This is a genomic window from Saccharopolyspora sp. 6M (assembly GCF_020176775.1).
Taxonomy (GTDB): Bacteria; Actinomycetota; Actinomycetes; order Mycobacteriales; family Pseudonocardiaceae; genus Saccharopolyspora_C; species Saccharopolyspora_C gregorii.
Genome location: NZ_JAIUJZ010000029.1, coordinates 1 through 57671, shown reverse-complemented (window position 1 = coordinate 57671; position 57671 = coordinate 1). Strand labels below are relative to the sequence as shown.

At 74.3% G+C, this 57671-nt stretch carries 41 protein-coding genes (1 of these 41 running past the window's edge); 13 read left to right on the top strand and 28 right to left on the bottom strand.

Annotated features, from left to right (window positions below; genetic code table 11):
- From LCD31_RS05285 to LCD31_RS05210, 16 genes are all read right to left on the bottom strand, one after another.
- On the bottom strand, positions 1-834 hold the 5' portion of the coding sequence (locus LCD31_RS05285) for a cytochrome P450 (RefSeq protein WP_224956324.1). 339 nt of this gene lie to the left of the window's left edge; only the first 834 of its 1173 coding nucleotides appear in the window; its start codon is at positions 832-834; its stop codon lies beyond the left edge, outside the window.
- A complete protein-coding gene (locus tag LCD31_RS05280) occupies positions 831-2444 on the bottom strand; it encodes a (2,3-dihydroxybenzoyl)adenylate synthase (RefSeq protein WP_224956323.1) in 1614 nt (537 codons plus the stop codon). Before LCD31_RS05280 ends, LCD31_RS05285 begins: the two co-directional genes overlap by 4 nt.
- 23 nt (positions 2445-2467) lie before the next feature.
- Positions 2468-3685: a cytochrome P450 gene (locus LCD31_RS05275; protein WP_224956322.1), complete on the bottom strand. Its 1218-nt coding sequence runs from the start codon at positions 3683-3685 to the stop codon at positions 2468-2470.
- Positions 3686-3711: 26 nt separating this feature from the next.
- A complete protein-coding gene (asnB, locus tag LCD31_RS05270) occupies positions 3712-5553 on the bottom strand; it encodes an asparagine synthase (glutamine-hydrolyzing) (RefSeq protein WP_224956321.1) in 1842 nt (613 codons plus the stop codon).
- A gap of 27 nt (positions 5554-5580) precedes the next feature.
- Positions 5581-8235 (bottom strand): methyltransferase, encoded by a 2655-nt coding sequence (locus tag LCD31_RS05265; protein ID WP_224956320.1) that lies wholly within the window; start codon positions 8233-8235, stop codon positions 5581-5583.
- On the bottom strand, positions 8232-9263 hold the full coding sequence (locus LCD31_RS05260) for an NAD-dependent epimerase/dehydratase family protein (RefSeq protein ID WP_224956319.1): 1032 nt from the start codon (positions 9261-9263) through the stop codon (positions 8232-8234). The genes LCD31_RS05265 and LCD31_RS05260 overlap by 4 nt, the downstream gene beginning before the upstream one ends.
- Positions 9260-11005: an ABC transporter ATP-binding protein gene (locus LCD31_RS05255; RefSeq protein ID WP_224956318.1), complete on the bottom strand. Its 1746-nt coding sequence runs from the start codon at positions 11003-11005 to the stop codon at positions 9260-9262. Before LCD31_RS05255 ends, LCD31_RS05260 begins: the two co-directional genes overlap by 4 nt.
- Complete coding sequence (locus LCD31_RS05250) at positions 11002-12792, bottom strand: ABC transporter ATP-binding protein (protein ID WP_224956317.1); 1791 nt, start codon at positions 12790-12792, stop codon at positions 11002-11004. The genes LCD31_RS05255 and LCD31_RS05250 overlap by 4 nt, the downstream gene beginning before the upstream one ends.
- The gene (locus tag LCD31_RS05245; RefSeq protein ID WP_224956315.1) at positions 12789-18260 is read right to left on the bottom strand and encodes a non-ribosomal peptide synthetase; all 5472 of its coding nucleotides are present in this window, start codon (positions 18258-18260) and stop codon (positions 12789-12791) included. The genes LCD31_RS05250 and LCD31_RS05245 overlap by 4 nt, the downstream gene beginning before the upstream one ends.
- Positions 18250-20100: an ABC transporter ATP-binding protein gene (locus LCD31_RS05240; protein ID WP_224956314.1), complete on the bottom strand. Its 1851-nt coding sequence runs from the start codon at positions 20098-20100 to the stop codon at positions 18250-18252. Before LCD31_RS05240 ends, LCD31_RS05245 begins: the two co-directional genes overlap by 11 nt.
- Positions 20097-20897, bottom strand: a complete 801-nt coding sequence (locus tag LCD31_RS05235) for an ABC transporter permease (protein ID WP_224956313.1) — start codon at positions 20895-20897, stop codon at positions 20097-20099. The genes LCD31_RS05240 and LCD31_RS05235 overlap by 4 nt, the downstream gene beginning before the upstream one ends.
- The gene (locus LCD31_RS05230; RefSeq protein WP_224956312.1) at positions 20897-21940 is read right to left on the bottom strand and encodes an ABC transporter permease; all 1044 of its coding nucleotides are present in this window, start codon (positions 21938-21940) and stop codon (positions 20897-20899) included. The genes LCD31_RS05235 and LCD31_RS05230 overlap by 1 nt, the downstream gene beginning before the upstream one ends.
- Complete coding sequence (locus LCD31_RS05225) at positions 21940-23487, bottom strand: ABC transporter substrate-binding protein (RefSeq protein ID WP_224956311.1); 1548 nt, start codon at positions 23485-23487, stop codon at positions 21940-21942. The genes LCD31_RS05230 and LCD31_RS05225 overlap by 1 nt, the downstream gene beginning before the upstream one ends.
- Before the next feature lie 118 nt (positions 23488-23605).
- Complete coding sequence (locus tag LCD31_RS05220; RefSeq protein ID WP_224956310.1) at positions 23606-24304, bottom strand: VOC family protein; 699 nt, start codon at positions 24302-24304, stop codon at positions 23606-23608.
- A complete protein-coding gene (locus LCD31_RS05215) occupies positions 24301-25398 on the bottom strand; it encodes a Gfo/Idh/MocA family oxidoreductase (protein ID WP_224956309.1) in 1098 nt (365 codons plus the stop codon). Before LCD31_RS05215 ends, LCD31_RS05220 begins: the two co-directional genes overlap by 4 nt.
- Complete coding sequence (locus LCD31_RS05210) at positions 25395-26732, bottom strand: salicylate synthase (RefSeq protein ID WP_224956307.1); 1338 nt, start codon at positions 26730-26732, stop codon at positions 25395-25397. Before LCD31_RS05210 ends, LCD31_RS05215 begins: the two co-directional genes overlap by 4 nt.
- A 608-nt stretch (positions 26733-27340) precedes the next feature.
- Here LCD31_RS05210 and LCD31_RS05205 point away from each other — a divergent pair.
- Complete coding sequence (locus LCD31_RS05205; RefSeq protein WP_224956306.1) at positions 27341-28759, top strand: L-lactate permease; 1419 nt, start codon at positions 27341-27343, stop codon at positions 28757-28759.
- A gap of 135 nt (positions 28760-28894) precedes the next feature.
- On the opposite strand, the gene LCD31_RS05200 is transcribed toward LCD31_RS05205, so the two are convergent.
- Complete coding sequence (locus tag LCD31_RS05200) at positions 28895-29701, bottom strand: cytochrome c biogenesis CcdA family protein (protein WP_224956305.1); 807 nt, start codon at positions 29699-29701, stop codon at positions 28895-28897.
- 5 nt (positions 29702-29706) lie between these two features.
- Positions 29707-30438 (bottom strand): thioredoxin domain-containing protein, encoded by a 732-nt coding sequence (locus LCD31_RS05195; protein WP_224956304.1) that lies wholly within the window; start codon positions 30436-30438, stop codon positions 29707-29709.
- Positions 30439-30525: 87 nt separating this feature from the next.
- Between LCD31_RS05195 and LCD31_RS05190 the strand changes: the two genes are divergently transcribed.
- Positions 30526-31185: a GntR family transcriptional regulator gene (locus LCD31_RS05190; RefSeq protein ID WP_224956303.1), complete on the top strand. Its 660-nt coding sequence runs from the start codon at positions 30526-30528 to the stop codon at positions 31183-31185.
- A 37-nt stretch (positions 31186-31222) separates the two neighbouring features.
- On the top strand, positions 31223-31717 hold the full coding sequence (locus tag LCD31_RS05185) for a hypothetical protein (RefSeq protein WP_224956302.1): 495 nt from the start codon (positions 31223-31225) through the stop codon (positions 31715-31717).
- Positions 31718-31800: 83 nt separating this feature from the next.
- Here the strand turns inward: LCD31_RS05185 and LCD31_RS05180 are convergent, their stop codons facing one another.
- Complete coding sequence (locus LCD31_RS05180) at positions 31801-32310, bottom strand: GNAT family N-acetyltransferase (protein ID WP_224956301.1); 510 nt, start codon at positions 32308-32310, stop codon at positions 31801-31803.
- 79 nt (positions 32311-32389) lie between these two features.
- Here LCD31_RS05180 and LCD31_RS05175 point away from each other — a divergent pair, with 79 nt between their 5' ends.
- From LCD31_RS05175 to LCD31_RS05135, 9 genes are all read left to right on the top strand, one after another.
- Positions 32390-33100: a GntR family transcriptional regulator gene (locus LCD31_RS05175; protein WP_224956380.1), complete on the top strand. Its 711-nt coding sequence runs from the start codon at positions 32390-32392 to the stop codon at positions 33098-33100.
- A 97-nt stretch (positions 33101-33197) separates the two neighbouring features.
- Positions 33198-34103, top strand: coding sequence for a dihydrodipicolinate synthase family protein (locus tag LCD31_RS05170; RefSeq protein WP_224956299.1), 906 nt, complete (start codon positions 33198-33200; stop codon positions 34101-34103).
- Positions 34100-35620, top strand: coding sequence for an aldehyde dehydrogenase family protein (locus LCD31_RS05165; protein WP_224956297.1), 1521 nt, complete (start codon positions 34100-34102; stop codon positions 35618-35620). Before LCD31_RS05170 ends, LCD31_RS05165 begins: the two co-directional genes overlap by 4 nt.
- 77 nt (positions 35621-35697) lie before the next feature.
- Complete coding sequence (locus LCD31_RS05160; protein WP_224956295.1) at positions 35698-36882, top strand: enolase C-terminal domain-like protein; 1185 nt, start codon at positions 35698-35700, stop codon at positions 36880-36882.
- Positions 36883-37017: 135 nt separating this feature from the next.
- Entirely contained in the window at positions 37018-38349 is a 1332-nt protein-coding gene (locus LCD31_RS05155; RefSeq protein ID WP_224956293.1) for an MFS transporter, read from the top strand.
- Positions 38350-38534: 185 nt separating this feature from the next.
- Positions 38535-39848 carry an Nramp family divalent metal transporter gene (locus LCD31_RS05150; RefSeq protein WP_224956291.1) on the top strand — a complete coding sequence of 438 codons (1314 nt, stop codon included), beginning with the start codon at positions 38535-38537 and terminating at the stop codon, positions 39846-39848.
- 37 nt (positions 39849-39885) lie between these two features.
- Positions 39886-40926, top strand: a complete 1041-nt coding sequence (locus tag LCD31_RS05145; protein ID WP_224956289.1) for an Ldh family oxidoreductase — start codon at positions 39886-39888, stop codon at positions 40924-40926.
- A gap of 99 nt (positions 40927-41025) precedes the next feature.
- Positions 41026-42279, top strand: a complete 1254-nt coding sequence (locus LCD31_RS05140) for an MFS transporter (protein WP_224956288.1) — start codon at positions 41026-41028, stop codon at positions 42277-42279.
- A 21-nt stretch (positions 42280-42300) separates the two neighbouring features.
- A complete protein-coding gene (locus LCD31_RS05135) occupies positions 42301-42480 on the top strand; it encodes a hypothetical protein (RefSeq protein WP_224956287.1) in 180 nt (59 codons plus the stop codon).
- 4 nt (positions 42481-42484) lie between these two features.
- On the opposite strand, the gene LCD31_RS05130 is transcribed toward LCD31_RS05135, so the two are convergent.
- The 4 genes from LCD31_RS05130 to LCD31_RS05115 all read right to left on the bottom strand — a co-directional run bounded on the left by LCD31_RS05130 (position 42485) and on the right by LCD31_RS05115 (position 47937).
- A complete protein-coding gene (locus LCD31_RS05130) occupies positions 42485-43468 on the bottom strand; it encodes a LacI family DNA-binding transcriptional regulator (RefSeq protein ID WP_224956286.1) in 984 nt (327 codons plus the stop codon).
- Between the two features lie 9 nt (positions 43469-43477).
- Positions 43478-44767: an MFS transporter gene (locus LCD31_RS05125; RefSeq protein WP_224956285.1), complete on the bottom strand. Its 1290-nt coding sequence runs from the start codon at positions 44765-44767 to the stop codon at positions 43478-43480.
- 14 nt (positions 44768-44781) lie between these two features.
- Positions 44782-46545, bottom strand: a complete 1764-nt coding sequence (locus LCD31_RS05120) for a gamma-glutamyltransferase (RefSeq protein ID WP_224956284.1) — start codon at positions 46543-46545, stop codon at positions 44782-44784.
- Positions 46546-46707: 162 nt separating this feature from the next.
- Positions 46708-47937: a sugar MFS transporter gene (locus LCD31_RS05115; protein ID WP_224956283.1), complete on the bottom strand. Its 1230-nt coding sequence runs from the start codon at positions 47935-47937 to the stop codon at positions 46708-46710.
- A gap of 108 nt (positions 47938-48045) precedes the next feature.
- Here LCD31_RS05115 and LCD31_RS05110 point away from each other — a divergent pair, with 108 nt between their 5' ends.
- Positions 48046-48717, top strand: a complete 672-nt coding sequence (locus tag LCD31_RS05110; RefSeq protein WP_224956282.1) for a FadR/GntR family transcriptional regulator — start codon at positions 48046-48048, stop codon at positions 48715-48717.
- 7 nt (positions 48718-48724) lie between these two features.
- Here the strand turns inward: LCD31_RS05110 and LCD31_RS05105 are convergent, their stop codons facing one another.
- From LCD31_RS05105 to ribA, 5 genes are all read right to left on the bottom strand, one after another.
- Entirely contained in the window at positions 48725-49906 is a 1182-nt protein-coding gene (locus tag LCD31_RS05105) for a zinc-dependent alcohol dehydrogenase (RefSeq protein ID WP_224956281.1), read from the bottom strand.
- A 193-nt stretch (positions 49907-50099) separates the two neighbouring features.
- Entirely contained in the window at positions 50100-51596 is a 1497-nt protein-coding gene (locus LCD31_RS05100; RefSeq protein WP_224956280.1) for an MFS transporter, read from the bottom strand.
- Positions 51597-52223: 627 nt separating this feature from the next.
- Positions 52224-54638, bottom strand: coding sequence for a 4-hydroxy-tetrahydrodipicolinate synthase (dapA, locus tag LCD31_RS05095; protein WP_224956279.1), 2415 nt, complete (start codon positions 54636-54638; stop codon positions 52224-52226).
- Between the two features lie 77 nt (positions 54639-54715).
- Positions 54716-55819, bottom strand: a complete 1104-nt coding sequence (locus LCD31_RS05090; RefSeq protein WP_224956278.1) for a mandelate racemase/muconate lactonizing enzyme family protein — start codon at positions 55817-55819, stop codon at positions 54716-54718.
- 122 nt (positions 55820-55941) lie between these two features.
- Positions 55942-57141, bottom strand: a complete 1200-nt coding sequence (ribA, locus tag LCD31_RS05085) for a GTP cyclohydrolase II (RefSeq protein ID WP_224956277.1) — start codon at positions 57139-57141, stop codon at positions 55942-55944.
- Between the last annotated feature and the right edge of the window lie 530 nt (positions 57142-57671).

Genomic DNA, 57671 nt, shown 5'->3' with positions numbered 1-57671 from the left:
GGCGGCCATCGGCACGTAGCGCAGCAGCTCCTCCACCCAGGCGGCGGCGCGGCGGTCCCGGTCCGGGCCGTCGGCCAGCTCGACGAGACCGCCGGGCCGCTGGAGCAGCAGGTGCGCGAAGTTGGCCAGCTGCGAGGCGGTGGTCTCGTAGCCGCCGACGAGCAGCGCGATGCACAGCTGCTCCAGCTCCAGGTCGGAGAGCCGGTCCTGCTCGTCGCGCGCTTCGACGAGCCCCGACATCAGGTCGTCGGCGGGCCGGTCGCGGCGGGCCGCGATCAGCTCGGCCACGTAGGTCCGCAGCGCCCCGGTGCGTTCGACGATCTGCTCCGGCGGCAGCCCGTTGGTGGACAGCACCGCCTCGCTCCACCCCTGGAAGCGGTCCCGGTCCCGCGCCGGGACGCCGAGCAGTTCGCAGATGACGGCGATCGGCACCGGCAGCGCCAGCTCGGCCACCAGGTCGGCGGGCGCCGCCATCGCGTCGATGCGCTCGTGCAGCAGCTTCCGGATCCACGGGCGCAGCCGTTCTGCGCGGCGCGCGGTGAACGCCTTCGCGACGAGGGTGCGCACCCGGGTGTGCTCCGGCGGATCCATCGTCACGATGCCGACCGGGTTGTGCGGGGTGGTGCGCGGCGAATCCCGCTCCTGCGCCATCGCCCGGCTGAAGCGCGGGTCGGCGAACACGAACCGGGCCTCGTCGTGGCGGGTCACCAGCCAGGCGGGTTCGCCGAACGGCAGCTGCACGCGGACCGGTCCCGGCGTGCGCTGGGCGCGCCGGTAGGCGGGGGCGAGGTCGAGCCCTTCCGCCGCGTTGAACGGGTAGGTCTCCACGGTCACGGCCGCACCAGCCCTTCCGCCAGCGCCCGCCGGTCGACCTTGCCGAGGCCGGTGCGCGGGAAGGACTCCAGCACCCGCACCCGGTCCGGCAGCTTGAACGCGGCGACGCCGAGCCGCCGCAGGTGCTCCACCAGGTCGCGCCGGTTCGGCGGTTCGCCCGCGGCGAGCACGAACGCGCAGCTGCGCTCCCCCATCGCCTCGTCGGGGAAGCCGACGAGCGCCACGTCGTGCACCGCCGGGTGGGACAGCAGGTGGTTCTCCACCTCTTCGACGGGGATCTTGTCGCCGCCGCGGTTGATCACCTCCTTGCTGCGGCCCTCCACGACGAGGTGCCCGGTAGGCAGCCGCCGCACCAGGTCGCCGGTGCGGAAGAAGCCGTCGGCGGTGAACGAGCGCTCGTTGTGCGCCTCGGCGCGGAAGTAGCCGCGCAGCGTGTACGGACCGCGGACCAGCAGCTCGCCGACCTGGCCGTCGGGGACCGGGTCGCCGTCCTGGTCGCACACCAGCACCTCGTCATCTGCGGACAGCGGCCGGCCCTGGGTGCCGATGACCAGCTCGTCCGGGTCGTCGAGGCGGGTGAAGTTGAGCAGGCCCTCGGCCATCCCGTACACCTGCTGCAGCGCGCAGCCCAGCACCGACCGCACCCGGCGGGCGGGATCGTCCTTGAGCCGCGATCCACCGGCCTGCAGCAACCGCAGGCTGGACAGGTCCGGCCGGAACAGCTCGGCGGCGTCCAGCCACACCAGCACCAGCGGCGGCACCAGCGCGACCACCGTGACCCGTTCCCGCTCGATCAACGGGAACGCGGTCTCCGGGTCACCGCCGGGGCTGAGCACGACCGTCGCACCGACCGCGAACGCGCCCAGCAGACCGGGGCAGGCGAGCGCGAAGTTGTGCGCCGCGGGCAACGCCGCCAGGTACACCGATGCCGCGTCCAGCCCGGAGACCTCGGCGCTGGCGAGGGCGTTGTAGGCGTAGTCGTCGTGGGTGCGCGGGATCAGCTTCGGCAGTCCCGTGGTGCCGCCGGACAGCAGCAGCACCGCGACGTCCTCCGGCGCGGCGTCGTCGGCGCGGTCCCCCGGTTCGGCGGCGGTGAGCGCGTCGAACGGGGTGAACCGGCCCGGATCGCCGCCGACGACGAACACGTGCCGCACCGACGGGGCGCCCGCGGTGACGGCCTCGGCGAGCGGGAGGTGGTCGAACCCGCCGTGCTCGGCGGGGATCGCGTAGGCGACGGCACCGGCGAGCTCGGCCAGGTGCACCAGTTCGGTCTCCCGGTGCGGCGGCAGCGCGAGCACCGGCACCGCACCGGCGCGGGCGCAGCCGAACAGCAGCGCGGCGAACTCGGCGACGTTCGGCAGGTGCACCAGGACGCGGTCGCCCGGCGCGATGCCGTGCGCGCGGAGCCCGGCGGCGACCCGGTCGGCGACGTCGTCGAGCTCCCGGTAGTCCCATCGGCGGTCGCCGTCCACGAGCGCGGTGCGCTCCGGTGCGCGCCGCGCCGAGTCGCGCAGCAGGCCGCCGAGCGTGCGCCCGGCCCAGTACCCGGCTTCGCGGTAGCGGGCGGCGAAGTCGGCGGGCCAGCCGGTGGTTCCTTCGAGCGGAGCCATGATGTCTCGTTCCTCCAGCGGGGTCAGCGCAGCCGCAGCGGCAGGGTTTCCAGGCCGTGCATGGCGGTGCTGAACCGCCAGCGCAGCTCCTCCTCCGGCACGGCGAGCTCGACGTCGGTGAAGCGCGCCAGCAACCGGCCGAAGGCGATCTCGCCCTCCAGCCGGGCCAGCGGCGCCCCGAGGCAGTAGTGGATGCCGTGGCCGAAGGCCAGGTGCCCGCCCGGCTTGCGGGTGATGTCGAGCCGGTCCGCGTCGGCGAAGCGGGGTTCGCGGTTCGCCGACAGCCAGGAGGCCATCACGAAGTGCCCGGCGGGGATCTCCACCCCGCCCAGCTCGACCGGTTCGGTGGCGTAGCGCGGCGAGGACAGGTTGTTCGGCGTCTCGTACCGCAGGAACTCCTCCACCGCCCCGCCGAGCAGGTCCGGCCGGGAGCGCAGCAGCGCCAGCTGGTCCGGGTGGCGCAGCAGCGCCAGCATCCCGCTGCTGATCAGGTTCACCGTGGTCTCGAAACCGCCGGTCAGCAGCACGACGGCGGTGGAGATCAGCTCGTCCCGGGACAGCCGGTCGCCGTCCTCGCTCACGTGCACCAGCCGCGACAGCAGGTCCTCGCCGGGGTCAGCCCGCTTGGCCTCCACCAGATCACCGAGGTAGCCGGCCATCAGCTTGGACGCGGCCCCGACCTCCGCCGGGGTGGTCGCGGCGACCATGGTGCGGGACCAGTCGGTGAACCGGTCCCGGTCGGCGAACGGGATGCCGAGCAGCTCGCAGATCACCCGGATCGGCAGCGGGTAGGCGTAGTCGGCGAGCAGTTCCGCCTCCCCCGCGGCGGCCATCGCGTCCAGTAGCTCGTCGGTGATCTCCTCGATGCGGGGGCGCAGCGGGGCGACCGAGCGGGTGGTGAACACCGCGGAGACGAGCTTGCGCAGCCGGGTGTGGTCCGGCGGGTCCAGGTTGAGCAGGTTCTGCGCGAGCTCCGGGGCGAACAGGCTCTCCGCGTCCTCCCCGGCACCGGCCGCGGCCAGCCGCATCCGTTCCAGCCGGTCGTAGACGTGGTGGCTGCTCAGCCGCGGATCGGTCATCGCGGCGCGGGCCTCGGCGTGGCCGGTGACCAGCCACACCGGGAAACCGCCGGGCAGCACGACGAACCGCACCGGCGTCGTCTCGCGCAGCCGCGCGGTCACCTCGTGCGAGCGCTGCACGAAGTCCTCGTCCAGCACGAGCGGTTCCAGGAGGTCGGTCATGGCGGTTCCCCCGCTTTCGGTCGTGGTCATGCGAGTTCCAGTTCGGGCCGGTACAGGTCGGCCCAGTGGTAGAAGTCGAGGGCGCGTTCGAGCCCGGTGCGGACCTCCCCGGTGACGGTGGCCGGATCGCGTTCGGCGGTGCCGCGCAGCCAGTCCCGGTCGAAGACCTCGAACACGGCGTGGTCGGGTTCGGCGAGCACGTCGCGGGTCTGGCGCTGCAACTCCTCCGCGTACCGGGTGTCCTGAGTGGACGGGTAGGGGCTCTTCACCCGCCGCACCACGGATTCCGGCAGCAGGTCGGCGACGGCGCCGCGCAGCAGGCCCTTCTCCCGGCCGTCGTGGGTCTTCAGCGCCCACGGCGCGTTGTAGACGTACTCCACGAGGCGGTGATCGGCGAACGGGACGCGGACCTCCAGGCCCACGGCCATCGACATCCGGTCCTTGCGGTCCAGCATCGCCCGCACCAGGCGGGTGATGTGCAGGTGGCTGCTGGTGCGCATGCGTCGTTCGGCGGCGTCCTCGTGGTCGAGGTGCTCGACGCGGGCGACGGCGTCCGCGTACTGGTCGGCGACGTAGCCGCCGATGTCCAGCGCCTGCCGCAGTTCCGGCCGCAGCGGCCCGGTGCGGTCGGCGGTGTAGGTGTTCTGGAACGCCAGCCACGGGAAGGTGTCGGCGTCGCGCGCGGCCGGGTGGTGGAACCAGACGTAGCCGCCGAACAGCTCGTCGGCGAACTCGCCGGAGAGCGCGACGGTCGATTCCTCGCGGATCGCCTGGAACAGCAGGTACATCGAGCTGTCGATGTCGCCGAGCCCGATCGGCATGTCCCGCGCCGCCACCACCGCCCGCCGCAGCTCGGGCGTGCCGAGCAGCTTCGAGTCCAGCACCACGTCCCGGTGCCGGGAGCCGACGTGCGCGCTGACGTCGCGGATGAACGGCGAGTCCGGGGTCTCGCGGAACTCGTCGGGCCGGAAGTTCTCCTCGTAGCCCGCGAAGTCCACCGAGTAGGAGCGCACCGCCCGCCCCTGCCCGGCCAGGTGCCGGGCGGCGAGCGCGGTGATGGCGCTGGAGTCGAGGCCGCCGGACAGCAGCACGCACTGCGGCACGTCCGACACCAGCTGGCGGGGCACCACGTCGCCGAGCAGCTCGCGGACCCGGGCGATCGTGGTCTCCGCGTCGTCGGTGTGCGGCGCGGTCTCCAGCCGCCAGTAGGTGCGTTCCCGCATCCCGTCCCGGTCGACGGTGAGCACCGTGCCCGGTTCGACCTCGTGCAGGTCCTTCCACAGCGACCAGCCGGGGGCCTTGGTGAACCCGACGAGCTCACGGAGGCAGCCGGTGTCGACGCGGCGCGGGAACGCCGGGTTCGCCAGCACCGCCTTCGGTTCGGAGCCGAACAGCACTCCGTCGCGCGTGCGGTGGTAGTACAGCGGTTTCACGCCCATCCGGTCCCGCACCAGCACCAGCCGCTCGTGCCTGCCGTCCCAGATGGCGAAGGCGTACATGCCGTTGAGCCGTTCGGCGACGGACTCGCCCCACTCCAGGTAGCCGCGCAGCACCACCTCGGTGTCGGAGGCGGTGGCGAAGCGGTGGCCGCGGCCTGCCAGCTCCTCGCGCAGCTCGGTGAAGTCGTAGGTCTCGCCGGAGTACACCAGCACCACCGGCCCGCTCGGGGTCTCCACCCGCATCGGCTGGCGGCCGCCGGGCAGGTCGATGACGGCGAGCCTGCGGTGGCCGAGGGCGACCGGGCGGTCCAGCCACACGTCGCCGTCATCGGGTCCGCGGTCGGCGAGGGTGCGGGTCATGGCCTCCACGATGTCGCGGTGGGCCCGCAGGTCGTCGTCGAACGCCACCCAACCGGTGATGCCGCACATGGGTTCTTCCTTTCGTAGCGGGGAGGTTCAGGCGCGCGCGACGAACACGCGGTGCCCCAGGGGTTCCAGCGCGTGCCCGGGCGGCGGGAGTTCCAGCTCGCGGTGCAGCCCGGCGCGGTCGAGCACCGCGCGCCACTGCGGCAGCGACAGGAACGTGGCTCCGGACCCGGCGCGGTCGTCGTGCGCGTCGGCCATGAGCAGGCCCTGCGAGGCCATCACCCAGTGCTCCTCGGTGGTCGGTTCGGTGAGCACCAGCAGCCCGCCGGGGGCGAGCAGCCCGCGAAGCCGACGCACGGAGGCGTCGGTGTCGGTGGCCGCGTTCAACGCCCCCGCGCCGAGGACGAGGTCGAAGGGGCCTCCGTCGAAGTCCTGCGCGTCCGGCTCGGCGTCGAGGTCGAACAGCCCGTAGCGCACCGCGGCGCCGAAGCGCTGCCGCGCCTGGTCGAGGAAGAACCGGGACACGTCGGTGAACAGGTAGTCCACCCGGGCGCCGCCGAGCGCGTCGAGCACGACCTCGGTGGTGGCGCCGGTGCCCGCGCCGACCTCCAGCACCCGCAGCGGTCGGGCCGCGCGCCGGACGGACTCGGCGACGAGAGCGGCCACGGCGCGCTGCTGGTAGCGGGCGGTGATGCTCTCCCGGTACAGCGCGCGGGCCAGGTCGGTGCGGCCTTCGGGGAACAGCAGCAGCACCGCCTGCGCCCGGCCGGTGATCAGCTCGGGCAGCGCTTCGGCGCTGCCGCGCGCGTAGTCCACGGTCTCGGCGGCGCCGAACGCGGCCAGCCAGCGCTCCCGCGCTTCCCGCCACGGATCGTCGATCCGCAGGAGTTCCGCGTGCTCCGGCACGGGCGCGTAGCCGCCGTCGCGGTGCACCAGCAGCCCTTCCCGCGCCAGTTCGACCAGCCAGCGACGCACCAGCGCCCGGTGCTCCGGGGCGACCGCGGCGGCGTCGAGGATCCGCTCCGCCGAGTCGGTTCCACCTGCCGCGGCGGACCATCCGGCGCGCACCAGGGCGGCGAGCATGGAGCGCAGCGCCGCCGCGTCCACCAGCCGCAGCGCGTCGAGGGCGGCGTCCTGGTCGAGCCCGGCGATCTCGGCGTCGGCGGCGGCCGCCACGTCCGCGGCGAGATCTCCGGCCGGTCGGGGCGCGACGGCACCGCGCGGTTCCACGTCCAGCTCCGCCCACGCGGCCGCCTCCGCCGCGGTGAGCTCGGCGCCGGTGAGCACCACCCGGCGCAGCGCGGACAGGTCCGTCATCAGCGCGGCGGGCAGGTCCGGGAGGGCCCGCGCCTGCTCGGCGGGCAGCACGGCGGTCTCCACCTCGGAACGCTCCAGCCAGGCCAGCAGCCGGGCGGGCGTCGCCGCCGGGTCGCCGAGCACGGCGGTTCCGCCCGCCGACCACACCGCGGCCGCCCCGTCGCCGGTGAGCACGCCGGTGCGTCCCGGTTCCGGGCCGAGCGCGGCGGCGAGGCCGGTGCCCGCGCCGAGCGTGGCGAGGAGGCCGCGCACCCGCTCGTCCGCTTCCGGTTCCCCGCCCAGCGCCGCCCGCAGCCGCGCGGCGGTCCGGGTCGCGGTGCCGGTCTCCAGCACGACGCGGTCGCCGAGCTCGGCCAGCACGTCGGCGACGTCCGCCGCGCCGGGGCGCACCGCGTGGAACAGCAGCTGCCCGGCGGCCGCCCACGGCGACCCGGGTTCCGGGTGCACGGCCCGCAGCTCGAACCCGGCGGCGCGCAGTTCGGCACGCCACCCGGCGTCGTCCAGGAACACCTCGCCGCTCGCGGCGCGCCGGTCGGTGTGCCGATCCCGGCCGTCCTCCGCGGACAGCAGGAACTGCATGGAGGTGAGCATCGCGCGGTTGTCCCGCACCGACTCGGTGCAGACGAGCTCCCCGCCGGGCGCCAGCAGTGCGCGGACGCGCGCCAGGGTCTCGCCGAGGTGGCGGGCGTTGTGCAGCACGTTGCCGGCCAGCACCAGGTCGGCGCTGCCCGCCGCGAAGCCCTGCGCGGCGAAGTCGGCGTCCACGTCGAGCAGTTCCGCCGCCAGCCCGAGCCGCTGCGCGACGGGCGCGAACAGCCGGGAGACGTCGGTGAACCGGTGCTCGACCGGCGCCCCGGCCGCCCGCACCGCGCGCAGCACGGCCTCGGTGGTCCCGCCGCCTCCGGCGCCGAGCTCCACCACGCGCAGCGGGGCGCGCCGGGAGGCGGCGGCGACCACGAGCGCGGCGCAGGTCTCGTTGAGGTGGTCGGTGAACGCGTTGCGCTGGTAGGCAGTGAGCGCGTCCAGCACGTCGTCCCCGTCGAACAGCAGGTCCTGCGCGCGCACCTCGTCGCGCAGCAGTTCCGGGAGCCGGTCCAGCGCGGCGCGGTGGAACCGCGCCATGCCGTCGGGGAAACCGAGTTCCCGGTAGTCGGCGGCGAGCCCGTCGACGTCCATCCCGGACGGTTCGGCGAGCCGGTAGCGGTCCTGCTCGGCGGTGAGCAGACCTTCCTCGCTGAGCGCGACGAGCCAGCGCCGCAGCAGCCACTCGTGGCGGGGTGCGACGCGCAGCGCGCGGCGGAGCTGGGCTTCGGTGACGGGCTGGGCTTCGCTCGCGGGCTGGGCACCCACCGCGTCCCGCAGCACCCGCAGCATCGCGGCCAGGCTGGTCCGCTCGACGCGCCGCAGCGCGTCCAGGGGCACGTTCACAGCACACCTTCCTCGTCGTCGTCCGCGGGCCAGGTCACCCGGGCGGACAGCTCGGCGACCACCGCGCGCGCGTCGAGCACGTCCGCGGCGTAGTGCCGCCCGGCCGGGACGGTCCCGGCGAGCACCGCGGCGACGGCGGCGGCCGCCACTTCCCCGCTGAGCTCGGCGTTGCCCGCCCCGTGCAGCACGGCGGTGCGGGACTCGGGCGCACCACCGCGTTCCCCGTCCGCGCGGACGGTCATCGTCACGAAGCGGGAGCGCCCGGCCAGGTCGAGCAGGCTCGCCCGGCGCAGGTCGGCGATCGCGGTGGCCCGGTCCGTCCCGCGCACCCGGTCGAACACGGCGGGCACGTGCTCGCCGCACAGCACGGTGCGCCAGTCGCCGCGCTCCAGGCCCAGCTCGGCGGCGAGGCGCTCGTCCTCGGTGCTGAGCTGGGTGAGCACGGTGACCCGGCCCGGGAAGTGCGGCAGCTCGACGTCGGTGCGCCGCGCCTCCCCGGTGCGGCGCACGCCGCCGCGCCAGCCCGCCGACGGGCGGGTGAGCCCGTCGGCGACGCCGTGCAGGTAGTCCGCCGCGGCGACCTCGGTGAACCGGTCGAGCAGTCCGAAGTGGACCTCGAGCGCGTCCACCCGGTCGAGCTCGGCGGCGACCGCGCGCGGGAACAACCCGGTCAGGCCCGGCCGCAACCCGGCCGAGAGGACCGCGACGCGGGGACCGGCGGGGTCCAGCAGCGCGTGCAGCGCCTCGTCCCCCGCCACGTCCACGTAGTCCGCGCCCGCGCGGTGCGCCGCGACGGCGAGCGCGTCGCCGATCTCCCGCGACGGCCCCGCGCAGTTGAGCAGCACGTCCAGCCCGGCGCAGAAATCGTCCACAGTAGACTTGGAACGGAAGTCCACCACCCGCTCCTCCGGCCCGGAAGGCGCGCTGCGCCCGCCGATCCGCACCGCGCACCCGCGTCCGCGCAACGCCCGCACCGCGTGCGAACCGACGTCCCCGCGCCCGCCGACGACTCCGACGACAGCGGTCACCGGTCCTGCTCCGCGGACACCAGGCGCCAGCCGCGGCTGCGGGTGCGCCGGTTCCAGAACTCCGCGTACCGGCCGTCCGCGGCCAGCAGCTCCTCGTGCGTGCCGCGTTCGGCGATGCGGCCGTCGTCGAGCACCAGGATCTGGTCCGCGGCGACCACGGTCGGCAACTTGTGCGCGATCACCACCAGCGTGGAGGTGCGCATCAGGCTGCGCAGCGCGTCCTGCACGTAGCGCTCGTTCTCCGGGTCCAGGGCGGCGGTCGCCTCGTCCAGCAGCACGATCGGCGCGCCCTTGAGCACGGCCCGCGCCACCGACACCCGCTGCCGCTCCCCGCCGGAGAGCGAGGCGCCACCCTCGCCGACCGGGGTGGCCCAGCCCTGCGGGAGCCGTTCGACGATCTCGTGCACGCCCGCCAGCCGCGCCGCCTCGCGCAGCTCCTCGTCGGTGGCGGCGGGCCGGCCGATGCGGATGTTCGCTTCCAGCGTGTCGTCGAACAGGTACACGTCCTGCATCACCAGCGACACCTGCTCGGCGAGCCCGGCCGTGCCCAGTTCGCGCACGTCCGCGCCGCCGACGCGCACCACCCCGGAATCCACGTCGAAGAACCGCATGATCAGCCGGGTGATGGTGGTCTTGCCGGAGCCCGAGGCCCCGACGACCGCGGTCATGGTGCGCGGGGGCACCCGCAGCGACACGTCCCGCAGCACCGGGTTCGCCGGGTCGTAGCCGAAGCGGACCGCGTCGAACTCGATCTCGCCGGGGCGGGTGACCTCGGCGGCCGCGGCCGGTTCGGCCAGCGGCTCCTCGTCGAAGATCTCCGCGAGCCGTCGCAGGTCGTTGCCGGCCATCCGCACCATGCCGCTGAGCCCGGCGACCTCGGTGAGCGGGCCGACGAACCGCGCGGCCAGCGCCAGCAGCGCCACCAGCGTCACCGGCTCGATCGCGGACCCCAGCACCAGCGCCACCCCGACCGCGACCAGCGCGGCGAAGGACAGCTGCACGGCGAGCCCGGAGGCCAGCAGCCGCGGCATCGTCTCGGTGAGCATCCGGCCCGCGGCGCGCCCGCGGCCGTCGATGGCCTCCTCCAGCGGCGCGTAGCCCTCGGCGCCGCGGCCGAACGCGCGCAGCGTCTGCTGGTTGCGGGCGAACTCCACCACGCGGTTCCCGGCGAGCGCGTCGGCGGCGTCGCGCTGCTGCTCGGACCGCCCGATCCAGTGCGCGGACCAGCGGTGCGTCAGGTACAGCAGCGGCGCGGCCAGCACCATCACCAGGCCGAGGCGCCAGTCGAGCACCAGCATCGCCACCGCCACCGTCGCGGGCGTGACGACACCGCTCACCACCGGGGTGAGCAGGTGCGCGAACACGTTGGTGACCATGAAGGTGCCGCCGGTGGCGCTGCGGGAGAGCCTGCCGACCTTCTCCGAGCTGAACCAGCCCAGCGGCAGCGAGGCCACGTGGTCGCCGAGGCGGCGGTGCAGGGTCCCGAGGGTGACCAGCGCCAGCCGGAATCCCTGCATCGCCTGCTGGTAGCGGGCGACGCAGGTCGCCAGCACGGCGATCGCCAGTGCGCCCAGCCAGCGCCAGGCGGCACCGGTGTCGCCGCTGAGCACGGCGCCCAGCACCGGCACCAGGAAGGCCATCGCCAGCCCTTCCAGCACCGCGTACCCGACCAGCCAGGCCAGGTAGGAGCGCAGCGCACCGCGGTGCTGCGGCCCCAGGATCGTCGCCAGGTGCCTGATCATCGTGCTGCTCCTCCCCCGTCGGGCGCCCCGGCGGTGCTGTCGGTGGTCGACTCGTGCTCGGCCCACATGCGCGCGTAGCGGCCGTCCGCGGCGAGCAGTTCCGCGTGCGTGCCCTGCTCGGCGACGCGGCCGCGTTCGACGACGACGATCCGGTCGACGTCGGTGATGGTGGACAGGCGGTGCGCGATCACCAGGACGGTGCGGCCGCGCGCGACGGCGGACAGCGCCTCCTGGATCTCGGCTTCGGATTCCGGGTCGGCGTAGGCGGTGGCCTCGTCCAGCACCAGCACCGGGGTGTCGGCGAGCAGCGCGCGGGCGATGGAGACGCGCTGCGCCTCCCCGCCGGAGAGCACCGCGTCCTCGCCGATCACCGACTCGTAGCCGCGGGGCAGCCGGGTGATGCGTTCGTGGATGCGGGCGGCTTCGGCGGCGGCGACCAGTTCCCGCTCGGTCGCGGCGGGCCTGCCCAGCCGCAGGTTGTCGGCCACGGTGCCGTGCAGCAGCTGCACGTCCTGCAGCACGAACCCGACGTGCCGGTACAGCTCGGCGGGCGCGATCTCGCGGACGTCGACACCGCCGAGCCGGATCGCCCCACCGGTGACGTCGTAGAACCGCGGCAGCAGCTTCGCCAGCGTGGACTTGCCCGCGCCCGACGGGCCGACGAGCGCGGTGACCGTGCCGGGGCGGCAGGTGAGGTCCACGCCGCGCAGCACCGGTTCGTCCGCGGCGTAGCCGAACTCCACCGCGTCGAACTCGACGAGGTTGCCCTGCGGGCTGCGCGGTTCCGCGGCCACCGGCAGCGCCGGGGCGGACAGCAGTCCGGACAGCCGTTCGGCGGCGGCGACGGCCTTGCGCTGCGCGGTGAAGCCCTGGTTGAGGGTGAGCAGCGTCGAGGGCAGCACCACGGCCACCAGCACCTCGGCGAGCACGTCGATCGGCGTCACCCAGCCGCGCTGCACGAACCAGGTGCCGCCCGCCACGCCGACCAGCGCGATCACCGGCACCGACAGGGCCATCGAGGTCAGCGCCTCCAGCCGCAGCACCGGGCGGACCCACCCGGCGTAGCGCTCGCCGAACTCGTCGACGGCGCGCCGGTAACCGGCGTGCGCCCGGCCGGTCTGCCCGAACGACTTCACCACGGCGATGCCGTGCACGAACTCCGCGATGGCGGCGCTGACGCGGGCGAACCCGGAGTCCATCTCGCGCATCTTGTCGGCGAACCCGCGCATCATGAACCCGTAGGCCACGAAGTAGATCGGCAACGTCGCCAGCGCCAGCAGCGCCAGCCGCCAGTCCACCCACAGCAGGTAGGCCAACCCGCCGAGCGGCAGCACCACCGCCCCGGCCAGCTCCACGTCGTGGTGCGCGATCAGGTGGTGCAGGTCGTCGACGTCGTCCTGCGCGGCCTTGCGCACCCGGCCCGAGTTGGTCTCCGAGTACCAGCCGAGCCCGACCTCGCCGAGCTTGCGGACCAGCCTGCGGCGCAGCTCGGCCTGCATCCGGCCGTCGGCCAGGTGCGTGATCCACAGCGCCGCGCCGGTGCAGCTCCAGCCGAGCACCGTGCCGACCGCGATGACCACCGCGGTCCAGGCCACCCGGGTGGCGTCCAGCGGCCCCGGCGCCAGCAACGTGCGCCCCAGCTCGGCGATCCCGACGAACGGGGCGAGCGTGGTCAACGCCCCGATCCCGCCGAGCAGCACCCCGAGCCGCGTCATCGGCGCGATCGGGCGCCGCAGCTCGGCGAGCGCCGAGCTGCCCTGCTCCGCTCCTCCAGCGGCTGTTGTCATGCGTGCGCTCCCTGCTCCTCGACGTCCGCGCGCAGCGGTTCGGCCAACCGGTCCGCGACGATCTGCACTTGTGGGGGTTCGATGACGCTGAAGTGGTCGCCGGGCACGTCGGAGACCGCGAACCCGCCGAGGCAGGTGCGTTCCCAGAACGGCGCGGCGAAGTGCCCTACCCCGGCGGTGAGGCCGAAGGTCTGCTGCTGGTCGGCCCGCAGGAACCGCATGTCGCCGGCGTAGGGCTCCGGGTCGAAGCGAGCGGCGATCATGCTGTGCCTGCACACCCGGAACAGGGTCGGCACCATCTCCGGCTCGACCGGGACGCCGGCGTTCTCGGCGGCGGCGCGGGCGTACTCGGCGAGCCGGTCCCGCTGGTCGATCCGGGCCCGGCGGGTGGCCGCCTCGGCGACCGCGGTGAGCCCCGGGTCGTCGCGCAGCGCGGCGATCGCCCCGGCCGGGACCTTGCCGGAGCACTGCTCCATCAGCGTCTGCACGGCGCGGTGCACGTCCGCGGCGTCCACTTCGGGCCCGAAGACGGAGGCGACCGGGTCCAGCCCCAGGTTCGGCACGAAGATCGATTCGAAGGCGAGTTCCTCGTCGGTCTCGATGAACATCGGGATGCTGTCGACCAGCGTCAGGTCCACGACCTCCAGGCCCCGTTCGGCCAGCCGCCGCGCCACCTCGGTGGCCAGCAGCCCGCCGAGGCAGTAGCCGACGAGCTGGAACCGGGTGTGGCCCTCGTCGACGAGCCGCCGCGCGTAGTCGTCGGCGACGCGGGGGATCAGGTCCTCGGCGGGGATCGCGCAGTACGCGTCCCAATCGGCGACCGCGAGCCCCACCACGGGGCCGAGCCGCTGCTCGGCGAGCGCGGCGCCCAGGTGCTGGAAGTAGTCCATCGTGCCGAGCGCCGCGTGGAACAGCACCCGCACCGGCCCGTCGACGTCCTGCGACCCGAACGGCACCAGCAGCGAGCCGCCCCGTGCCGCGCGCACCGGCGCCACCTCGGGTTCCCGCCCGGCTCGCAAGGCGGCGAGCAGCGCGGTCACGGTGGGCTCGTTGAGCATCTGGCGCAGCAGCGTGTCGTAGGCGAAGTCCGCGGCCTCCGGGACCTCCTCGCGCAGCCGGCCCGCGACGCGCGCCAGGATCAGCGAATCCGCGCCGCGGTGGTAGAAGTTCTCGTCCGGCCCGATCCGCTGCACGCCGAGCGCGGAGGCCCACAGCGCGCACAGCCGCGCCGCCAGCTCGTCCCCGCCGTCCACATCGGACTCGACCGCGGTGCCGACGGGTTCGGCGGGCCGCCATCCGGCCAGCGCCGCCCGGTCGATCTTCCCGTTGCGGGTGACCGGCAGCGCGTCCACCAGCTGCAGATGCGCGGGCACCATGTGCGCGGGCAGCCGCTCCCGCAGGAACCGCTCCAGCGCCGCCGGGTGCGGGGCCGCGCGGTCGGCCCCGACCCGCGCGGCGAACAGGTGCATCCCCTGCGCGGCCATCGGGTGTTCGTCACCGGGCAGGCACAGCACTTCTTCGGCACCGGCCTCGGCGAGCAGCGCGCGCCAGCGGTCCCGGTCCAGCAGGGTGCTCGCGCCGCGTTCCCGGTCGCCGTCCGCCGGATCCATCATGAAGCCCTGGGTGAGCAGGATCTGCGGGTGCTCGCCGGTCGGTTCGGTGAACACCAGCCAGCCGCCGGGGGCGAGCAGTTCCACGGCGGTGCGCAGCGCGGCGGCCACGTCCTGGGCGCTGTTGAGCATCCCGGCGCACAGCACCACGTCCGCGGAGTTCGGCGTCGCGCCCTGCGCCCGCAGGTCGCCGTCCACGTCGAGCAGGCCGAACCGCAGCCCGGGCACTCCGGCGAACTCCTCCTGCGCGGCGGGCAGGAAGAACGGGGTGACGTCGGTGAACAGGTAATCCACCTCGAACCCGTCGAGCAGCGGCAGCACCGCCGAGGTGGTCGCGCCGGTGCCCGCGCCGAGTTCCAGCACGCGCAGCGGTTCCGGTCCGTCGTGCCCGGCGGCGATGCGGTGCAGCACGGCGGCGGCGCCGTGGTTGGCGTAGCGCATCGCCGGGTCGTCGCGGTACACCGCCCGCGCCGGTTCGTCGCGGCCCTGCGGGAACAGCAGCTCGAACGGGTTCTGCTCGTCGTCGAGCAGCGCGTGCAGGCGGCCGACGTGGTCGCGCTGGTAGCGCACGAAGTCCGGGGTGCACAGACCGCGCTCGCAGTGCCGTTCCACCTGCTGCCAGGCGCGTTCCACGTCCTCGCCGGAGACGTCCGCGGCGATCCGCAGCAGCCCGTCCCGCTCGGCGACCTCGCCGCCGTCGAGGAGGCAGCGCAGCCAGCGGCGCACCAGCCAGCGGTGCCGCTCGTGCGGCTGGGCGGCGTCGACCACCGCGTCCTCGTCGCGCGGGGCGGCGAAGGCGCCGCGGGCGCGCAGCGCGTGCAGCATGGACAGCCGCGCCGCGCGGTGCAGGTCGTGCAGGTAACGCTCGACGTCCTCGGCGGTGAGCCCCGCGACCTGGCGGTCGGCGAACTTCGCCGCGGCGGTGCGCAGCCGTTCCCGGCCGCGCTCGTCGCGGTCCGGCTCGGCGACGCGGGCGGGTTCGGTGAAGCCGAGCAGCGCCCGCTCCCCGCCCTCACCGGCGACGACGGCGGCCGCCGCACCGACCTCCGGGTGGGCCAGCAGCGCGGCCTCCACCTCGCCGAGTTCGATGCGGTGGCCGCGGATCTTCACCTGGTCGTCGCGCCTGCCGAGGAACTCGATCTCCCCGCCGGGCAGGTAGCGGCCGAGGTCGCCGGTGCGGTAGAGCCGCTGCCCGTCGGCGGGGTGCGCGACGAACCGGTCCGCGGTCAGCTCCGCGTCCCCGAGGTACCCGAGCGCGAGTCCCGCGCCGGTGATGCACAGCTCGCCGGGAGTCCACACCGGACAGTCCCGCCAGTCCGCGTCGAGCACCCGGAAACCCTGGTTCCGCAACGGTGTTCCGTACGGGATGCTCGTCCACGACGGGTCCACCCGGTCGATCGGGTGGTGGATCGACCAGATCGACGCCTCGGTCGCGCCGCCCAGCGAGACCAGCTCGGCGGCCGGGGCGAACCGGGCCAGCTGATCGGGCAGCGTCACCGGGATCCAGTCGCCGGACAGCAGGCCCAGCCGCAGGCCCGGCAGCACCGCGGGCTCGGAATCCAGGTAGTTCACCAGCATCTGCAGCTGGGCGGGCACCGAGTTCCACAGCGTCACGCCGTGCTCGGCCACCAGTTCCGCCCAGTGCGAGGGGTCCGCGCCGCGCTCCGGGTCGGGCAGCACCAGCTCGCCTCCGGCGGCGAGCACCCCGAACACGTCGTAGACGGACAGGTCGAAGCCGAGCCGGGCCAGGCCCAGCACCCGGTCCCGCTCGGTGACGCCGAACCGCTCGGTGACGTCGTCCACGGTGTTGCGCGCGGCGCGGTGGCTGATCACCACGCCCTTCGGCGCCCCGGTCGAACCGGACGTGTAGATGACGTAGGCCGGGTCGTCCGGCGCGGTCGCGGGCCGCGGCGGCGCGGTCGCGGCGGGTTCGAGCCGGTCCAGCTCGGTCACCACCAGCTCGTCCGGCAGGTCGGTGGTGCGGGACTGCACGAGCACCCGGCGCACCCCGGCGTCGGCGAGCACCCGGTCCCGGCGCACCCGCGGCTGGTTCGCGTCGATCGGCAGGTAGCAGCCGCCGGCCAGCAGCACGCCCAGCACGCCCACGACCTGCTCGGGACCGCGGTCGACCAGCACGGCGACGCGCTCCCCCGGTTCGATCCCGTCGAGCCGCCGCGCCACCTCGGCCGCGAGCCCGGCGAGCTCGCCGTAGCGCAGCGCACCGCCCGGGTGGCGCACCGCGATCGCGTCCGGCGCGCGGGCGGCGCGCGCCAGGACCCCGTCCTGCAGCAGACCGTCCGGGACCGGCCCGGCGGTGTCGTTGGCGCGGGCGCGCTCGGCCCGCTGCCACTCCGGCAGGCCCACCGGTTCCGGCAGCTCCCACGCGGCCGCGTCCGCGGCCAGCGAGCGCAGCAGTTCCTCGAACGCGGCGAACATGTCCGCGACGAGCCCGTCGGGGAAGATGCCGCGGCGAACGTCCCAGTCCACCACCAGTTCCCCGGACCCGTCGTTGACCTGGCAGTCCAGGAAGACCTGCGGGGTCTGGGTGATGCCCTCGCCGAGCACGCGACCCGCACCGGACCCACCGCTGGGCCCGAGACCGAGCGCGCTGGTGAACACCACCGGCATCAGCGCCGCCTCCTGGCCGCGGGCGCGGGCCAGGTCGCGGATCACCTCCACGCCGGAGTGCAACCGGTGGTCCAGGTCGGTGAACAGCCGCGCGCCGCGCCGCGCGGCGCGCTCCCCCAGCGAGGTCCCGGCCATCCCGTCCACGTCCAGCAGGCTCACCGAGGTGAAGTCGCCGACGAGCCGATCCACCTGCGGGTGCAGCGGCAGCCGGTTCAGCAGGGTGAGGTTGAGGGTGAAGCGGCGGCGCGCGCTCCAGCGGTCCAGCACCGAGGCGTAGGCCGCGAGCACCGCGTTGGCGGCGGTGATCCCGCGCGCCCCCGCCTGGGCGCGCAACTCGTTCCAGTCCTGTTCGGACAGCCGGAACCGGTGCCGGTCGAAGCGGACCTCACCGGTGCCGCTGCCGGTGCGCATCGGCAGTTCCGGCGCGGGCGGCAGATCGTCCACCTTGGACTTCCAGTACTCGCGGTCGCGGCGGTACCGGGCCGTGTCGCGCAGCCCGCGCTCGGCGAGCAGGTAGTCCCGGAAGGTGATCTCCAGCTCGGGCAGCTCGGCCGCGCGGCCCGCCAGCACCAGGTCCAGCTCGTCCAGCAGCACCCCGGCGCTGCCCCAGTCCGCGATGAGCGAGTCCAGCGAGAAGTGCAGCAGGTCGCCGTCGTCGGTGCGGGTCAGCCGCAGCTCGAACAGGGGCCACACCGCGGTGTCGTAGCGCCGGTGCCCCAGTTCCTCCCGGACCGCGGCCAGGTGCGCGGCGACCGCGTCCGGCCCGGCACCGCGCAGGTCGGTGCAGGCCACCTCGCAGCGCGGCACCTCCGGCAGCACCTGCTGGTAGCCGTCGGCCGACACGGTGGCGCGCAGCATGTCGTGCCGCCCGATCAGCAGGTTCCACGCGGCGACCACCGCGTCCGGCTCCAGGCTCGGGTAGCCGACCTCCAGGTACCCGTGGCAGGCGACGCCGCCGTAGCCGAAGGAATCGCGCCTGCCCAGCAGGTACGCGGTCTGCACGTCGGTGAGCGGGAACGGTTCGCCGCGGGCGTCCGGGTCGGCGCGCACCTGGCCGGCGTCCTGCTCGCGGTCCAGCAGCGCGAGCACCTCGTCCTTTTGCGCGCGCAGGGCGTCGCGGTGCTGCTGGGTGAGCGCGCCCTTCGGGGCGCGGAACCGGATCTGCCCGTCCTCGCTCCACAACCGGACGCCCAGGTCCTGGAGCTCGAAAATGATCTCGTCAGCGTTCATGGGTGCGGCACTCCTCGCCGGGCACGGGGGCGGTCTGGGCTGGGTCGGTCTGGGCTGGGGCGGTCGGGTCGGAGCTCGTCGGCAGCGGTTCGGTCGGGTCCGCGCTCGCCAGGTCCAGGTCGGCCGGGTCGACGTCGACCGGGTCGGCGCTGGCCAGGCCCGGGTCGGCCGGACCGGCATCGGCCGGATCGGTGCAGGACTGGTCGGTGCAGGACTGGTCGGCGTCGGCGTCGGCCGGACCCGCATCGGACCGGCCGGGTTCAGCCGAGCCGGAACCGACCGCGGCCGGTTCGCTCGGATCGGCGTCGCGCGGACGGCGTGCCGGCCGCCGGTCCAGCAGCCGCAGCGCGGCGGCCTCCGGATCCGGCGCCAGCAGTTCGGCGGTGGGCCCGGCCGCGGCCGTGCCCCCGGCGGCGAGCACGAGCACCCGGCCCGACCGGCGCGCCGCGATCTCCGGGTCGTGGGTGATGAGCACGACGCCGAGCCGCAGCCGCTCGCGCAGCTCGTCCAGCAGGTCGAGCACCTCGTCGCGGGTGTCCGCGTCGAGCGCGGAGGTCACCTCGTCGCAGACCAGCACCTCCGGGCGGCCCGCCAGGGCGCGGGCCAGCGCGACCCGCTGGCGCTGGCCGCCGGAGAGCTCGCCGGGGAGCCGGTCGGCCAGGTCGGCGGGCAACCGGACCGCGTCCAGGAGCCGCCGGACCTCCGCCGCGCGTTCGCCCGCATCCCGCATCGAGCGCAGCAGCCGCAGCGGCCGGTCCAGCGCGGTGCGCACGTCCTGGCGCGGGTGCAGCGCGTCGGCCGGGTGCTGCGCCACCAGGGCGATCCCGGCGCGGCCCCGCCGGTCACGTCGCCGCACGTCCGGGTGCAGCGGTGCGCCGCGCAGGAGCAGTTCACCGGCCCCGGCGGGGTGCAGGCCGACGATCCGGCGGGCCAGGGTGCTCTTGCCCGCGCCCGAGACGCCCAGCACCGCGACGCAGTCGGATTCGCGCACGTCCAGGTCGACGCCGGCGAAGACCTCGCGCGACCCGTGGTGCGCGGCGAGCCCGCGCACCCGCAGCAGGTCGGCGCCCGCGGACGCCGGCGCCGGGTGGAGCGGTGGTTCGCCTCCGGCCCGGTCCGGGGTGCGACGGGGCCGAGCCGGCACCGCACCGGTCCCGCCGGGCCGGGCGTCCGCCCGGGCCGGGACCACCGCGCCGTCCTCGACCGCCACGACCCGGTCCACCTGGGACCGCAGCGCCGCGACGTCGTGGCTGATCCACAGCAGCGCCACCCCGTCGTCCCGGGAGCGCGCGATCTCGGCGGCCACCTCGCGGCGCGCCAGCACGTCCAGCGCCGTGGTCGGTTCGTCCAGCACCAGCAGGCGCGGGCGCCGCGCGAGGGCGGCCGCCAGCACGACCCGCTGCTGCTGGCCGCCGGAGAGCTGGTGCGGGTAGCGCTCGGCGAGCGCGGCGTCCAGGCCGACCCGGTCCAGCAGTCCGGCGAACTGCTCGGCGCGGCGCCGCCGCGGCACCGGGCCGGTGATGGTCAGCAGGGTGGAGCGGACCGTCGCGTACGGGTTCAGCGCGGCACCCGGGTCCTGCCCGACGTAACCGACGAGCCCGCCGCGCACCCCCGGCCCCGGCGCGGGCAGCACGTCCCTCCCGGCGACGAGGCTGCGGCCACCGTCGTGGCGCAGTCCGGGCCGCAGCGCGCCCAGCAGCGCGAGCGCCATCGTGGTCTTCCCGGAACCGGAGGCCCCGACCAGCCCGACGGCCTCACCGTCCATGATGGACAGATCGACGCCGCGGAGCACCGGGGCCCCGCCCGCGGAGACCCACAACCCGCGCAGTTCGGCGATCACGCGATCACGCTCCTGGCCCGGCGCCCCGCGCCGTCGGCGATGAAGTGGGTGCCGACCGCCAGCAACCCGATGCCCAGCACCGGCGCCAGCAGCGCCCACGGCTGCAACGACACCCCGGGCAGCGCCTCCACGATCAGCAGTCCCCAGTCCGAATCGGTCCCGCTCAGCCCGAGGAACCCGGCCGCGGCGGCCAGGTACACGGCGGAGACGAAGCGCAGCACCGCGTCGGCCAGCAGCGGACCGGCGACCAGCGGCAGCACTTCGCGGCCGAGCAGCCAGCCCCAGCCCTCACCGCGGGCGATCGCGGCCTCCAGGTGACCGCGCCCGAGCACCTGATCGGCGGCGGCGCGCGCCACCCGCGCGGTCAGCGGGGCGCCGGTGAGCACCACCGCCAGCACCAGCCCGGTGCGATCGGGCAGCGCGGTGAGCACCAGCAGCAGCACCAGGATCGGCGGCACCGCAGCCAGCACGTCCAGCGGTCGCAGCACCAGCGCCGCCGCCCAGCGCCGCGAGCCGGCGACGAGCGAGGCGAACAGCCCGGCCAGCGCACCCACCGCGGACCCGCCCAGCGCGGCGAGCGCGCTGGTCAGCAGCAGCGGCCTGCCGCCGTGCAACATCCGGGACAGCACGTCGCGCCCCAGGTGGTCGGTGCCGAGCAGCCCGACCGCGCCGGGCGCGGCGAACGGCGGCCCGACCGGCCTGCTCGGCGAGTGCGGGGCGAGTTCCGGGCCGAGCAGCACCAGCAGCAGCACCGCGGCGAACAGCACCCAGCCCAGCCGGATCGAGAGCGCGCGCATCACCGCACCGCCCCCGTCCGCAGCCGCGGTGTCAGCAGCACCACGGCGAGGTCGGCCAGCACCAGGGCCAGCAGCATCGCCGCGCCCAGCAGCAGCACCAGCGCCTGCACCACCGGCAGGTCCCCGGTCTGCACCGAGGAGACCAGCAGCTGCCCGATCCCCGGGTAGCCGACGATGTTCTCCACCAGCACCGCACCGCCGACGGACGCGACGGCGGTGATCAGCCACACCTGCACCGCCACCGGCAGCACCGCGGGCACCACCGCGCGGCGCAGCACGACCGAGCCGCGAACTCCGCTCAACCGCAGGAACTCCACCTGCGGTGAGTCCACTGCGGACACCGCGGCACCGCGGATCACCCGCGTCGCGTACGCCAATCCGGCCAGCAGCAGGCCGAGCACCGGCAGCACCAGCATCTCGGGCCGCAGCAGCGGATTCGTCCCCGCGGGCACCAGCGATACGGCGGGCAGCCAGCGCAGCGTCACCGCGAACAGCACGACGAGCCCGCCGGTCACCGCGAATTCCGGCACCGACACCAGCAGCAGCGCACCCGTGGAGATCGCCCGGTCCGCGGCGCGCCCGCGGCGCCACGCGGCGAGCACGCCCAGCAGCAGCGAGCACGGCACCAGCAGCACCCAGGCCAGCCCGGCCAGCAGCACCGAGTTCCCCACCCGGTCGGCCAGGAGTTCGCCGACCGGCCGCCCGGTCGCCGACGTCCCGAGGTCGCCGCGGACCAGCCCGGCGAGCCAGTCGCCGTAGCGCGCCGGCACCGGCCGGTCCAGCCCGAGGTGCGCGCGCACCTGCGCGATCCGTTCCGGACCGGAGGTGGCACCCAGCCGCGCGGTGACCGGATCACCGGGCAGCAGGTCCACGCCGACGAACACGGCGAACGACAGCAGCACCAGCAGCAGCGCGCTGATCGCGAGGCGGCGCGGCAGCGCTCGCCAGCCCGCGCCGAGTTCGCGGCCCACCGGGCCGGTCCTGCCGAGGAGGCCGGATCCGCTCATCGGCCCCGGCCTGCCCACCAGGTCGGTTCCGCCCATCAGGCCAGCCCCGCTTTCCCGAAGTACGGGTACTTGGCCTGGTCCCGGATCTCCAGGCCGGCGACCTCCCGCCGGGCCATCCCGAGCACGTCGGCCAGCCCCCACACCACGGTGTTGCCGCGGTCGAACATCACGTCCTGCACGTCCTGCCAGGCGCGGGCGCGGTCCTGCTCGGCGGTGCTCGCCATCGCGCGCTCCAGCGCCGCCGCGAGCTCCGGGTCGGGCAGCGACAGCGACGGGATCCCGGCGAGGCGCCCGTAGGCCACGGCCAGCGGGTAGGTGCCGAGCGCGAAGGTCACCGAGTCGGCTTCGGCGATGGCCGAGCTCTCGAAGAACTCGGCGAGCCCGACCAGCTGGGCCTGCGCGTCGAGGCCGATCTCCCGCAGCTGCTCGACGAACAGCTGGGTGGCGGCGTTGTAGCCGTTCTCGTACTCGGCGGAGCGGGCCACGACCCGCGCGCCCGCCACGCCTGCTTCCCGCACCAGCTCGCGCGCCCGCCGCACGTCCCGCGGCAGCGGCGGCCGGTCGTCGAAGTGCGCGCTGCCCGCGCCGAACAGGTCGTTGCCGGGCACGCCGAAGCCGAGCAGCGCGGTGTCCACCAGCGCCTGCCGGTCGACGCCGAGGCGGACCGCTTCGCGCACCCGGGGGTCGTCGAACGGCGCCTTCGTCGCGTTGAGCACGAACGCGTAGCCGGTGCGCTGCCGCGGCCCGGCGGTGCGGATCTCCAGCTCGGCGCTCGGCGCCCCGGCGCGGGCCTGCACGAACGGGATGTCGCCCGCGTAGTCGGCCTGCCCGGCGGCGACCGCGTTCACCTTCGCCTGCTGGTCCGGCAGGCTCAGCAGCACCAGTTCGTCGACGGGCGCGGGTCCGTCCCAGTGGTCGTCGAAGCGGACGAGGCGGGTCTGCCTGCCGGGTTCGAACTCGGCGACGCGGAACGGGCCGGTGCCGACGGCCTCGTCGAAGGACGCCCCGGCGCGCACGATCTTCGCGGGGAACGCGGCCAGCAGCAGCGCCGGGTCGCCGATCGGCGTCGAGGTCGGCACCCGCACCGCGAGCCGGTCCAGCACTTCCGCCCCGGCGACGTCGAAGTAGGTGCCGAGCTCGCTCGGGTACGGCCGGTCCGGCGAGGTCATGTACCGCAGGCTGTGCACCACGTCGGCGGCGCTGAACGGCGATCCGTCGTGCCAGCGCACCCCGTCGCGCAGCCGGAGGGTGAACGAGCGCGCGTCGGCGGCGACCTCTAGCCCGAGGGCGAGCGCGGGTTCGGCCGTGCCGTCGTGCAGCACGAACAGCGTGTCGTAGACGGCGCCGCTGCGGACCAGGTCGACCGGTGCTCCGCCCGCGAACGGGTCGAGGCTCTCCGCGGCCCCGGCTCCGCCGAACGCGGCGCGCAGCACTCCCCCGCGGCGCGGCACCCGGCCTGCGTCCTCCGGGACCGGGCCGCTCCCGGCGGCACCGCTCGCGCAGCCCCCGAGCACCGCACCGGTTCCGGCGGCGCCGAGCGCGATCCCGGCGAGCCGGAACAGCTCGCGGCGAGAGCGGATCATGGGGTGCCTCCTGCTTTTCCCGGTCCGGCGCGCGGTGCGCCACCGGATCGACATCGATGATCGTTTTCAACTGGTTCGGACGTGCGGTCCCGCCGGAAGGGGCGGGGAGAGGGGCGCGCTAGCCGTCCGCGGGTGCCGCGCGCAGCACGGCGCCGTGCGTGAGCGCCGGATCCACGTCGTGGTCCAGCCCGGCGATCTCGATCGCCAGCACTCCGGTGACCGGTGCTTCCCGCACCCGGAAACCGGGGGCGTCGCCGACGAGGGCGCGGAACGCGGGCAGGTCCCGCGCCCGCACGCCCACCTCGACGGTGCGCAGCGCGGTGGCCCCGTTCGGGTGCGCCACGGCGGGCGGGTGCTGCGGCGGGTCGTACGGGGTGACCAGGAACGGCAGCCGGTCGTTGCGCGGGTAGGCGAAGGAGAACTCGGTGCGCGCCCCGTCCGGGCGCCGCCGCTTCCAGCGCACGGCGCGCCCGCTGGGCACCCCGGCTCGGGCGAGCGCGGCGAGGCGTCCGGCGAACCCGTCGCGAGGGGTCAGCACGGCGACGTCGCAGAAGCCCTCGGCCTGGCGCGCCCAGCGCACCATGCGCTTCCCCGCGCCGCGGCCGAAGAACAGCTCCAGCGGCAGCCGGAGCCACCGCGCACCGCGCGGCGTGGTGAGCAGTTCGACGATCGGGCCGTCCGGGAACCACACGTGCGCGTGCAGCGCCCGCTCCTCGGCGGTGGCGAAATCGACCTGGAACCCGGCGGCGCGGAAGTCCGCGACCGCGGCCGCGAGGTCGTCGACCCGCAGCAGCACGTGACTGCACCGGGCGCTCATCGGACCAGCTCCCGCCGGTCGACGACGGGTGGTTCCGCGGGCCGGACCACCTCGGGCATGCCGAGCTTCGCGGTGAGGTCGGCCCAGGCCGTCGCCACCGACAGCGCCCACTGCCCGGCGGCGGTGCGGCGGGCGGGTCGATCGATGTCCGCGCGCAACCGCAGCAGCGAGGCCCGCACCGCGCCGGGCCACAGCCGCGCGAACACGTCGTGGAAGGTGCCGGGCGCCTCCTGCAACACCGAGGTGCTGGGCACCGCGAGCCGTTCGGTGCCCGGCCCGGCGAGCACGAGCCTGCCGGTCTCGTCGCGCGGCGAGTGCAGCCGCGGGTTCCACAGCACCGGTCCGTGCGTGTCGGCCAGTTCCAGCACTCCCGCGTCGGTGCCGACCGAGATCCGGTGCAGCAGGTGCGAGTGGTTGTCCGGGTCGTCCGGGTGCACCTGGTTCTGCACCCGCAGCGTCACCGGCAGGCCACCGACCACGGCGTGCAGCGCGCGGAACGGTTGCGGTTGCGCCGCGAGCACCGCGAGCCGCTCGGGCACCGGATCGCAGTCGCCGAACGCCCACGGCCGCAGCGCGCCCGCGACCCGGCCGAGCACGTCGAGCAGCGGGAGCAGGACCTGGCTGTTGCAGGCGGCGTCGACGAACCGCAGCGCGTGCTCGGCGCGCAGCCGGGCCACCGCGTCCAGGAAGGTCCGCACCGGCTCGATGTCGTGGTAGAGCGTGTTCACCGCGTACGCGGCACCGCCGTCCCGGGCGGCCCGCAGGTTCTGCGCGATCTCCTCGGCGTGCACCGGGTGTTCCTGCAGCACGTGGGTGCCGCGGCGCAGGAACTCCCGCGCCAGCTCCGATCCGGTGCCGCCGGTGGCGCCGGAGCGCACCACGACGCAGACCACGTCCACGTCCGCGGGGACCTCGCTCGGGTCCGCGTAGGACGGGACGCCGCGCTCCGCGGCGAGCGCGCGGGAGAACGCGCTGCCCTGGGACAGGATTCCGGCCAGTTCGAAGGATTCCGGGTCCGAGCGCACCGCGTCCAGGTAGATCCGCCCGAACGCGGTGCCCGCGACCACGATCCGCAGCGGCCGCGCCCCGGTCACGGGGTCACCGCCGGTTCCGCGGCGGGCACCAGGTGGCGGCAGACGCTGCGCAGCTTCTCGCGGGTCTCCTCCAGCTCCCGGTCCGGGTCGGAGTCCGCGACCACGCCCGCACCCGCGCGCAGCCAGGTGCGGCCGTCCTTGCGGTAGACGCTGCGCAGCACCAGGGCCGCGTCCAGCTCGTCGCCGTCCACGGCGACGACCGCGCCGCTGTAGAGGCCGCGTTCCTCGCGTTCCAGCCGCCGGATCAGCGCCCCGGCCGGTTCCTTGGGGATGCCGGAGGCCGTGACGGCGGGGAACAGCGCGGCCAGCGCGTCCCACGCGTCGGCTTCGGCGCGCAGCACGCCGCTGAGCTCGGAGGCCAGGTGCTGCACGCTGCCGCGCTCCTCCACGTGCATGAACTCCGCGACGCGCACCGAGCCGGGCGCGCACACGCCGTCGAGCTCCTGCGCCGCGAGCCGCACCGAGATCGCGTGCTCGTAGACCTCCTTGGCATCCCGGTAGAGCTCGGCGCGCAACGCACCATCCACTTCGGAATCTCCTGCCAGCGCGCGGGTTCCGGCCAGCGGTTGCGTGGTGACGACGCGGCCGGGACCGACCTTCGCGACGATCTCCGGGCTGTACCCGGCCGCCTCCCAGCCGCCGAGGCGGAGCAGGAACGAGCGCGCCGGGGTGTTCGCGCGGCGCCCGGCGAGGTAGGTGGCGGCGAGGTCGATCTCGCCGGGCACCGGGACCGGGCGGGACAGGATCACCTTGTCCAGCCGGCCGGCGCGGATCTCGGCGACCGCGTCGCGGACGCCCGCGCGGTACTCCTCGGCGCCGTGCTCCAGCAGGTCGGCGTCCGCCGGGACGGGCTCGGCCGCGGTCGCCGCCCGCAACCTCCGTTCGAGCCGGTCGAGCTCGGCGACGTCGGCGGCGCGCAGCAGCGCGGTCCCGCCGTCGACGACGACCTCCCGCTCCGGCACCAGGAACCAGGCGAGCACGTCCTCGGCGGCGACCGCGTCGCGGTGGGCCTGCGAGAGCTCGAAGCTGACCCAGCCGCACGCCCGCGGCCCGCCCGGCGCCTCCGCTCCGCCGAGCGAGCGCAGCGCGTCGCCCGCCGCGGCGAGCGGGTGCGTCCGCAGCGGGAACTCGGTGCGCCGCGCACCGTGCACGAGGGTCGCGCCGGTCGCGCGGACCTGGACTTCGGCCTGCCGCCCCTCGGCCCACCGGATCGCACCGCCGTGCTCGTAGAGCACGTGCTGGTCGGCCGACTCCGCGCAGAGCCCGGCGGTCGCGGCGAGCGCGTCGCCGTCGAACTGGATGCGGCGTTCCACCGCACCGCCAACGGAGGTCATCTGATCGTCTCCCACTTTCCCGTGCTTGATCGCGATCGCGCACGGCCCCAGTTGCGGGTGGCACCGATCGGCGCCACCCGGCTTAGTGAATCCACGGCGCACGGATCACGGTCCGTCACGCCATCCCAGTCAACTTAGGTTAGGCTAACTAGAGTTGATCGCGCCCGCAAGCGCACTCCGCCTCATCGCCGCACCGTGCGCGACCACCATCTAAGACGCTGTTGAAAATGATTGTCAATGCGATTAGTGCTGAGTGTTGCAGCACAGGAGCCCATGGACTGATCGGAGTAGCGGAATATCGAGCATCGGGCGCAACGATTGCGTGACGCGGCTCTCGAAGATCCGCCGACCACCCGACCGGACGCCGAGCGATCACCCGAAGTGACCAGGGGCTCGACCGGCCGGGCCCGGTAGCACGATCGCCCACTGTGGACGATGCGGGCGGAATCCCGCCGCAGCGGTGAGATCGGCGGCACCGGATGCCACCGCACCGCGGAACATCGGTAGTTTTCCCGCGAGGAGCCGTTCCGCACCCCAGCGGAACCCGGCCCCCGGAAGGCCGGGAACGCGCCCGGCCGGCCCCACCGCCGACCCGCCCCGGACGTGCCATGCCGATGCTCCTCGCCGCCGCCGCGCCCATCCTCGTCGTGCTGCTCCTGCTGGCGGTGCGGATCCCGTCGCTGTGGGCCGGAGCCACCGGGCTGGTCGTCGCCGTCCTCGCCGCGGCGCTCGCGTTCCCCCTCGACGCGGCCGGGATGGCGGCTTCGGCGCGGGACATGGCGCCCACCGTCGTCGAGGTCGCCGTGATCCTGCTCGGCGGCGTCGGGCTAGCGGAGGCCATGCGGCGCGGCGGTGCGCAGGACCGGATCGCCGACTGGCTCGACGGCGCCGAACGCGGCGCGGACCGGACGGTCACCCTGCTGCTGCTGGTGTTCGGGCTGACGCCGTTCATGGAATCCGTCACCGGGTTCGGCCTCGGCGTGGTGATCACCGCTCCCCTGCTGGTCCGGCTCGGGCTGCCCCCGGTGAAGGCGGTGGTCTCCGGACTGCTCGGGCTGGTGCTGGTGCCGTGGGGCTCCCTCGGCCCCGGCACGCTGGTCGCCGCGCAGCTCGGCGGTGTCGGATCCGGGGAGCTCGGCCTGTGGTCGGCGCTGCTGACGCTGCCGGTCCTGGTCGTGGCCGCGAGCGCCGTGCTCGCCCTTAACGTCGGCCGCCCGGCGCCGCGGCAGCTGCTGCTGGCGGCCGCGGTGGTGCTCGTGGAGTGGGTGGCGCTGATCGCGGTGAACCTGGTGCTGTTCCCGCCCGCGGGCGCGCTGGCCTCGGCGGTGGTGGTCGCGGGACTGCTCGCGCTGACCCGCGCCGCGAACGGCCCGCTGCCCGCGGTGGACCGGGCGCTCGCGCTCGCGCTGCTGCCGTACTTCGTGCTGGTCGGCGGCATCTTCGCCGCCACCGGGGTGCTGGCGCTGCTCGGCGCGAGCGGTCCGGCCGCGGTGCTGGCGAATCCGGCGGTGTGGCTGCTGATCGCCACGGCCGTCGCCGTCGCCGCGCTCGACCTCCCGGCAGCGGACCGGTGGCGGGTGATCGGCTCCGCCGTGCGCCGGTGGGTGCCGATCGCGGGCGGCGCCGTGCTGTTCATGGTGCTCGGCATCGTCATGGCCGCCACCGGCATGGCCGAGCACCTGGCGGCCTCGGCCACGCGCGCCGGGTACGGGTTCGTCGCCGCGATCCCCGCGATCGGGGCGTTCGGCGGCTACCTCACCGGGTCCAACACCGGGGCGGCGGCGATGTTCTCGGCCGCCACCGCGACCGCGTCCGCCGGGCTGGGGGCGACGCCGCTGATCGCGCTTGCGGGGCAGAACGTGGCGGGTTCGTTCGCGATCATCGCGTCCCCGCCGCGGATCGCGCTGGCCGCCGCCGTCGCCTTGCCGCCGGGGGAACGGCTGCCCGGTTCGGCGCAGCGCGTCCTCGCCGGAGCCGCCGCCACGTCCGCGGTGCTGCTCGGAGCCCTCACCCTCCTCCTCGCCTGACCACGCCGTCGATCCGCTCCTGCCGCCCGGTGCGGGGAACCCCACCGCCCGCCGTCGAACCCGACCGGGCGTGCACGTCGTACAAGACGGGCGGTGAGTTCCGCCGCGCCAGTGCGACGCGGCAGAAGTGGAAGGTCAGCCGGTTCGGTTCCTGCGGTGCAGCACGAACCAGGCGGAGCCGGCCACGGCCAGCACGACCAGCACCACCGCCCAGTCGGGAACGGCCCCGGACAGCTCCAGCACCCGGCCTTCGAGCCGCGCCTGTTCGGAGGCGCCGAGCACGCCGCCCACGCTCGTCGTCCCCCGGGTGACCAGCATCAGCACCCCGACGGCCGCGGTCAGCGCCCCGCCGACCACCCCGGTCCAGGTGTTCTCCCAGCGCCCGATCCGCACCTGCCGCGGGCGCACCAGGCCGCGCACGAACGGCAACCGGTCCCACAGCAAGCTCAGCACCAGCAGCGGCAGCGCCATCCCGGCGGCGAACACCAGCAGCACGACCCCGCCGCGCAGCGCGTTCCCGGACACCGCGGCGAACGTTAGCACCGCCCCGAGCAGCGGTCCGGCGCACACCCCGGCCAGCCCGTAGATCGTGCCGAGCGCGTACACCGAGGCCGTCGAGGTGCCCGCCGAGCGCTGCGTCCTGCTCAGCATCGGCAGCGGCACGTCCAGCAGCATCAGCACCCCGAGCACGATCACCACGACGGCCGCCACGCCGACGAAGGCGTCCCGGTACTCGTTCACGAACGCGCCGAGCGTCCCGGCCAGCACGCCCAGCGGCACCAGCGTGGTGATCAGCCCGAGGTAGAACACCCCGGTGCGCGCGAGCAGCGCGCCGGGTGCGGTGAAGGCGTAGGAGAAGAAGGCTGGCAGCAGCATCACCGAGCACGGGCTCAGCAGGGTCAGCACCCCGCCGACGAACGCGCCGAGCAGGCCGAGTTCCACGCGCCCTACTCCCCGCCGGCGAGCGCGGCGTCCACGAACTCGCGGAAGTTCTCGATCGGCTGCGCCCCGGAGAGCGCCGAGTTGCCGATGGCGAAGAACGGGACGCTGTTCACGCCGAGGCGTTGCGCGTCACCGGTGCTCTGCCGCACCGCCTCCAGCAGCCGCGGGTCGTCGAGGTCGGCGGTGAACTTCGCGAGGTCGGGCACGCCGATCTCCTCCGCGAACCCGATCAGCCGGTCGCGCGGGAGGTCGGGGTGCCCGGATTCGGGGGCGGCCCGGTACACGGCGCCGAGGTATTCGGGGAACATGCCTTGGTTCCCCGCGGCGCGGGCGGCGACGGCGGCGGTGGCCGACTGCTCGCCGAAGAAGGAGACGTCGCGGATCTCGATGCGCAGCTTCCCCGAGTCCACGTACTCGCGGACGAGCGCGGGCAGCGTGTCCCGGTTGAACACGGCGCAGTACGGGCAGCGCAGGTCGGTCCACTCGACCAGCACCACCGGGGCGTCGGCGCCGCCGATGGCCATCGGGTCGTGCGGGTCGCGCAGCTCGACGCCCACCTGCTGCGGCGGGGAGGCCGCACCGCCGTCCGCGCTCGGCGCGGGCTGCCCGGTGGAGAGCTGGGCGGCCACCACCACGAGCAGGAACGCGGACAGGGCCGCGAGCACGACGTTGATGATCTTGGAACGGCGGTACTTCGCCTCCAGATCGTCCGGGCGATCGGCGGGTCGATTCGTCACCGAACTAGGATACATGTTGCATCCCAACGGCTCGCGGGCCTGCTTGGGAGGATGGAGCGATCGGGGGCGACGACGAGAGGCGGCACGATGGCCAGGACCACGCTCGACGAGGGCTCCGCGAACGAGCGCTCCTACCGGCACGTCCGGCAGGGCATCCTCACCGGGCGCTTCCCCGGCGGCACGATGCTCAGCGAGGCGACGCTCGCCGCCGAGCTGGCGGTGAGCCGCACGCCCGTGCGGGCCGCGCTGGTCCGGCTCCAGGAGGAGGGCTGGGTGACGATCTACCCCAAGCGCGGCGCCCTCGTGCAGACCCTCAGCGACCGCGCCGTCCGCGAACTCGCCGAAGCCAAGGCGATGCTCGAATCGGGCGCGGTGCGCGCCGCCCGCCCGCGCGCGCTCACCGCGCTCGCCGTCGAGATGCGCCCGGATCTGCTGCGGCAGCGGGAAGTCCTCGACGCCGGGGACCTGACCGCGTTCGTGGAGCTGAGCATCGCGTTCCACCGGTCCTTCATCGCGGCCGCGGGCAACGAGGTGGTGCTGGAGCTCTACGACCGGCTCGCCGATCGGCAGCGCTTCCTGCTGTTCAGCTACGGGCGGCGGCTGCTGGACCGCGCCGCCGCGATCGTCGAGGAGCACGGGCTGCTGCTGGACGCCGCCGCCTCGGGGGACGGCGACGCGTTCGCGGCGACCCTGCGCGACCACCTCACCAAGAGCTACGGCGACGCCACCGACCCGCGCTCGTCGTGAGCACCCCCACCGCACGACCCGGAACCGAGGAGGGCGCGTGACCGCAGCCGATCCGATGTGGACGCTCCGGCGCCGGACGAGCGAGAAGTGGCGCACGCACGGCCCGGACGTGCTGCCGATGTTCGTCGCCGAGATGGACTTCCCGCTCGCACCCGCGATCAAGTCCGCGCTGCTGGCCGCGGTGGAGGCGGGCGACACCGGCTACGTCGACCCGCACGACACCCGGGCCGCCGAGGCCTTCGCCTCCTACGCGGCCGACACCTGGGACTGGGAACCCGCACCGGAGCGGATGAGCTGCACCACCGACGTCAGCGTCGTCATCGTCGAATCGTTGCGGCGCCTCATCTCGCCCGGCGACGGCGTGATCGTCAACCCGCCGATCTACCCGCCGTTCTTCGACCTGGTGCCGGAAGCCGGCGGCTCGGTGGTGGAGGTGCCGCTGCGCGACGACGGCGAACGTTACGAGCTCGACCCCGGAGACCGTGGTCGAGGCCGTCGACCGACTCGCTCGCGCGAACCGCTGAACCGCTAGTCCACAAAGGACAGGTGGTCGCGGGTCGGCCGAGCCCGTCCACTGCGGACTGGACGACCATCGCTACCGGAGACCGCGGCGGATCAGAGCTCGCGCTGGAACCAGTGCTCGTCCCGGAAGTCCCCGGGCGCCACCTGGAGCGCGGCCGGGAAGCGGCCGACCTCGGCCCAGCCCTGGCGGCGGTAGAACTCGGGCAGGTGGGTGCCGCCGCGGGTGGCGAGCACGAGCTGCCGGAAACCGAGGTCGCGGGCGCGCTCGACCGCGCGGGCCAGCAGACGACGCCCGATCCCGCCGCGCTGCCACCCGGGGTGCACGATCAGCTTCCGCACTTCCGCCCGGTGGCGGAACACCTGCCCTTCCTTCCCGCGGACCAGCACCATCCCCACCAGGAGCCCGCCGTCGCGTTCGACCAGCAGCTCCTGCCGCCCGGATCCGACGTCGCGCAGTTCTCCTGCCGCCGCCTCCGCGATGAGTTCCGCGGGGGCGTCCACGGGGAATCCGATGGCGCCGCCTGCGCGCACCACGGCCCGCCACAGGTCGGCGACCTCGGTCGTCGTGGGGAGCTCCGCCCGCCCACTGCTTGACCTCGCCATGACACCACCCTACAGTCCCTCGTATCTCATATATGACGTACGAAGGAGCAGCGTGATGGCCGAGAGCTCACCGGACGCGATGGCGGCCTTCCGGCTGTCGCTCGCCGACGCGGAGGTGGATCCGCTGGCGAACCGGACCGACCGGGCGCTGTCGACCATCAAGCGGGGCATCCTCACCAACCGGCTGCGGCCCGGCCAGCAGCTGGTCGAAGCCGACATCGCCGAAGTCCTCGGCATGTCCAAGACCCCCGTGCGCGAGGCGCTGAAGACGCTGGTCGGCACCGGCCTCGTCGCGTTCAGCCGGTTCAAGGGAGCCATCGTCCGCGAACTCGACGCCGACGAGGCCGCCGCGATCTACGACCTGCGGCTGCTGCTGGAACCCGAAGCGGCGCGCCGGGCCGTGACCGCGGGCTTCGACCCGGGCCCGGCCGGCGTCGCGCTGGACCGCGCGGTGGCCGCGGGCGAAGCCGGGGACAACGCGGGAATGAGCCTCGCCAACCGCGAGTTCCACCGCCACCTCTACGCGGGCTGCGGGAACGCGCTCCTCGTGGACACCCTCGACGGGCTCAAGGACCAGACCGCGCTGGTCAGCGTCTCCGGCTGGCGCACGGCGGGCGGGTGGCGGACCGAAGCCGACGAGCACCGCGGCATCCTCGACGCCGCCGAACGCGGCGACGCCGACGCGGTCGCCACCGCACTGCGCGCCCACATCGCCGAGTTCGTCGAGCGCGTCATGCCGTACCTCACCGGCGCGGCCGAACCCGCGGACGGTGACACCGCCGCGGGCTGACCGCCACCCCCCGCACATCCGACACCACCACCGCGCAGCGACATCCGGCTGCGCGGGCGATCAACGACGTCCTCACCCGACTCCTCCGAGGAGAAGCATGGAACTCGACGAGATCAGGCGCCGGCTCGCCGACGTCATCGCGATCACCCCGACCCCGTTCACCGCGGACGGCACCATCGACGTGCCGAACACCGAACGCGCGGTGGAACGGCTGCTCGACGGCGGCGTGCGGGTGCTCACCGTCAACGGCAACACCGGCGAGTTCTACACGCTCTCGCCCGCCGAGACGCGCGCCCTGGCCGACCTCACCGCCGCGGCCGCCCGGCCGGACACGCTGCTCATCGCCGGAGTCGGATTCGACGCGGCCACCGCGATCGACGCCGCCCGCTACGCGCGGGATCGCGGGGCCGCCGCGGTGATGGTGCACCAGCCGGTGCACCCCTACGTCTCCCGGCAAGGCTGGATCGACTACCACCGGGCCATCGCCTCCGCGGTCCCCGACCTCGGGGTGCTGCCGTACGTGCGGACGCCGCGGATCGAGGCGGCCGACTTCACCGCGCTCGCCGACGCCTGCCCGAACGTCGTCGGCGTCAAGTACGCGCTGCCCGACCCGACCCGGTTCGCCGCGGTGGCGCGGGTCGCCGGGATCGACCGGTTCACCTGGATCGCGGGCCTCGCCGAACTGTCCGCCCCCGCCTACGCGGCGGTCGGCGCGACCGGTTTCACCTCCGGGCTCGCCACCATCGCCCCGGACCTCTCGCTGCGGATGCAGGCCGCACTGTCCACAGGGGACTTCACGGCGGCGATGCGGGTGTGGGACCAGGTGCGGGAGTTCGAAGAACTGCGCGCGGCGGACGCCGGTGCCGACAACGTCAGCGTGATCAAGGAGGCGCTGCACCAGATCGGCCTCGGCAGACCCGACGTGCGTCCACCCGCCTCCCGGATCGAACCGGCGGCGCGGGAAGCGGTCGCGAAGATCCTCGCCAGCTGGGACGTCCGATGAGCGCGGCGGCGGGCGCGCACCCGCTGCCCAGCATCGACCCGCGCACCGGCGAGGCCACCCGCACCGACCTGCTGCCGACCGGCACCGCCGAGGTCGCGGCGCACTGCGCCCGCGCCGCCACGGCCACCGAGGAGCTGGAGCGGATCGGCCGCGCCGGGCGAGCCGCCGTGCTGCGCGCCATGGCAGACGACCTGGAAGCCGCCCGCGAGGAGGTGGTCGCCACCGCCGACCGGGAGACCGCGCTCGGACGCCCGCGACTGGACGGGGAGCTGAACCGGACCGCCTACCAGCTGCGGTTCTTCGCCGAGGTCATCGAGGACGGCGCCTACCTGGAGGCCGTCGTCGACCATCCCGGGGACACGCCGATGGGCCCGCGCCCGGACCTGCGCCGGATGCTGGTGCCGACCGGGCCGGTCGCCGTGTTCGGCGCCAGCAACTTCCCGCTCGCCTTCTCGGTGCCCGGCGGGGACACCGCGGCCGCGCTCGCCGCGGGCTGCGCCGTCGTGGTCAAGGCGCACGGCAGCCACCCGCTCACCTCCGCGCTGTGCGGGCGGATCCTCGCCGCCGCCGCGGCCCGCGCGGGCGCCCCGGACGGCACGATCTCCGTGGTGTTCGGTCGCGAAGCCGGGACGGCGCTGGTCACCGATCCGGCGATCACCGCGGTCTCCTTCACCGGTGGGCACGCCGGGGCCACCGCGCTGCGCGGGCTGATCGCGCGGCGCCCGGACCCGATCCCGTTCTTCGGGGAGCTGGGCAGCGTGAACCCGCTGGTGGTGACCGCGGCTGCGGCCGCCGAGCGCGCGGCGGAGATCGGGCGCGGCCTGGTCGGCTCGTTCACCTTGGGCGGCGGGCAGTTCTGCACCAAACCCGGTCTCGTGCTGGTTCCCGCCGGGCCCGACGGCGACCGGCTCGTCGACGCCGCCACCGCCGCCCTCGCCGAGGTGCCCGCTCCGGCACTGCTCAACGCGGGCATCGCCGAGTCCTACGCGGCCGGGGTCGCCGCGCTCGGCGGACGCCACCTGATCACCGCCACCGCCGAACCCGGCGCGGGCTTCGAGGTGCGGCCGACCGCGGTGCTGGTCGACGCCGACGACCTCGACGCCGCGCTGTTGGAGGAGCTGTTCGGGCCGATCGCGGTCCTCGTGCGGTACGCCCCCGAGCAGCTGACCGGCCTGCTCGACCGGCTGCCCGGCTCGCTCGTCGCCACCGTGCACGGGGGCGCCGCCGACGACCCCGAACGCGACCGCGCCGTCGCGGCCCTGCGCGGCCGCACCGGACGGCTGCTCTTCGACGGCTATCCCACCGGCGTCGCTGTCGCGTGGGCCCAGCAGCACGGCGGGCCGTGGCCCGCCACCGACACCCAGCACACCTCCGTGGGTGCCACCGCGATCCGCCGGTTCCTGCGCCCGATCGCCTGGCAGAACGCGCCCGAGGCGTCGCTGCCACCGGAACTGCGGGACGGGCCCTCCCCCGTTCCCCGCCGCGTCGACGGGATCGCGGTTCCGGCCACCCCGTGACGCCCACCGCACCACCCGCGCGCCGGTCGCGCCGCCGCAGCACGAGCCCGAAGACGGGCGCTGAGAGGAGATCCACCGTGAGCACGCTGATCGACAAGGTCGAGGTCGTCCAGTTCGACGTCGACACCCCCGGCTACACCCGCACCTTCGACGTCGACGCCCGCGCCGGTTCCTGGTACCACCAGCCCGGCGTGGTCGGGAAGCGCGGCGTGCTGCTGGTCCGGGTGCACACCACCGACGGGCACGTCGGCGAGTACGCCAACCACGCCGTGAACGGGTCAGCCCAGCAGGCCGCCGACGTCGCCCGGGTCGCCATCGGGCGGCCGTGGCACGCCCGCGAGCGCATCCTGCGGGCCGGGCGCAGGCTGTCCCGGCCCGCGCACTCCTACGGGCTGTGCTTCCTGGACAACGCGCTGTGGGACCTGGCGGGCAAGGTGTACGGCGCCTCGCTGACCGAACTGCTCGGCGGCGGGCGGGAACGCATCCGCGCCTACGCCTCCAGCGTCAACGGCGACCGCGTCGGCAGCCTCTCCGACAAGGAATCGGTGGTGGCGTTCTTCGCCGAGCTGCGCGAACTCGGCTGGACCGGCTTCAAGATGCACAGCTGGCACGAGGGCGACAAGTGGGAGGAGGCCGAGAACGTCGCGCACCTGCGCGAGCACCTGGGCGAGCGGACCGAGCTGATGCTCGACCCGGCGTGCGTGTTCGACTCGCTCTCCGACGCCATCTTCGTCGGAAAGGCCTGCCAGGACGCGGGATTCCGCTGGTACGAGGACCCGATGCGGCCGCTGGGCATCGGCGCGTTCGCGCACCGCAAGCTCCGCGAGGCGCTGGACATCCCGATCCTGCAGACCGAGCACGTCGCCGGGCCCGAGGCGAAGGCCGACTTCCTGCTCGCGGGCGGCACCGACCTGCTGCGCGTCGACTCGCACTTCGACCTCGGCATCACCGGATGCCTGAAGACCATCAAGTTCGCCGAATCCCTCGGCGTCAACGTGGAGGTGCACGGGCCCAGCCCGATCCACCGGCACCTGGTCGCGTCCATGCAGGCCACCTCGATGTACGAGGTCGCGAACGTGTCGCCGCAGCTGGCCGACCCGTCCCCGGAGATCTACACCTGCGGCTACACCGACGCGTACACCTCCATCGGCGCGGACGGCACGCTGCCCGTCCCGACCGGACCCGGCATCGGCGTCAGCTACGACGCGGACCTGATCGCGAGGCGCACCACCGCCAGCGTCACCGTCACCGACCAGGCCTGAGCCGCCCGTCCCCGACGAACCTCCCCAGGTGGACGGCCCAGCGGGCCGCCGGGACGGGGCCGATGGGCCGTCCACCTCCGGGGACCTCGGCGCGACCGCGCGCCCCTCCTCCCCCGTACGAAGGCAGGTGCAACGATGCACTCCTCCCCGCACGCCAGCGAGCAGGAACCGGCGACGCCGGTCCTGGACGGAGCGCTGCGCAAGGCGTTCCGCAGGCTCGTCCCGCTCGTGATGATCATGTTCGTCGCGAACTACATCGACCGGGTCAACATCGGGTTCGCGAAGGACGCGCTCGAAGCGGACTCCGGCATCGGCGCCGCGGCGTTCGGCCTCGGCGCGGGCCTGTTCTTCCTCACCTACGCCGTGTTCGAGGTGCCCAGCAACATCCTGCTGGAGCGGTTCGGCGCGAAGCTCTGGCTGACCCGCATCATGGTCAGCTGGGGCCTGGTCTCGGCCGCGATGATGTTCGCGCACAACGAGTGGATCTTCTACGCGCTCCGGTTGCTGCTCGGCGCCGCCGAAGCCGGGTTCTTCGCCGGTGTCCTCTACTACTTCACCCAGTGGTTCCCGAACGCCGTGCGCGGCCGGGCCAACGCCGCGCTGTACTCCGCCTCCACCATCGCCGCCGTGATCGCCGGTCCGCTGTCCGGGGCGCTGCTGAGCATGGACGACATCGGCGGCTTGCACGGCTGGCAGTGGTTGTTCCTCATCGAAGGGCTCGCGGCCGTCCTCATCGGACTCGTCGCCTGGCGGTTCCTGGAGGCGAAGCCCGCCGACGCGGCGTGGCTCAGCGACGCGGAGAAGACCGCGCTGATCGAGCGGCTCGCCGAGGAGGAGCGCGTCAAGTCCGGCGGCGCGCCGGAACCGTCCCGGTGGACCATGCTGCGCGACCCGCAGATGCTGCTGTTCTGCCTGGTGTACTTCGCCGCGCAGCTGGCGCAGTACTCGGTCACCTTCTGGCTGCCGAGCTTCGTGCGCCGCATCGGCGGGCTCGGCGAGATCACCATCGGGCTCGTCGCGGTGCTGCCGTTCGCGGCCGCGTTCGTCGCGATCCTGGTGGCCGGCCGGATCTCCGACCGCACCGGGGCGCGGCGCACCGTACTCGGTTCCGGGTTCGTGCTCGCCGCCGTCGGGCTCGCCGTGGCCGGATTCGCGCACCCGCTGCTCGCGGTGGTGATGCTGATCGTGGCCACCGTCGGGTTCAAGGTCGCCGCGTCCTCCTTCTTCGTCATCCCGCAGCAGTACCTGGTGGGTGCGCTCACCGCGCCGGGCCTCGCGCTGATCAACTCGATCGGCAACCTGGGCGGGTTCGTGGCGCCGACCCTGATGGGCCAAGTCCAGGAGCGCACCGGCAGCGTCTCCGGCGGCCTGTACGTGGTGGCCGCGACCTGCGTCGTCGCGCTCGGCGCGTGCGCCCTGCTGAAGTCCACCGCCCGCCGCCGCACCGCGGAGCCCACCGCGGTCTGAGAGCGCCGCCGCGCGGCGCGGAATCTCGGTCACTCGTTCCGGCAATTCCGCCACTCGAAACGCGTCGCGGCTGTTCCCGGCGGAACTCCCCTCGCTTCGACGAGATTCCGCCATCCGACACCGGAATCACCACCGTGCGGCGGAGAGCACACCTCAGGAAGACGACGACGTCCCGTGGAGGTCCCATGTCCGACCCGACCGAACCGGCGGTGCTCGCACCGACGTCGCCCAGCCGCCGGTGGCTCGACCTGGTCCGGACCGTCGGGCCCGGCCTGGTCGTCGCCCTCACCTGGGTCGGCGCCGGTGACCTCGTGGAGAACGCGACCGCGGGCGGCAACTACGGCTACGCCCTGCTGTGGGTGGTGCCGCTGTCGCTGGTGTTCCGGTTCTTCCTCGTCTCCACCATCGCGCGGTACCCGCTGTTCAACGCGCACGGCGACACCAGCATCATCCGCGGCCTGGTGCGGCTGAGTCCGCTGCTCGGGTGGGTGTTCGGCGCGGCGCTGCTGTTCTACTGCTACATCAGCATGGCGTTCATGCTCAGCGGTGTCGGCACCGCGCTGACCGCGCTGACCGGTGGCGCGGTCGACCGGTTCTGGGGCGCGGCGCTGGGTGCGGTCACCGTCGCGGTGCTCGTCGGCCGCGGCGCGTACTCGCTGCTGGAAGGCGTGTTCAAGGTGCTGCTGGCGGCGCTGGGCGCCTCGTTCGTCGTCGCGGTGGCGCTCGTCGGCGTCGACTGGTCCGCGCTGGCCGGCGGGCTGGTCGGGTTCCGGTTACCGCCGGACTTCGGCGTGTTCAACTCGGGTCTGCTGCTGCTGAGCCTGGTGATGTCCAGCGTCGGTTCGCTGGCGAACCTGATCTACCCGCAGGTGATGGAGGAGAAGGGCTGGACCACCCCGGGGCACCGCCGCAAGCAGCAGCTGGACCTGCTGTTCGGCACGGTCGCGGTCGCGTTCCTGGGGCTGTGCATGTGGATCGTCGGTGCCGAGGTGCTGCACGGCGGCCCACCCGCCGAGACCGATCGGGACATCGCGGGCGCGCTGGGCGGGGCCATCGGGTCGATCGGCACGTACATCTTCTACTTCGGGCTGCTGGCCGCGACCTGGACGACCTCGGCCGGGGTGCTGTTCAGCATCAGCAAGCTGGCCGTGCAGTCCTTCCGCGCGTCCCGGCTCGCCGCCCGCGGCGACTTCGATTCCACTGTGGACGGACGGGGTCGGCTGTACCGCGGGTTCGTGCTGGTCGGGCTGAGCGCGGTGGTGTGGTCGCTGCCGTGGGCGCCCGGGTTCACCGCGCTCACCGTGGCGCTGGTGTCGTTCCAGGCGCCGATGCTGGTGCTCACCGTCGTCGCACTGCTGGTGATCCTCAACCGCAGCAGCATGATGGGCGATCGCCGGAACCGCTGGTGGGAGAACGCGATCCTCGCCGTCCTGCTGTGCTTCACGCTGTTCGCCTGCTACCACGGGCTCGCCGACGCCGTCGCCATCGTCGCGGGCTGACACCTCCGCCACCGCACCGAGATCGGGAGGCAGCACCATGCGCTACCCGCACGCCGACCTGACCGAGTTCACCACGGCGCTGCTGCGGCACGTCGGGGCGGACGCGGCGCAGGCCGCCGCGATGACCGAGCGGCTGCTCGACGCCGACCTGCTCGGGCACCGGACGCACGGCCTGTGGTTCCTCAGCAACTACCTGGAGCGGATCAGCGGCGGGCACATCCGCACCTCCGGGGAGATCGAGGTGGTGCACCGGGAACCGGGCGCGGCGGCCTGGCGCGCGCACCGGCTGCCCGGGGCGTGGGTGCTGGGCGAGGCGACCGCGCTGCTGCTCGACGACGTCCGCGAGCGCGCCACCTCGACGATCACCATCGCGGACTGCTCGCACATCGGCTGCCTGCAGAGCTACCTGCTGCCGTTCACCGAACGCGGGCTGCTGGTGCAGCTCACCGCCACCAACCCCGGAGTCGCCTCGGTCGCCGCTCCCGGCGGCACCAACCCCGTGATCACCACCAATCCGATCGCGATGGGCATCCCCACCCGCGGCGCGCCGGTGCTGATCGACCAGTGCACCTCGGTCGGCAGCAACGCCCTGTTCGACGACTACGCGGCCCGCGGGGAACGGTTGCCCGGCGAGTGGTTGCTCGACGCGGCGGGCGTGCCGACCGATGATCCGGCGGTGCTCACCGGCGAGCCGAGGGGCACCATCCAGTCACTGGGCCAGGCCGAGTTCGGTTACAAGGGCTTCGGGTTCGGGCTCATGTCGGAGGCGTTGTCGCTGGCCCTGACCGGCTACGGCAGGCGATCCCGCCCGAACCGGTTCGGGCAGGGCGTGTTCCTGCAGGTCATCGACCCCGCCAAGTTCGCGGGCAGCACCGAGTTCCTCGACGAGGTCGACCACCTCGTCAGCACCGTCCGCGCCGACCCGGGCCGCGACGGCAGGCCACCGCGCCTGCCCGGTGAGCGGGCGCTGGCCTCCCGCGCCGACCAGCTCCGCGACGGCGTCGAACTCCACCCCGACGCCCTCACCCGCCTCGCACCGTGGGCACGGCGAGCCGGGGTTCCGCTGCCGCGGGGATGAACATCTCACGGTGGAGTCCCGGGTCCGCCTCGCGTGGTGCAATGCGGGGACGGTCTCCGCCCGGAGGTCGTCGCCGATTCCGAGGACCAGCGAAGTTTCATGTCGTCACGCGCCGAACGTTCCGTCCTGAGCGATCCCGCCATGCCGCACCTGCTGCTGGTGGTGTTCTGCTGCTTCGCCGGGTTCGCCCTGCTGGTGCCGGTGTCGCCGGTGTGGGCGCTGCGCGGCGGGGCGGACGAGTTCGGATCCGGGCTGGTCACCGCGGTGCTGATGGCGGCGACGGTGCTCTCCCAGCTCTGCGTCCGGGCGGTGCTGCGGCGGATCGGCTGGACGTGGACGCTCGCCCTCGGTGCGCTGCTGCTCGGGCTGCCCGCCCCGCTGCAGGCGTTGAGCGATCAGCTGCCCGCGGTGCTGGGCACCACCGCGCTGCGCGGGCTCGGGTTCGGCATCCTCACCGTCTGCGGGTCCACGGCCGTGGCCGTGCTGGCCCCGCGCGGGAAGCAGGGTGCGGCGATCGGGTTGTACGGGCTGGCGATCGCCGTTCCGCAGGTGCTGCTCACGCCGGCCGCTCCCTGGCTGGTCAGCGCGATCGGCCTGCCCGCGGTCCTCGCCTGCGGTGCGCTGCCCGTGCTGGCGCTGCCGTGGACGCGCGGGCTGGGGCGTGCGGTCGCGGCGCGCGTCGACGAACCCGCCCGGTCCGGTGAGCGCGACGAGCCCGCGACCGCGGTGCTGCGGCGCATCGCGCTCCCGCTGGTCCTGCTGCTGCTGGTCACCTCCAGCGGCGGTGCCGTGCTCACCTTCGCCCCGCAGTTCACCCCGACGCCCGCGCTGGCCACCGCCGCCCTGCTCGCCACCACCGCGACCGCCGCGGTCGCGCGCTGGGGCTGCGGGATGCTCGTGGACCGGTTCCCGCCGCGCCCGATCAACTTCGCGCTGGCGGTGAGCGGGTCCGTCGGGCTGCTGCTGATCACGCTGGCCGTCGGGCCCGCCCCCGGCACCACCACCCTGCTCGCCGGGATGCTGCTGCTCGGCGTCGCCTACGGCGGGTTGCAGAGCATCACCCTGGTGCAGGCGTTCGACCGGGCCGGGACGGCGAACCGGCACACGACGTCGGTGGCGTGGAACATCGGCTTCGACTCGGGGACGGGGCTCGGTTCGCTGCTGCTCGGCGTCGCCGCGGGCGCCGCCACCTTCGCCACCGGCTTCGCGGGCCTGTCCGCGGCCCTGGCCGCCGCAGCCCTCGCGGTACTGCTCTTCGGAGGCCGGACCCCGCGCTCCCCTGCCGAGGCCGTGGACGCGCCGCAGCAGGGCCCGGGTGCGGACGAACGGCGCGGCCACGACCTCCAGCGGTGAACCGGACGATCAGGAGCAGGCATGTTCAGGGTGTTGTACGCGCGCGAGGACGGCGGTGCCGGGCGGGTGTTCGCGGATTCGCTGCCGGATCGGCGGACGGCCGACCACGTCGCGGTGCAGCTGTTCGCCGAAGGCCTCGTCGCCGCCTCCTGGGTGGAGGACCAGCGCGACGCGATCGGCAAGGATCTCCCGCACTGGTGAAGCGTCACCGCCGCGTCGAGTCGCGCACGATGAGGTCGAGGGGCAGCCGGTCGGGGCTCGGGAGGTCGGCATCGGTGGTCATCCGCTCGGCGAGCAGGTCGACGAGCCGGTTCGCCGCGGCCGTCACGTCGATGCGCAGCCCGGTGATCGAGGGCGTGGACAGTTCCGCCACCGGCCCGTCGGTGGCGGTGGCGATCATGAGCCGGCCCGGGACGTCGACGCCGAGGTCCTGCGCAGCGGCGAGCGCTCCGGCGGCGAACACGCTCGACGAGGTGACGATCGCGTCCGGCGGGTCCGGGCGGGCGAGCAGGTCCGCCGTGATCGCGGTCGCCGACAGCGGACCCTCGGAGTTGTCGGCGACCCGCTGGACCGGGGCCTGTCCGCGCCGGGTGACCGCCGCCGAGTACGTCCACAGCAGCGACCGGCGGTAGGCGTTGTCCGTCTGCCCGACCAGGACCGCGGTGCTGCGCGCCCCGCCCGCGACGAGGTGTTCCAGGAGCCGCCCCACCGCCAACCGGTAGTCCGCACCCAGCCACCAGCGGAACGTCCCGGCACCCGGGTCCGGATCGAGGGACACGGTGGGGACGCCGCGCCGGGTCAGCGCTCGCAGCGCCTCGTCCCGCGCGTCCGGGTACAGCACCACGCACCCGTCGAGCCGCGGCACCTGCCCGAGCACGTCGGCGGCGCCGCGCGCGGTGAACACCGACCAGCCGCGGTTCAAGCAGGACACCGCGACGGCGCCCGCCAGGTTGGAGAAGGTGGCGGTGCCGAACGCGAAACCGGTCACCGCCTCGGAAGGCCGGATGACGATGCCGACGGCCGGAACCCCGTGCCCCGGCCGGAAACCGAGCTCCGCGGCGGCCTCCAGCACCTTCCGCCGGGTGGCCTTCGCGACCGGCCGCCGTCCCGTGTAGACCTGGGACGCGGTGGACACCGACACCCCGGCGCGCCGGGCCACTTCGGACAGGGTGGGTCCGCCGGTGCTCATCCGCTCCCCCTATCCTTCGTCGATCCGCTCCGCGGTCCGGAACGCGGTCTCGTCCAGCCCGAGCGAGCAGGCGACGAGGACCAGCATGGCGAACGAACCGTAGACCGCCACCGACATCGGGTCGTGGCCGGTGAGCACCAGCAGCCCGGTCGCGATGAACGACGCGGTCCCGCCGCCGAGCGCCGCGCCGAGCTGGTAGGACACCGACATCCCGCTGTAGCGCATCCGCGCCGGGAACTGCTCGCCGAGGAACGCGGGGATCGGCCCCTGCGTGATGCCGGTGAGCAACCCGGTCACCGCGAACGCGACCACCGCGAGCACCACGTCCAGCGCGCCCACCATCGGGAAGTACGCGAACAGGAACAGGCTCGTCGACACCCCGCCGAGCACCATCGTCGGCCGCCGCCCGATGCGGTCGGACAGCAGCGCGAACGCCGGCGCGGAACCGAACAGCACCGCGCTGTAGGCGAGCTGGCCGAGCAGCGATTCGGTGGCCCCGTAGCCGAGCCCGGTCAGGTAGGACAGGAAGAACGTGAAGCCGATGTAGGCGATCGTGTTGTACCCGTAGCTCACCCCGAGCCCGAGCAGCACCGCCCGCGGCCGGTGCCGCACCGCTTCGACCAGCGGCACCTCCGCCGGTTCGTCGTCGCCGCCCTCCGCGGGCATGCCGAGCCGGGCGATCAGCCCGATGAGCAGCAGCGTGCCCCCGAGCAGGAACGGGATCCGCCACGCGAAGCCGGTCAGGTCCCCGTCGAACCCGATGCTGACGAGCGCGAACACCCCCGTGCCGAGCAGCGTGCCGAGGCCGATGCCGGTGCTGGTGAAGCTGCCCCACAGCCCGCGCCGGTTCGCCGGGGCGTTCTCCATCCCGAACAGCGCGGCCCCGCCCCACTCGCCGCCGGCCGCGAAGCCCTGCACGAGCCGGAGCGCGACGAGCAGCGCGGGGGCCAGCGGGCCCACCTGCTCGTAGGTCGGCAGCAGACCGACGCCGAGGGTGGCGAGCCCCATCGTGACCAGCGTCAGCACCAGCATCTTCCGCCTGCCGACGCGGTCCCCGAAGTGGCCGATCACCACGCCGCCGAGCGGGCGGGCGAAGAACCCGGTGCCGAACGCGGCGAAGGCGTACAGGGTGCCCAGCAGCGGGTCCTGCGCGGGGAAGAAGACGTGGTTGAACACGAGGCCCGCGGCGAGCCCGTAGATGAGGAAGTCGTAGTACTCCAGCGCGGTCCCCAGCCCCGCGACGAAGAACGCCTTCACCCCCGAGACGGGCGCGGTGGGGCGCTCCACTTCGATGTCCATGTTCCGTCCCGCGCTCAGTCGTTGTGGTGGAGGGTGGCGATCGCCGACGCGGGCAGGCCCGCCGCGTCGAACCCGGCGATGTTCGGGCGGGCGAAGTCCATCGCGAACGGCTCGTTGGACGCGGGCACCGGGACCGGGTCGAACGCGGCGAGGTCGGCACCGAGGCCGGTGAGGGCTTCGTCGACGAGCAGTTCCCGCCCGCTGGCTTCGATGCGGGGCGCGGCGAGCGCCTCGGCCGGTGCCAGCCCGCCGTCGACCAGGCCGAGGACGAGCTGCACGACGGCGCTGATGATCCGGCGTCCGCCGGACGCGCCGAGCGCCGCCACCGCCTCGCCGCCCCTGCTGATCAGCGCGGGCCCCATGTTCGCCAGCGGCCGGGCGCCGGGGCTGATGCTGTTGGCCGCGCCGGGAGCCGCGTTGAACCAGGCCATCGCCGAGTCGAACAGCAGCCCGGTCCGCGGGCACAGCACGCCGCTGCCGAAGTGGTTCGCCGCCGTGTGCGTGATCGCGACGGCACCGCCCGCCGCGTCCACGGCGGAGATGTGCGTGGTCCCGCTCCCCGGGGTGGTGCCGCCGCCGGGCCGCCAGATCGGGGCGTCGCCGCTGCCCGGGTCGAACGGCCACGGGTCGTGCGCGGCGCGGGACGCGAAGGTGAGCCACGGCGCCCCGTCGCGCCATCCCGGGACGTCCTCGCCGCGGCGGACCCGCTCGGCGAGGTCGGCGACGTAGCCCGGGTCGAGCGTTCCGCCGAGCGGCACCGGGACGACCCGCGGGTCGCCGAACCAGTGGTAGCGGTCGGCGAAGGCGTGCCGCAGCACCAGCGCCAGTTCCCGCAGCCGCTCGGGCCCCGCGGTGGGCGGGGCCGGATCGGGGTGCAGCGCCTGCCAGATCGCCAACGCCTGCAGCTCGGTCCACCCGCCGCCGGGCGCGGTGGGGACGGCCACGTCCACGTCGCGGTAGCGCAGCACCAGCGGCCGCCGGATCTCCGGGGCCGCGTCCCGCAGGTCCGCGGCGGAGAGCAGCCCGCCTCGTTCGGCGGAGGTGTCCACGAGCTGCCGGGCGACCTCGCCGTCGACGAGCGCGGCCGGGCCGAGCGCCGCGACCCGCTCCAGCAACTCCCCCAGCACCGGCTGGGTGACCCGCGGCCGGGGGCCGAAGGTGACGCCGTAGGCGGTGGCCGTCCGGGCACCGATCGGGAGCAGCCGGTCGTCGAGGAAGGTGCGGCGAGCCTGCTCGTCCGCGCGGAGCCGGTCCACGTCGGCCAGCGCGCCGCCGATGAACCAGGTGTCGGCGGGGAACCCCTCGTGCGCCGCCCGCACCGCGGGTGCGCACACGGCGTCCCTGCTCAGCACGCCGAACCGCTGCTGCGCCACCAGCAGGCCCAGCAGGGTCCGCGGCACCCCGGACGCGAGCGGGCCGTCGAAGTTCGCGTTGCCCGCCACCGGTGCCAGGCCGAGGACGGGCGCGGCCGCCGCGTCCGGGTCGAGCTCGAACAAGGTGCTGGGCGCGCGCAGCGGCGCCTTCGGCCCGAACTCCACCGACCAGGCGTCGCCGGACGGTGGCTGGTGCAGCAGGAATCCGCAGCCGCCGAGGGTCGTCTCGGTCGGTTCGACGACCCCCGCGACGAGAGCGGCCGCCACCGCGGCGTCGACGGCGTTGCCGCCCTGCTCCAGCACGTCCAGCCCGGCCGCGCAGCTGGATTCGTGAGCGGCGACGACGGTGCCTCCCGCGGCGGCGCGGGTGGACGTCGACTGACGGGCGGGGTGGTGCGAACGCATCGGCACTGCTCCTTCCCGGCCGGTCCTCGTGCGGGACGACCACCGCGAAGCTAGGTCCGCCCACCACCGCGCTCAACGTTCTTTGCGACTTTTGCGCCCCGGTGCGGGCGGGTGCTCGGGGTCCTCGCGCGGCAGCACGTCCCGCCCCGCGCGGACGGGTGTTCAGGCCGAGGTGGTGCTCCGCGGCACCGCACCACCGCGTCCGCCCGCGCTACCGCCGTCCTCGGGTCGGGCGCCCGCGCGGGTCAGGACGGTGACGAACCCGCCGGCCAGCAGCGCGAGCGCGGCGATGGCGAGGACGGACGGCGCCACGGCCTGCGTGCCCCACCGGCCGATCACGGCTCCGAGCCCGGTCGGGGCGAGCGCCATGCCGATCATCGAGGCCGCGATCACCGCGGCGAACCTGCCGCCGTGCGCGTGCCCGGACGCCGCCAGCCAGGTCAGGCCGTTCGGGAAGATCGGGCCGATGCAGAACCCGGCGAGCAGGTAGGCCCAGGCCGTGGCCGGTCCGTGCAGGGCGACCGCCGCCGCGGCCACCATCCCCGCGCAGCTCGCCACGACCAGCGCCGGCAGCGGGACCCGGCGGCTCAGCGACGCGGCGGTGAAGCGCCCACCGACCATGGCGAGCCAGAACCCGGAGGTCGCCAGCGACGCCGCCGCGGCGCCGTACCCCTGCTCGGCGAGGACGGTCGGCTCCCAGCTGCCGATGCCGGACTGGACGCCGAAGTGGGTCACGTAGAGCACGAGGAACCCCAGCACGATCGCCGTCCCCGCCAGCCGCCGCCGCGGTGCCGCGTCGCCCGCGGTCCGCGCGGTCAGCTCCAGCGGGGTCGGTGCCGCCGAGATCCCGCGGACGGTGGCGAGCCCGACGAGCGCGAGCGAGCCGATGCCCGCGAACACGACCCGGTAGTGCTCCGCGCCGATCGCGGCGATCGCCGCGGGCGCCAGGGCCGTGCCGAGGCCGAAGCAGGCGTGCGCGACGTTGACCAGCGCCGGTCCGCGGCTGCCCGCGCCCACGATCAGCAGCTGGGTGATCAGCACGTCGCACCCGCCGAGCCCGAGCCCGGCGACGGCGGCGCTCGCGAGGATCAGCGGCCACGACGGGGCCAGCGCGATCGCGACCGATCCGACGGCCACCAGCAGCGCCGAGGCGCCGACCGCGGCGGTGTTCCCCCTGCGCCGCAACAAGGCCTGGCTGAGCAGGATGCCCGCGACGGCGCCGATCGACTGCGCGGCGAGCCCGCCGGCGGCGGTGGCCCCGTCGATCCCCTGCTCGGCCCGGAAAGCGGGGATCGCCGGCCCGTGCGCGGCGGTCAGCGCGCCGATCGCCGTCATGGCGAACAGGCAGCCCACCACGGCACCGCGCCGGAACAAGGACGTCGTTTCGACCACAGCTCCTCCAGACGAGAAAAGGGCAACCCTTTCAGCGCGCTACGCTAAAGGGCAACCCCATCTCGGCGAACGCCGGGGGTCGACGGCCCGGACCTGGAGGTGCGCGCGATGACCGCGGACGGCGAGCCGCCCAAGAGGTCCGCCCTGGTGAGCCGGTTGATCGGCAACCTGCAGCACAACATCGCCGACGGCCGGTGGCCGGTGGGATCGCGCATCCCGAAGGAGGTCGAGCTCGCGGCCGAGCACGGCGTCAGCCGGATCACCCTCCGCCAGGCGGTGCAGGCGCTCGTCCACGTCGGGGTGCTGGAGACCGTGCAGGGCAGCGGCACGTTCGTCCGCGCCACCACCGAGCTCGACGCCGTGCTGCGCCGCTTCCTCGGCGGCGAGGACCTCGCCACCGTGCTGGAGGTGCGGCTGGCCATCGAAGGCGAGGCGACCGCGCTGGCCGCGACGCGCGCCGACGAGCACGACCTGGCGCGGCTGGACGGCATCCTCGGCGAATCGCGGGACGCGCTGGCGCGGGCCGACGCGGAAGCCCTGACCGAGCTGTCCACCCGCTTCCACCGGGCCGTCGTCGACGCGGCGCGCAACCCGATCCTGACCCACTTCTACCGCGCGATCCGCGACGGTGCGGAACGGTCCGTCCGGGACACCACGCCGCCCGCCGAGTTCGCGAGCTTCGTCGACCAGCACGCGGCGATCACCGACGCCATCCGGGCGGGCGAGCGGGACCGCGCCCAGCGGCTGGCGCGGGAGCACCTGCTGCCGCTGCTCGGCTGATCCGCGGCTACGGTTCCAGCACGATCTTGATCGCGTCGTCCTGCTTCTTCTGGAACAGCTCGTAGGCGTGCGGGGCGTCCTCCAGCGGCAGGTCGTGGGTCGCCAGGTCGTGCACGCCGAGCGGATCGGTCTCGTCGCCGACCAGCGGCATCAGGTCGTCGATCCACCGCTTCACGTGCGCCTGCCCCATCTTCACCGCCACGCCCTTGTCGAACAGCGTCAGCATCGGCACCGGATCGGCCATGCCGCCGTAGACGCCGCTGAGCGAGATCGTGCCCGCGCGGCGCACCGCGTCCATGCACTGGTGCAGGACGGCGAGGCGGTCCACCCCGGCCTTCTCCATCATCGGCCCGCCGATCCCGCTCGGCAGCGCACTGGCGATCTTCTGCGCGAGTTCCCCGACCGGGGAGCCGTGCGCCTCCATCCCGACGGCGTCGATCACCGAGTCGGTGCCGCGCCCGTCGGTCAGCTCCCGGATGCGGTCCGCCGGGGAGTCCACTTCGGACGCGTCGATGGTCTCGATCCCGCGGCGCCGCGCCATGTCCAGCCGTTCCGGGACCAGGTCGACGCCGATCGGGCGGAACCCGCGGTGCGCGGCGATGCGGCAGCACAGCTGGCCGATCGGGCCGAGCCCGAACACCGCGACGCTGCCCTCCGGCGGGACGTCGGCGTACTCGACGGCCTGCCACGCGGTCGGCAGCACGTCCGAGAGGTACAGGAACTGCACGTCCGGCGGCCCCTCGGGCACCTTGATCGGGCCGAACTGCGCCTGCGGCACCCGCATCAGCTCGGCCTGCCCGCCGGGAACGCTGCCGTAGAGCTCGCTGTAGCCGAACAGCGGCGCACCGGTGCCCTGGTCGCGGACCTGGGTGGTCTCGCACTGCGCGTACCAGCCGCGCGAGCACATCCAGCAGTGCCCGCAGGAGATGTTGAACGGCACCACCACCCGGTCTCCGGGCCGGATGTGGTCCACCGCCGAGCCGACCTCCTCCACGACGCCCATCGGCTCGTGGCCGAGGACGTCGCCGGGGGTCATGAACGGGGTGAGCACTTCGTAGAGGTGCAGGTCCGAGCCGCAGATCGCGGTGCTGGTGATGCGCACGACCGCGTCGGTCGGCTCCTCCAGCCGCGGGTCGGGAACGTCCCGCACCTCGACCTGCCGGGGTCCTTGCCAGGTCAACGCCTTCACACGACCACCTCCGCGCGCCGGGGACGACGCCCCCTCGCCTACCCGGCGGCGGCCGCGGTCAATCAGCGCGCCCGGGCCCGTCACGATGCCCGGCCGACCAGGCGCCCGGGCGGTCAGGGCTCCCCGGCTCGTCGGCACGCCCGGGCCGCGCCGGCCCGCCGCCGCGGATCGGCGGCGGCGGAACGGGCACGGCTCAGGTGCGCTCTTCGACGGGCGGCAGGGGCGCCAGGAGCATCGTCGAGGTGTCCAGGCGCTCGTTCTCGTCCTGGCCCTCGACCAGTTCGCGGGCCTCCGCGCCGCTGGCCACGACCGGGACCGAGCCCAGCAGCGGGCGCGCCGCGGACTCCCGCATGAACAGCACCGCGACGAGCGCGATGGCGGAGAAGAACATCACGTAGAACGCGGGCGCGTAGGTGTTGCCGGTCAGCTCCACCAGCAGCTGCGAGACCAGCGGCACGGTGCCGCCGAACAGCGAGGTCGCCGTGTTCTGGGTGAACCCGACGGCGCAGTACCGCGACGCTGTCGGGTACAGCTCGGCCATCACGGCCGCGTTCATGCACAGGAACAGCGTCGACGGGATCATCACGAGCCCCAGCGCGACGTACAACGCCCACGGCTCCCCGACCCGCATCAGCGCGAAGGCGGGCAGCAGCAGCACGAGGTTCCCGACGGCCGCCATCACATACACCGGCCGCCGCCCCAGCTTGTCCGACATCCGCCCGAACACCGGCAGCAGCACGGCTTGCAGCAGCAGGATGGCGACGGTGGCGATCGCCGTGTGCGTGGTGGCGATGCCGACCTCGACTTCGAGGTAGGTGGGCATGTAGCTGGTCAGCGTGTACGAGGACGCGCCGTCCGCGCCGATCAGCGCGAGGCCGACCACGACCTGCGGCCAGTAGAACTTGAACACCCCGGGCAGCTTGTGCCGCGTGAACAGCGGGTTGGCCGCCTGCTCCGCCGTCTTCGCCTGGGCGGCCTCGAAGCTGGGCGACTCCTCGATGCGGCTGCGCAGCAGCAGCGCGACGGCGCCGAGGACGAACGCCAGCAGGAACGGGATCCGCCAGCCCCCGTTGACCATGGCGTCCTGGCCCCAGAAGTGGGTGGTGATGCCGGATGTCGCGGCGACCACGCCGGCGCCCGCGGCGAAGCCGAGCTGCGAACCGCTGTTGAGCAGCGAGGTCCAGAAGCCGCGGGTCCGGTCCGGGGAGAACTCCGCGACGTAGGTCAGCGCACCGGAGTACTCGCCACCGGTGGAGAAGCCTTGCGCGATGCGCAGCAGGTAGAGCAGCACCACGGCCCAGGCGCCGATCTGCTCCGTGCCCGGCAGCAGGCCGATCAGCGTGGTGGCCACCGCCATCAGCGCGATGGTGAAGAACATGACCTTGCGGCGGCCGATCCGGTCCCCGAGCGGCCCGAGGATCATCCCGCCGAGCGGTCGCACCAGGAACGACACGGCGAACCCGAGCAGCGTCACCAGCAGCCCGAGCCGTTCGTCCATGCCCGCGGTGAACACCTGGGTCAGGGTGACGGCGAGGTAGCCGTAGACCCCGATGTCGTACCACTCGATGAAGTTGCCCACGCCGGCGCCGAGCTGCGCGCGGATGAGCGCGGGTCTGTCGACGACGATGCAGTCCTCTTCGCGGATCCTGCGCGCGCCCGAGGACGGGCGGCCACTCCTGGGTTCGGACAACGTTGTCCCTCTCCGGCGGTCGGCGTGATTCGACGTGGCACGGCTCGGAAGCGCGATCGCGAGCGTCGGTGGGACGGCCGCGGCGGCGAGCCGTCCTCGAAGGACAACACCTCCACCTGTGTTCAGATTTCGAACGCAGCGACCGAAAACTTGGCAGAGTCGCGCGGGGTAGTCAACCCTTTCGGCGGTCGACGGTGCACATCGGAGGGAGAACCCCGGGGAAATCGCCGCGGCAGCCGACGATGCTTTCCTCGCGGGTGCAGGTGAAGTACGAAAACCGTTGCGGCGCGCGCACATTCCTGCCGCGAAGCACGCCGCGCCGACCATCCGCCACGCCCCGGCCGTCGGCCATTGAACCAGGTGGCGGTACCGCGCACGGCAGATTTCCGGGACGGGTGCGGGAATTCCCCCACCGGCGAGTACGATGGTGCCCGATTCCTCCCCAGCAGAGCGATTTCTTCCCCTCCGCACCGGCGACCCGACCGGCCCCGCCCGCGGCGCCGCGGCGTTCTCCCGTTCGGACGGCGTTCCGGGCCGTGGCGGAGCCACCGGCGCGTCCGGTCCCGCGGCGAGGAGAACGCCGAGGTTTCACCGCCCGACCTCGCATCGGCGGAGCCGGGCGGGCGGTCAGCGAGCGTGGTTGTGCATGACGTGCTTGGTGCGGGAGTAGTCCTCCAGCGCGTAGAGCGACAGGTCGCGGCCGTACCCGGATCCCTTGAACCCGCCCCACGGAACCTCGTTGGCCAACGCCAGGTGCGAGTTCACCCAGACCGTGCCCGCGTCCAGGCGCGCGGGAACGTCGTGCGAGCGCCGCGCGTTCTCCGTCCACACCGACGCGGCCAGCCCGTAGGGCACGTCGTTGGCGCGCCGGATCGCCTCGTCCTCGTCGCGGAACGTCTCGACCGTGACGACGGGACCGAAGACCTCTTCCCGGGCGATCTCGGCACCTTCGGGCACGTCGACGAGCACGGTCGGCGGCACGAAGTAGCCCGGCCCGTCCAGCGCCGCACCGCCGAGCGCGGCGCGCGCCCCGTCCCGCTGCGCGCGCTCCAGGTAGCCGCGCACCCGGTCGAAGTGCGCCTTGGACACCAGCGGGCCCAGTTCCGCACCGTCCACCGCCGGCTCACCGGTGACGAGCGTCGCGGCCTCGCGCACGAGGTGCTCGGCGAGCTCCGCCGCCACCGATTCGTGCACCAGCACGCGGCACGCGGCACCGCATTCCTGCCCGGAGTTCCAGAACGACGCGGTGCGCAGCGTTTCCGCGACGGCGGCCAGGTCGGCGTCCTCGAACACCACCACCGGCGCCTTGCCGCCGAGTTCCAGGTGCACCCGCTTGAGGTCCTCGGCGGCGGCGCGGGCCACGGCGCGGCCGCTGGGCACCGATCCGGTCAGCGCCACCAGGTCCACGTCCGGGTGCGACGAGAGCCGCGCGCCGACCACGTCGCCGCGACCGGTGACGATGTTGAGCACCCCGGGCGGTAGCAGGTCCGCCACCAGTTCGGCGAACTTCACCGTCGTCACGGGTGTGATCTCGGAGGGCTTGAGCACGCAGGTGTTGCCCGCGGCCAGGATCGGCGCGACCTTCCAGGCCGCCATCATCAGCGGGTAGTTCCACGGCGTCACCACGCCCACCACGCCGACCGGTTCGCGCAGCACCAGCGACAGGTGGTCGTCGAGGTACTCCCCCGCCGACATCGAGGTGGTGGAGCGCACCGCTCCCGCCATGAACCGGAACGTGTCGACGGTGCCCGCGATGTCGTCGTGGGCGACCGCGAGCGGTTTGCCCGTGTTCGCGGATTCCAGCCGTGCCAGCAGATCGCCGTTGGCCTCGACCCGGCCGGCGATGGCGTGCAGCACGTCGGAACGATCCTTCGGAACCCGCCGCGCCCAGGATCCGCGCGCCGCGACGGCTTCGGCGACGGCCCGGTCCACGTCCTCGGTGGTGCCGTCCGGGGTGTGGCAGAGGACCTGTTCGGTGCAGGGATCGATGACGTCGAGCAGTCGCGTCGAGGTGGAATCCGCGTAGCCGCCCGCGATGAAGTGGCGCGCCGGGGGCAGTTCGGCCGCCGCGGCGAGCGGGCGCGCGTCGGTGGACCGGCGGACCGCCGCGGGCTCCGGTGCGCCACCTCCGGCCGGTGCGCCGCCGCCGGCCGGGGTCTCGCCGCGCGCCGCAGCGGCCTGCGCGGTGACGCGCCGCGCGGTGTCCGGCGGCAGGTCCAGCAGCGGGCTGCGCGGGCTGCCGACCCGCAGGCCCGCCGCGTTCAGCACGGCCTTCACGGCGGGGATGAACGGCACCGTCATCAGCGAGTCCATCAGCGGGTGCAGCCGCGCCCATTCGGCGCGGGCGCGGTCGAGCTCCCCCGCCCGCAGCGCGCGGTGCACGGAGACGAGTTCGGCGGGCACGAGGTTCGCGCTGCCCGCCACCACACCGGCGGCGCCCTCGGTGAGCGCGGCGAGGATCAGCGTGTCCCAGCCGCCGAAGGTGGTGATCACGTCCCCGTGGTGGTGGACGAACTGCCGCAGCCGGGACATGTCAGCGTTGGTGTCCTTGATGTAGCGGATGTTGTCGACCTCGCGGGCCAGCCGTCCGACGACCTCCGGGGACAGGTCGACGCCGGTGATCGCGGGCAGGTTGTAGAGCATCACGGGGATGTCGACGGAGGCGGCGACGGTGCGCAGGTACTGCTCGGTCTCCGCTTCGGTGAGCGGTTCGTAGTACGGGGTCACCAGCATCACGACGGAGGCCCCGCACCGCTGGGCGTGCTGCGAGAGCCGGATGGCCTGCTCGGTGCTGACGGCGCCGGTCTGGGCGACGACGGGCACCCGCCCGGCGGCCCGCTCGACGACGGTCTCCACCACCAGGCGGCGCTCGTCCTCGTCGAGCGCGGCGAACTCGCCGGTGGAGCCGCAGGCGACGAGGCCGTCGACCCCGCCGTCGATGCTGCGGTCGACCACGCGGCCCAGCGCGGCCACGTCGACTTCGCCGCCGGAGGTGAACGGGGTCGGCAGGGCGGTGAGAACTCCACTCAGTTGCGGCGACATTCCGGAACCCTTCCTGTTGCGTGCGTTCGTTCCCCGGCTCGCCTCCCCGGGCGGCCGGTTGCGCGTGGACCGGTCCTTCAGCAGGAGGCGACCGGGTCGCCGAAGCGGCCGTCCGCGGGTTCGACGCCGAGCCCGGGGCCTTGCGGCACCGCGATGTGGCCCGCGTCGATCCGGACGCCGTGCTCGTCGTCGTAGTGCCCGTCGATGCCGTCGGCGGCGATCCACACGCCGTCCAGCAGTTCCGGGCGGGTGGTCGCGCCGACGTGGGCGCAGGCGGCGGCGATGATGTCGCCGCCCCACGAGTCGTCGCAGGTGTGCGGGAGGTTCCGCGCCGCGCAGACGTCGCGCACCGCGCGCATCGGGTGCAGCCCGCCGACCCGGGTGATCTTCACGCCGAAACCGTCGACCAGGCCGGTTCCCGCGGCGCCGACCACCACGTCCAGCCCGGTGCTGCTCTCGTCCACGTACAGCGGGTGGGCGAGCAGCGGGCGGATCGTGCGGAGTTCGTCGAGGGTGTCGCAGGGCTGTTCCAGCACGAACGGGACGTCCGCGCACTCCCGGCTCAGCCGCAGCGCGTCCCGGGTGCCGAGGCTGCGGTTGCCGTCGACGGCGAGCCGCACGCCGGTTCCGCGCAGCACCTCCCCGACCTTGCGGACGGCGGCCACGTCCTCGTCGACCGGCCTGCCCCCGATCTTGACCTGCAACCGCGGGTAGCCTTCGGCGCGCTTCTCCGCGGCGAGGCGGGCGGTGTCGTCCGGCGGCCCGACGCCGAGCGCGGCGTAGGACGGCACCCGATCGACGAGCGCGCCGCCGAGCAGGTCGGACACGCTGACGCCGAGGTGCTTGCCGAGCAGGTCGTGCGCGGCGATGTCGACGGCCGCCTTCGCGTAGCGGTGCCCGTGCAGCAGCCCGTCCATCCGCCGGTGCAGCGGGACCGGCAGCACGTCGGCGCCGAGCAGTCCCGATGCCATCTCGCGGAGCGCCGCGACCGCACCGGCCGCGTGGGCCTCGGCGTACAGCGGCCCGACGGGGCAGGTCTCGCCCCAGCCGACCAGCCCGTTGTCGGCGACCAGCCGGACCAGCGTGCTGGTCAGGAACCGGACTTCGGAGTGGCCCATCTTGTAGGCACCGCCGCGGACCGGAAGTCCGTGCTGGTGGACGTGGATTTCCGCGATCTTCACCGTGTTCCTCCGAACGTGCGCGCGGGTTCGCCCGCGGACTTCGTGCCGAATTCCCCCGTGTGCCGGGGAGATCACCGGCGACCGCCCGAGGTTCCGCTCCCGCGGGCCCGCCGGGAGCGGGATCAGGCGTGCAGCAGGTGTCCCATGCGGGCGCGCTTGGTGGCGAGGTAGCCGGCGTTGTGCGGGTTCTCCGATGCTTCGAGGGGAATCCGCTCGGCGACGGTGATGCCGTGGTCGGCGAGGGCCCGGACCTTGTCGGGGTTGTTCGTCATCAGCCGCACCGAGCCCGCGCCGAGGTCGTGCAGGATGCGCGCGGCGTCGGCGTGGTCGCGGCCGTCGACGGGCAGCCCGAGCTCCACGTTCGCTTCGACGGTGTCCAGCCCGCGGTGCTGCTGGAGCTCGTAGGCCCGCAGCTTGCGCCCGAGCCCGATGCCGCGTCCTTCGTGGCCGCGCAGGTAGATCAGCGCGCCGCGGCCCTCCTCGGCGATGGCGCTCATCGCCATCCGGAACTGGCTGCCGCAGTCGCAGCGCAGCGATCCGGCGAGGTCGCCGGTGAGGCATTCGCTGTGCAGCCGCACCAGCGGCGCTCCCGCGTCGAACGGGTCGCCCATCGTCAGCGCGAGGTGCTCGACGTCGCCCGCACCGCGGTAGGTGGTGGCCTGGAAGGTGCCGAGCTCGGTGGGGAGCTCGGCCCGCCCGGTCCGCGCGATCGCCGGACCTGAGGTGCGCGCGTGCTCGACGAGCTGGGCGATCGTCACCATCGGGATGCCGTGCCGCGCCGCGAAGTCGTCGAGCGCGGGGCGGCGCATCATGTCGCGCCGGTCGGGGGTCACGATCTCGCAGAGCAGCGCGGCGCCGCTCGCCCCGGCCAGGCGGCACAGCTCCACGCCGGCTTCGGTGTGCCCGGCGCGTTCCCGCACGCCGCCCGCCTTGGCCCGCAGCGGCAGCACGTGCCCGGGGCGGGCGAGGTCCTGCGGCGCGGTCCGCGGATCGGCGAGGGCGCGGATGGTGGCGGCGCGGTCCCCCGCGCTGATGCCGGTGCCGGTCCCGTGCTTGAGGTCGACGCTGACGAGGAACGCGGTGCCGTGGCTCTCGGTGTTGGCGGTGACCATCAGGTCGAGGCCGAGGTCGCGGGACCGCTCCTCGTCGACGGCGACGCACAGGAATCCGGAGGTGTGCTCCAGGAAGAAGGCGACGTCGTCGGTGGTCGCGTGCTCGGCGGCCATGATCAGATCGCCTTCGTCCTCGCGGTCCTCGTCGTCGACGACGAGGACCATGCCGCCGCGGGCGAGTGCGGTGCGGGCTTCGGCGAGCTCGGACATCGGTTCTCCTCGGCACGGGATGGTTCGTCGGTCCGGCTGCGATCGCCGTCCTTCCGCCGGGACTCGACACCGGGGAGATGCGTTCACATAGTGACCGTTACGTTCAATCCAGAGTGGCAGTGACCTCCGTCGCCGTCAAGCACCCCACCCGAACTCGATTCGGCCTCCCCAACCGAAGTCCCGCGGAATTCGCCCGCATCGACCCTTGACGAGCAGCCCGCCTCGCCGCACAATGAGCCCGGTTCGTTCATATTCTGAACATGCCAGATCAGCTAGCGCCGCACTCGCGATCGCACGCCGCCGGGGTGCGTCGGATGAGCACCAGCCCCACCGCGCGGCCACCGGCAGCAGCACGACCCCGTGCCGAACAGGACGACGCGGCTCCCGCGCGGGGGGCCCCCCCCCCGGGGGGGGGGGGGGGGGGGGGGGGGGGGGGGGGGGGGGCCCCCCCCCCGCGGAGCCGGTCCCGGGCGTCTTTCCCCAGCCTGAATGCACGGACGCGTTAAGACCCACGGCGCGGGCGGTATCGT

Coding starts and splice junctions, on each gene's coding strand:
- LCD31_RS05120 (WP_224956284.1), bottom strand. CDS start 46,545: ATGCGTTCGCACCACCCCGCCCGTCAGTCGACGTCCACCCGCGCCGCC.
- LCD31_RS05125 (WP_224956285.1), bottom strand. CDS start 44,767: ATGGACATCGAAGTGGAGCGCCCCACCGCGCCCGTCTCGGGGGTGAAG.
- LCD31_RS05230 (WP_224956312.1), bottom strand. CDS start 21,940: ATGGGCGGAACCGACCTGGTGGGCAGGCCGGGGCCGATGAGCGGATCC.
- LCD31_RS05190 (WP_224956303.1), top strand. CDS start 30,526: ATGGCCAGGACCACGCTCGACGAGGGCTCCGCGAACGAGCGCTCCTAC.
- LCD31_RS05165 (WP_224956297.1), top strand. CDS start 34,100: ATGAGCGCGGCGGCGGGCGCGCACCCGCTGCCCAGCATCGACCCGCGC.
- LCD31_RS05110 (WP_224956282.1), top strand. CDS start 48,046: ATGACCGCGGACGGCGAGCCGCCCAAGAGGTCCGCCCTGGTGAGCCGG.
- LCD31_RS05180 (WP_224956301.1), bottom strand. CDS start 32,310: ATGGCGAGGTCAAGCAGTGGGCGGGCGGAGCTCCCCACGACGACCGAG.
- LCD31_RS05135 (WP_224956287.1), top strand. CDS start 42,301: ATGTTCAGGGTGTTGTACGCGCGCGAGGACGGCGGTGCCGGGCGGGTG.
- asnB (WP_224956321.1), bottom strand. CDS start 5,553: ATGTGCGGCATCACCGGTTGGGTGGCGTTCGACGACGACCTGCGGGCC.
- LCD31_RS05225 (WP_224956311.1), bottom strand. CDS start 23,487: ATGATCCGCTCTCGCCGCGAGCTGTTCCGGCTCGCCGGGATCGCGCTC.
- ribA (WP_224956277.1), bottom strand. CDS start 57,141: ATGTCCGAGCTCGCCGAAGCCCGCACCGCACTCGCCCGCGGCGGCATG.
- LCD31_RS05140 (WP_224956288.1), top strand. CDS start 41,026: ATGTCGTCACGCGCCGAACGTTCCGTCCTGAGCGATCCCGCCATGCCG.
- LCD31_RS05155 (WP_224956293.1), top strand. CDS start 37,018: ATGCACTCCTCCCCGCACGCCAGCGAGCAGGAACCGGCGACGCCGGTC.
- LCD31_RS05170 (WP_224956299.1), top strand. CDS start 33,198: ATGGAACTCGACGAGATCAGGCGCCGGCTCGCCGACGTCATCGCGATC.
- LCD31_RS05280 (WP_224956323.1), bottom strand. CDS start 2,444: ATGGCTCCGCTCGAAGGAACCACCGGCTGGCCCGCCGACTTCGCCGCC.
- LCD31_RS05210 (WP_224956307.1), bottom strand. CDS start 26,732: ATGACCTCCGTTGGCGGTGCGGTGGAACGCCGCATCCAGTTCGACGGC.
- LCD31_RS05175 (WP_224956380.1), top strand. CDS start 32,390: ATGGCGGCCTTCCGGCTGTCGCTCGCCGACGCGGAGGTGGATCCGCTG.
- LCD31_RS05255 (WP_224956318.1), bottom strand. CDS start 11,005: ATGATCAGGCACCTGGCGACGATCCTGGGGCCGCAGCACCGCGGTGCG.
- LCD31_RS05145 (WP_224956289.1), top strand. CDS start 39,886: ATGCGCTACCCGCACGCCGACCTGACCGAGTTCACCACGGCGCTGCTG.
- dapA (WP_224956279.1), bottom strand. CDS start 54,638: ATGTCGCCGCAACTGAGTGGAGTTCTCACCGCCCTGCCGACCCCGTTC.
- LCD31_RS05220 (WP_224956310.1), bottom strand. CDS start 24,304: ATGAGCGCCCGGTGCAGTCACGTGCTGCTGCGGGTCGACGACCTCGCG.
- LCD31_RS05235 (WP_224956313.1), bottom strand. CDS start 20,897: ATGCGCGCGCTCTCGATCCGGCTGGGCTGGGTGCTGTTCGCCGCGGTG.
- LCD31_RS05275 (WP_224956322.1), bottom strand. CDS start 3,685: ATGACCGACCTCCTGGAACCGCTCGTGCTGGACGAGGACTTCGTGCAG.
- LCD31_RS05130 (WP_224956286.1), bottom strand. CDS start 43,468: ATGAGCACCGGCGGACCCACCCTGTCCGAAGTGGCCCGGCGCGCCGGG.
- LCD31_RS05250 (WP_224956317.1), bottom strand. CDS start 12,792: ATGACAACAGCCGCTGGAGGAGCGGAGCAGGGCAGCTCGGCGCTCGCC.
- LCD31_RS05245 (WP_224956315.1), bottom strand. CDS start 18,260: ATGAACGCTGACGAGATCATTTTCGAGCTCCAGGACCTGGGCGTCCGG.
- LCD31_RS05150 (WP_224956291.1), top strand. CDS start 38,535: ATGTCCGACCCGACCGAACCGGCGGTGCTCGCACCGACGTCGCCCAGC.
- LCD31_RS05205 (WP_224956306.1), top strand. CDS start 27,341: ATGCCGATGCTCCTCGCCGCCGCCGCGCCCATCCTCGTCGTGCTGCTC.